65 protein-coding genes (2 of these 65 only partly in view) are annotated in these 57,671 nt (G+C 42.7%); 53 read left to right on the plus strand and 12 right to left on the minus strand.

Annotated features, from left to right (window positions below; genetic code table 11):
* The 13 genes from MKX40_RS07630 to MKX40_RS07690 all read left to right on the plus strand — a co-directional run.
* Positions 1-50 carry the final stretch of a hypothetical protein gene (locus tag MKX40_RS07630; protein ID WP_339240558.1) on the plus strand. It extends 625 nt beyond the left edge of the window, so 50 of the gene's 675 nt are visible here — the last part of the coding sequence; its start codon lies off the left edge, out of view; its stop codon occupies positions 48-50.
* A 37-nt stretch (positions 51-87) separates the two neighbouring features.
* Positions 88-528, plus strand: a complete 441-nt coding sequence (locus tag MKX40_RS07635; RefSeq protein ID WP_339240559.1) for a hypothetical protein — start codon at positions 88-90, stop codon at positions 526-528.
* 13 nt (positions 529-541) lie between these two features.
* On the plus strand, positions 542-991 hold the full coding sequence (locus tag MKX40_RS07640; RefSeq protein WP_339240562.1) for a hypothetical protein: 450 nt from the start codon (positions 542-544) through the stop codon (positions 989-991).
* A gap of 95 nt (positions 992-1,086) precedes the next feature.
* A complete protein-coding gene (locus MKX40_RS07645; RefSeq protein WP_339240564.1) occupies positions 1,087-1,317 on the plus strand; it encodes a hypothetical protein in 231 nt (76 codons plus the stop codon).
* An 88-nt stretch (positions 1,318-1,405) separates the two neighbouring features.
* Positions 1,406-2,041 (plus strand): AAA family ATPase, encoded by a 636-nt coding sequence (locus tag MKX40_RS07650; RefSeq protein ID WP_339240566.1) that lies wholly within the window; start codon positions 1,406-1,408, stop codon positions 2,039-2,041.
* Between the two features lie 105 nt (positions 2,042-2,146).
* Positions 2,147-2,521 (plus strand): hypothetical protein, encoded by a 375-nt coding sequence (locus MKX40_RS07655; RefSeq protein WP_339240567.1) that lies wholly within the window; start codon positions 2,147-2,149, stop codon positions 2,519-2,521.
* A gap of 279 nt (positions 2,522-2,800) precedes the next feature.
* Complete coding sequence (locus MKX40_RS07660; protein WP_339240568.1) at positions 2,801-4,426, plus strand: serine hydrolase domain-containing protein; 1,626 nt, start codon at positions 2,801-2,803, stop codon at positions 4,424-4,426.
* A gap of 1,012 nt (positions 4,427-5,438) precedes the next feature.
* Entirely contained in the window at positions 5,439-5,867 is a 429-nt protein-coding gene (locus tag MKX40_RS07665) for a hypothetical protein (RefSeq protein WP_339240569.1), read from the plus strand.
* 193 nt (positions 5,868-6,060) lie between these two features.
* The gene (locus MKX40_RS07670) at positions 6,061-7,344 is read left to right on the plus strand and encodes a hypothetical protein (RefSeq protein WP_339240570.1); all 1,284 of its coding nucleotides are present in this window, start codon (positions 6,061-6,063) and stop codon (positions 7,342-7,344) included.
* A gap of 139 nt (positions 7,345-7,483) precedes the next feature.
* Entirely contained in the window at positions 7,484-9,019 is a 1,536-nt protein-coding gene (locus MKX40_RS07675) for an RNA-directed DNA polymerase (protein WP_339188914.1), read from the plus strand.
* 172 nt (positions 9,020-9,191) lie between these two features.
* The gene (locus MKX40_RS07680; protein ID WP_339240573.1) at positions 9,192-10,751 is read left to right on the plus strand and encodes a hypothetical protein; all 1,560 of its coding nucleotides are present in this window, start codon (positions 9,192-9,194) and stop codon (positions 10,749-10,751) included.
* Between the two features lie 366 nt (positions 10,752-11,117).
* Positions 11,118-11,303 (plus strand): aspartyl-phosphate phosphatase Spo0E family protein, encoded by a 186-nt coding sequence (locus MKX40_RS07685; RefSeq protein WP_339240574.1) that lies wholly within the window; start codon positions 11,118-11,120, stop codon positions 11,301-11,303.
* Between the two features lie 37 nt (positions 11,304-11,340).
* Positions 11,341-11,643 carry a hypothetical protein gene (locus MKX40_RS07690; RefSeq protein ID WP_339240575.1) on the plus strand — a complete coding sequence of 101 codons (303 nt, stop codon included), beginning with the start codon at positions 11,341-11,343 and terminating at the stop codon, positions 11,641-11,643.
* 124 nt (positions 11,644-11,767) lie between these two features.
* On the opposite strand, the gene MKX40_RS07695 is transcribed toward MKX40_RS07690, so the two are convergent.
* The 3 genes from MKX40_RS07695 to MKX40_RS07705 form a co-directional block, all read right to left on the minus strand.
* Positions 11,768-13,447: an ABC transporter substrate-binding protein gene (locus tag MKX40_RS07695; RefSeq protein WP_222216034.1), complete on the minus strand. Its 1,680-nt coding sequence runs from the start codon at positions 13,445-13,447 to the stop codon at positions 11,768-11,770.
* Positions 13,448-13,815: 368 nt separating this feature from the next.
* Positions 13,816-15,426, minus strand: a complete 1,611-nt coding sequence (locus MKX40_RS07700) for a response regulator (RefSeq protein WP_339240578.1) — start codon at positions 15,424-15,426, stop codon at positions 13,816-13,818.
* Positions 15,427-15,864: 438 nt separating this feature from the next.
* On the minus strand, positions 15,865-17,661 hold the full coding sequence (locus MKX40_RS07705; RefSeq protein ID WP_339240581.1) for a histidine kinase: 1,797 nt from the start codon (positions 17,659-17,661) through the stop codon (positions 15,865-15,867).
* Between the two features lie 274 nt (positions 17,662-17,935).
* Between MKX40_RS07705 and MKX40_RS07710 the strand changes: the two genes are divergently transcribed.
* The 4 genes from MKX40_RS07710 (at position 17,936) to MKX40_RS07725 (ending at position 22,452) form a co-directional block, all read left to right on the plus strand.
* The gene (locus MKX40_RS07710) at positions 17,936-18,793 is read left to right on the plus strand and encodes an ABC transporter permease subunit (RefSeq protein ID WP_179086446.1); all 858 of its coding nucleotides are present in this window, start codon (positions 17,936-17,938) and stop codon (positions 18,791-18,793) included.
* A gap of 16 nt (positions 18,794-18,809) precedes the next feature.
* Positions 18,810-19,682, plus strand: coding sequence for a carbohydrate ABC transporter permease (locus MKX40_RS07715; protein WP_339240582.1), 873 nt, complete (start codon positions 18,810-18,812; stop codon positions 19,680-19,682).
* A gap of 213 nt (positions 19,683-19,895) precedes the next feature.
* Positions 19,896-21,512, plus strand: a complete 1,617-nt coding sequence (locus tag MKX40_RS07720; protein WP_339242976.1) for an FGGY-family carbohydrate kinase — start codon at positions 19,896-19,898, stop codon at positions 21,510-21,512.
* Between the two features lie 298 nt (positions 21,513-21,810).
* A complete protein-coding gene (locus MKX40_RS07725) occupies positions 21,811-22,452 on the plus strand; it encodes a FusB/FusC family EF-G-binding protein (RefSeq protein ID WP_339240583.1) in 642 nt (213 codons plus the stop codon).
* Between the two features lie 285 nt (positions 22,453-22,737).
* On the opposite strand, the gene MKX40_RS07730 is transcribed toward MKX40_RS07725, so the two are convergent.
* Positions 22,738-23,361 carry a CHAP domain-containing protein gene (locus MKX40_RS07730; protein ID WP_339240585.1) on the minus strand — a complete coding sequence of 208 codons (624 nt, stop codon included), beginning with the start codon at positions 23,359-23,361 and terminating at the stop codon, positions 22,738-22,740.
* 69 nt (positions 23,362-23,430) lie between these two features.
* Here MKX40_RS07730 and MKX40_RS07735 point away from each other — a divergent pair, with 69 nt between their 5' ends.
* On the plus strand, positions 23,431-23,763 hold the full coding sequence (locus MKX40_RS07735) for a DUF3139 domain-containing protein (protein WP_339240587.1): 333 nt from the start codon (positions 23,431-23,433) through the stop codon (positions 23,761-23,763).
* A gap of 458 nt (positions 23,764-24,221) precedes the next feature.
* Here MKX40_RS07735 and MKX40_RS07740 read toward each other — a convergent pair whose 3' ends face one another.
* Positions 24,222-24,809: an NAD(P)H oxidoreductase gene (locus MKX40_RS07740; RefSeq protein ID WP_339242978.1), complete on the minus strand. Its 588-nt coding sequence runs from the start codon at positions 24,807-24,809 to the stop codon at positions 24,222-24,224.
* Between the two features lie 245 nt (positions 24,810-25,054).
* On the opposite strand from MKX40_RS07740, the gene MKX40_RS07745 reads away from it, so the two are divergent.
* The 9 genes from MKX40_RS07745 to MKX40_RS07785 all read left to right on the plus strand — a co-directional run bounded on the left by MKX40_RS07745 (position 25,055) and on the right by MKX40_RS07785 (position 30,739).
* A complete protein-coding gene (locus tag MKX40_RS07745) occupies positions 25,055-25,453 on the plus strand; it encodes a helix-turn-helix domain-containing protein (protein ID WP_339240590.1) in 399 nt (132 codons plus the stop codon).
* Entirely contained in the window at positions 25,450-25,938 is a 489-nt protein-coding gene (locus MKX40_RS07750) for an NUDIX domain-containing protein (protein ID WP_339240591.1), read from the plus strand. The genes MKX40_RS07745 and MKX40_RS07750 overlap by 4 nt, the downstream gene beginning before the upstream one ends.
* A 512-nt stretch (positions 25,939-26,450) precedes the next feature.
* The gene (locus MKX40_RS07755; RefSeq protein WP_339240592.1) at positions 26,451-26,966 is read left to right on the plus strand and encodes a hypothetical protein; all 516 of its coding nucleotides are present in this window, start codon (positions 26,451-26,453) and stop codon (positions 26,964-26,966) included.
* 28 nt (positions 26,967-26,994) lie between these two features.
* Positions 26,995-27,858 carry a DUF4085 family protein gene (locus MKX40_RS07760; protein ID WP_339240593.1) on the plus strand — a complete coding sequence of 288 codons (864 nt, stop codon included), beginning with the start codon at positions 26,995-26,997 and terminating at the stop codon, positions 27,856-27,858.
* Between the two features lie 33 nt (positions 27,859-27,891).
* Positions 27,892-28,332: an oxidoreductase gene (locus MKX40_RS07765; RefSeq protein WP_339242980.1), complete on the plus strand. Its 441-nt coding sequence runs from the start codon at positions 27,892-27,894 to the stop codon at positions 28,330-28,332.
* A gap of 144 nt (positions 28,333-28,476) precedes the next feature.
* On the plus strand, positions 28,477-28,692 hold the full coding sequence (locus MKX40_RS07770; protein ID WP_339240594.1) for a hypothetical protein: 216 nt from the start codon (positions 28,477-28,479) through the stop codon (positions 28,690-28,692).
* 61 nt (positions 28,693-28,753) lie between these two features.
* Positions 28,754-29,302 (plus strand): HAD-IIIA family hydrolase, encoded by a 549-nt coding sequence (locus tag MKX40_RS07775; RefSeq protein ID WP_339240595.1) that lies wholly within the window; start codon positions 28,754-28,756, stop codon positions 29,300-29,302.
* 21 nt (positions 29,303-29,323) lie between these two features.
* Entirely contained in the window at positions 29,324-29,797 is a 474-nt protein-coding gene (locus MKX40_RS07780; RefSeq protein ID WP_339240596.1) for an NUDIX domain-containing protein, read from the plus strand.
* A gap of 78 nt (positions 29,798-29,875) precedes the next feature.
* Positions 29,876-30,739 (plus strand): phosphotransferase, encoded by an 864-nt coding sequence (locus MKX40_RS07785; protein WP_339240597.1) that lies wholly within the window; start codon positions 29,876-29,878, stop codon positions 30,737-30,739.
* 45 nt (positions 30,740-30,784) lie between these two features.
* On the opposite strand, the gene MKX40_RS07790 is transcribed toward MKX40_RS07785, so the two are convergent.
* Positions 30,785-30,916 (minus strand): hypothetical protein, encoded by a 132-nt coding sequence (locus tag MKX40_RS07790; RefSeq protein WP_339240598.1) that lies wholly within the window; start codon positions 30,914-30,916, stop codon positions 30,785-30,787.
* Positions 30,917-31,159: 243 nt separating this feature from the next.
* Here MKX40_RS07790 and MKX40_RS07795 point away from each other — a divergent pair, with 243 nt between their 5' ends.
* Together MKX40_RS07795 and MKX40_RS07800 are read left to right on the plus strand one after the other, a co-directional pair.
* On the plus strand, positions 31,160-31,576 hold the full coding sequence (locus tag MKX40_RS07795) for a MerR family transcriptional regulator (protein WP_339240599.1): 417 nt from the start codon (positions 31,160-31,162) through the stop codon (positions 31,574-31,576).
* Between the two features lie 25 nt (positions 31,577-31,601).
* Positions 31,602-32,573 carry an aldo/keto reductase gene (locus MKX40_RS07800; RefSeq protein ID WP_339240600.1) on the plus strand — a complete coding sequence of 324 codons (972 nt, stop codon included), beginning with the start codon at positions 31,602-31,604 and terminating at the stop codon, positions 32,571-32,573.
* A 246-nt stretch (positions 32,574-32,819) separates the two neighbouring features.
* On the opposite strand, the gene MKX40_RS07805 is transcribed toward MKX40_RS07800, so the two are convergent.
* Both MKX40_RS07805 and MKX40_RS07810 read right to left on the minus strand, forming a co-directional pair.
* Complete coding sequence (locus tag MKX40_RS07805; protein WP_253432325.1) at positions 32,820-33,248, minus strand: hypothetical protein; 429 nt, start codon at positions 33,246-33,248, stop codon at positions 32,820-32,822.
* A 353-nt stretch (positions 33,249-33,601) separates the two neighbouring features.
* Positions 33,602-34,573, minus strand: a complete 972-nt coding sequence (locus tag MKX40_RS07810; RefSeq protein WP_253432328.1) for a cation diffusion facilitator family transporter — start codon at positions 34,571-34,573, stop codon at positions 33,602-33,604.
* A gap of 290 nt (positions 34,574-34,863) precedes the next feature.
* Between MKX40_RS07810 and MKX40_RS07815 the strand changes: the two genes are divergently transcribed.
* From MKX40_RS07815 to MKX40_RS07855, 9 genes are all read left to right on the plus strand, one after another.
* Positions 34,864-35,541 (plus strand): response regulator transcription factor, encoded by a 678-nt coding sequence (locus MKX40_RS07815; protein WP_339240603.1) that lies wholly within the window; start codon positions 34,864-34,866, stop codon positions 35,539-35,541.
* Entirely contained in the window at positions 35,538-36,914 is a 1,377-nt protein-coding gene (locus MKX40_RS07820) for a HAMP domain-containing sensor histidine kinase (protein ID WP_339240604.1), read from the plus strand. Before MKX40_RS07815 ends, MKX40_RS07820 begins: the two co-directional genes overlap by 4 nt.
* A 67-nt stretch (positions 36,915-36,981) precedes the next feature.
* Positions 36,982-38,112: an ABC transporter permease gene (locus MKX40_RS07825; protein ID WP_339240606.1), complete on the plus strand. Its 1,131-nt coding sequence runs from the start codon at positions 36,982-36,984 to the stop codon at positions 38,110-38,112.
* Positions 38,109-38,786 carry an ABC transporter ATP-binding protein gene (locus MKX40_RS07830; RefSeq protein ID WP_339240609.1) on the plus strand — a complete coding sequence of 226 codons (678 nt, stop codon included), beginning with the start codon at positions 38,109-38,111 and terminating at the stop codon, positions 38,784-38,786. The genes MKX40_RS07825 and MKX40_RS07830 overlap by 4 nt, the downstream gene beginning before the upstream one ends.
* Before the next feature lie 127 nt (positions 38,787-38,913).
* A complete protein-coding gene (locus MKX40_RS07835) occupies positions 38,914-39,513 on the plus strand; it encodes an NUDIX domain-containing protein (RefSeq protein ID WP_339240610.1) in 600 nt (199 codons plus the stop codon).
* Between the two features lie 21 nt (positions 39,514-39,534).
* A complete protein-coding gene (locus MKX40_RS07840; RefSeq protein ID WP_339240612.1) occupies positions 39,535-40,047 on the plus strand; it encodes a DUF4275 family protein in 513 nt (170 codons plus the stop codon).
* Positions 40,048-40,074: 27 nt separating this feature from the next.
* Positions 40,075-40,668, plus strand: coding sequence for a DUF4304 domain-containing protein (locus tag MKX40_RS07845; protein WP_339240613.1), 594 nt, complete (start codon positions 40,075-40,077; stop codon positions 40,666-40,668).
* 40 nt (positions 40,669-40,708) lie between these two features.
* Positions 40,709-41,716, plus strand: a complete 1,008-nt coding sequence (locus MKX40_RS07850; protein WP_339240614.1) for a phosphotransferase — start codon at positions 40,709-40,711, stop codon at positions 41,714-41,716.
* Positions 41,717-41,735: 19 nt separating this feature from the next.
* Positions 41,736-42,029, plus strand: coding sequence for an RNA polymerase alpha subunit C-terminal domain-containing protein (locus MKX40_RS07855; protein WP_339240615.1), 294 nt, complete (start codon positions 41,736-41,738; stop codon positions 42,027-42,029).
* 19 nt (positions 42,030-42,048) lie between these two features.
* On the opposite strand, the gene MKX40_RS07860 is transcribed toward MKX40_RS07855, so the two are convergent.
* A complete protein-coding gene (locus tag MKX40_RS07860; RefSeq protein ID WP_339240616.1) occupies positions 42,049-42,987 on the minus strand; it encodes a hypothetical protein in 939 nt (312 codons plus the stop codon).
* Positions 42,988-43,309: 322 nt separating this feature from the next.
* Between MKX40_RS07860 and MKX40_RS07865 the strand changes: the two genes are divergently transcribed.
* The 7 genes from MKX40_RS07865 (at position 43,310) to MKX40_RS07895 (ending at position 49,497) form a co-directional block, all read left to right on the plus strand.
* A complete protein-coding gene (locus MKX40_RS07865) occupies positions 43,310-43,816 on the plus strand; it encodes a DUF2569 domain-containing protein (protein WP_339240617.1) in 507 nt (168 codons plus the stop codon).
* A 143-nt stretch (positions 43,817-43,959) separates the two neighbouring features.
* Positions 43,960-44,574, plus strand: a complete 615-nt coding sequence (locus MKX40_RS07870; protein WP_339240618.1) for a histidine phosphatase family protein — start codon at positions 43,960-43,962, stop codon at positions 44,572-44,574.
* 104 nt (positions 44,575-44,678) lie between these two features.
* Positions 44,679-45,335, plus strand: a complete 657-nt coding sequence (locus MKX40_RS07875; protein WP_339240619.1) for a pyridoxal 5'-phosphate synthase — start codon at positions 44,679-44,681, stop codon at positions 45,333-45,335.
* A gap of 78 nt (positions 45,336-45,413) precedes the next feature.
* Entirely contained in the window at positions 45,414-45,986 is a 573-nt protein-coding gene (locus tag MKX40_RS07880) for a GNAT family protein (RefSeq protein ID WP_339240620.1), read from the plus strand.
* Positions 45,987-46,219: 233 nt separating this feature from the next.
* Positions 46,220-47,176: a radical SAM protein gene (locus tag MKX40_RS07885; RefSeq protein ID WP_339240622.1), complete on the plus strand. Its 957-nt coding sequence runs from the start codon at positions 46,220-46,222 to the stop codon at positions 47,174-47,176.
* A gap of 297 nt (positions 47,177-47,473) precedes the next feature.
* Entirely contained in the window at positions 47,474-48,487 is a 1,014-nt protein-coding gene (locus MKX40_RS07890; protein WP_339240624.1) for a phosphodiester glycosidase family protein, read from the plus strand.
* Positions 48,484-49,497 carry a bifunctional glycosyltransferase family 2/GtrA family protein gene (locus MKX40_RS07895; protein ID WP_339240625.1) on the plus strand — a complete coding sequence of 338 codons (1,014 nt, stop codon included), beginning with the start codon at positions 48,484-48,486 and terminating at the stop codon, positions 49,495-49,497. The genes MKX40_RS07890 and MKX40_RS07895 overlap by 4 nt, the downstream gene beginning before the upstream one ends.
* Positions 49,498-49,650: 153 nt before the next feature.
* Here the strand turns inward: MKX40_RS07895 and MKX40_RS07900 are convergent, their stop codons facing one another.
* Genes MKX40_RS07900 through MKX40_RS07910 form a run of 3 tightly spaced genes read right to left on the minus strand, consistent with a single transcriptional unit; the run spans position 49,651 to position 52,522 of the window.
* The gene (locus tag MKX40_RS07900; RefSeq protein ID WP_339240626.1) at positions 49,651-51,105 is read right to left on the minus strand and encodes a PTS transporter subunit EIIC; all 1,455 of its coding nucleotides are present in this window, start codon (positions 51,103-51,105) and stop codon (positions 49,651-49,653) included.
* A 29-nt stretch (positions 51,106-51,134) separates the two neighbouring features.
* On the minus strand, positions 51,135-51,641 hold the full coding sequence (locus MKX40_RS07905) for a PTS glucose transporter subunit IIA (protein ID WP_339240627.1): 507 nt from the start codon (positions 51,639-51,641) through the stop codon (positions 51,135-51,137).
* Entirely contained in the window at positions 51,638-52,522 is an 885-nt protein-coding gene (locus tag MKX40_RS07910) for a PRD domain-containing protein (RefSeq protein WP_339240628.1), read from the minus strand. Before MKX40_RS07910 ends, MKX40_RS07905 begins: the two co-directional genes overlap by 4 nt.
* Positions 52,523-52,819: 297 nt before the next feature.
* On the opposite strand from MKX40_RS07910, the gene MKX40_RS07915 reads away from it, so the two are divergent.
* From MKX40_RS07915 to MKX40_RS07950, 8 genes are all read left to right on the plus strand, one after another.
* Positions 52,820-53,530 (plus strand): AAA family ATPase, encoded by a 711-nt coding sequence (locus tag MKX40_RS07915; protein ID WP_339240629.1) that lies wholly within the window; start codon positions 52,820-52,822, stop codon positions 53,528-53,530.
* A 73-nt stretch (positions 53,531-53,603) separates the two neighbouring features.
* Positions 53,604-54,098, plus strand: a complete 495-nt coding sequence (locus tag MKX40_RS07920) for an isochorismatase family cysteine hydrolase (RefSeq protein WP_339240630.1) — start codon at positions 53,604-53,606, stop codon at positions 54,096-54,098.
* A gap of 442 nt (positions 54,099-54,540) precedes the next feature.
* Positions 54,541-55,068 carry a GNAT family N-acetyltransferase gene (locus MKX40_RS07925; protein WP_339240633.1) on the plus strand — a complete coding sequence of 176 codons (528 nt, stop codon included), beginning with the start codon at positions 54,541-54,543 and terminating at the stop codon, positions 55,066-55,068.
* A gap of 162 nt (positions 55,069-55,230) precedes the next feature.
* Positions 55,231-55,713, plus strand: coding sequence for a hypothetical protein (locus MKX40_RS07930; protein WP_339240634.1), 483 nt, complete (start codon positions 55,231-55,233; stop codon positions 55,711-55,713).
* A gap of 71 nt (positions 55,714-55,784) precedes the next feature.
* Complete coding sequence (locus MKX40_RS07935; RefSeq protein ID WP_339240635.1) at positions 55,785-56,249, plus strand: NUDIX domain-containing protein; 465 nt, start codon at positions 55,785-55,787, stop codon at positions 56,247-56,249.
* 43 nt (positions 56,250-56,292) lie between these two features.
* Positions 56,293-56,928 (plus strand): hypothetical protein, encoded by a 636-nt coding sequence (locus MKX40_RS07940; protein WP_339240637.1) that lies wholly within the window; start codon positions 56,293-56,295, stop codon positions 56,926-56,928.
* Between the two features lie 17 nt (positions 56,929-56,945).
* Complete coding sequence (locus MKX40_RS07945) at positions 56,946-57,257, plus strand: hypothetical protein (RefSeq protein ID WP_339240639.1); 312 nt, start codon at positions 56,946-56,948, stop codon at positions 57,255-57,257.
* Positions 57,258-57,312: 55 nt separating this feature from the next.
* Positions 57,313-57,671, plus strand: the 5' portion of a protein-coding gene (locus tag MKX40_RS07950; RefSeq protein WP_339240640.1) for a hypothetical protein. 43 nt of this gene lie beyond the right edge of the window; only the first 359 of its 402 coding nucleotides appear in the window; its start codon is at positions 57,313-57,315; its stop codon lies beyond the right edge, outside the window.

The raw sequence follows: 57,671 nt of genomic DNA on the forward strand, positions 1-57,671 counted from the left end.
ATTCAGATGACTTTGAACATAATCTATGTGAGTTTGTAAAAGGGCAATAAATAATGTCGGAAAAATATAAAATTGAAATGTAGAACAATGGTAACAGTAAATCCAAAGCATTGGATAACAGATTCTGTGCCATTCTTGCGAGGTATTATGAAGTTAATAAGATTGAAGAGCAGTATAACTGAAGAAGATATAAAAAGAGAATTAATAGGATCGCATGAGTCATTATTTAATGATGAAATAAGATCAGGATTACTCTCTGTTATTAAGAGGTTTTTTCCACAAATGAAAACTGCCTATATCTTATTTTGGACACCTGAACAAGGGGAAGACATTTTCTCGTTGCTGATTAATAACGATACAATTGCAAAAGTAGAAATCGATCGCTACAACCACGATATTAAACCTATAATTGAAAGCAAACAACTAGACAATAGCTATTTAAAAGGACTTAGGAAATATACACAGATTAGACTAGCGATCGCACTTGAACTTGCAAATATGGATCTTAAAAATATAGAAAAAAACTAAAGGAGTTTCCAAATTGAAGAATCAAAAGCATGCAATGATTTTATTATTCCTTTTAATGATACTAGCCCTAAGTGGTTGTAGTTCAAGCAGTGTGAAGACGGATGAAATTGTTGAGGATGGGTTGAACATAAACTCAATTACAGTTGGACTGGGAGGGAGCGAAGAAGATGAAGGTATTACAGTCGTAAGATATCATTTCAATCTATGGAATAGAACCAATAAATCAATCATGTTAAAAACAGTTGAACCGATCTTAAGTAAGGATATTCAGGATCGATTAATTGATAGAGACATTAAATTGGACATAAATGAGAAAGTTGATGGTAATACTTCGGAAGCACTGACAGGTACTTTTAGATTAGATACAAAAGGACTTGATAAAGAAGGAATCATGAAATTAAACATTAATGTTAAAGAATTTAATATAGCAACTGAACAAGTCGTGGGAATTGACGAATCTTAAGGCTAATTAATATCGGATAAAGTGTTTATGTTGTGGGACGGGCTTCCTTTTTGCTGTAAATAGTGGAGTTGTCCTTAAAGGAGGATCTTAAAGAATTGAGAAAACGGCATTCTATTGATAAAGCGGAGTGGTCAGAAACAAGAGAGAACCACTATCACAAAGAATGCAAGGCTATTGTATTTGCATATGGCGATAGACTCATCGAAGTGGATGGCACGGTTTATTTGAAACGAAAAGAAGTCCAAATTAAGGTGATTAAACCTCTTAAGCGAAAAACATTTTGGTATGAAACATGGCTGAAGATCAAAGAAATCTACAATGCATAGTCTAACATGAAATTCAACATGATCACTTAAGAGCCAGTGAAGGTTGATTAATTATTTAGTGAGTCATATCTGGAGGTAATATATTTCAATGACGATAATTTGTCTCGAAGGTGCCAGTTCTGTAGGTAAAAGTACCACTTGTCAGCAGTTCGCTACACAATATGATGCATATATTGTTCCAGAAACAGGGCTTCTTTTTGAATCTCCTCAACTTGAAGGTAAGGAACTTATGATGTGGTTACTGGAGAGACAAATTGAAAGATGGCATATAGCATATGAGAAGAATCAACAACATGAGTATGTGATTTTGGATGGCGATGTATTTAAGATCTGGTACAGCTGGATATATGGTTATGAGCATCTATCTTTAGATGAAACAGCGAACTTTTTTAGAAAGAAATTATTGGAGAATGAAATATCATTACCGGATGCTTATGTACTATTCTGGGCGGAAGAAGATGAACTGCGCAAGCGTAAAGAGATGGATCAGACAAGATCCAGAAGGAATTTCGATAAACACCTACGCATGATTGAACCTCAAATGAGATACTTCCATTATCTTAATGAACTGGTACCAGGATATGTGGGAATTCATAAAGCTGAGTCTATAGCAGATAATGTACATCATATTGTAAAGCATTGCGAGACATTGCCAGACATAAAAAAACGAAAAATCGAGATCTTTGATAGAGTCATTGATTTCTACAAAAGTACTACTCTTTAAACTCCGTATGGTATTTGATATAAGATCCCAAAGCTACTCTAACTGTGTCTTGGTTAAATGACCAAATGCTGCAATCAAAAGAAAAAGAAATATGCGAGGTGAGTTATGGGCGTAAGAAAAAAATATAAACGTAAAATCGTTCACTCCAATCGATTGTTTTATTGGTATGTTGAACCGGATATTGACGATGAAGGAATAATCAAATTACATATCGTTTCTGAGGATAAGAAGTTAATCGTCACTTATGAAGTGGGACAACACAGTATTAAGAACAAGCCCCCATTTATAGTCATCATCGGAGAAGAATTCGAAGGCTGGACAAAAGAATATATAGGATACAGAAGAGTACTCACACCTAAATGGAGCGATGAGATCATCACGCCAAAATGGATAGGAGAAATGATTGATTGGTGCCTCTTGATAGATAAAGAAATAAACATCGTGAATTGGAAAGGTGAACTTCTGCGACCTATCTCTTGAATGGAGTGTAATTGCATTTGAGAATAATTTAGATTCATGTGGACTCTTTTGAAAACGCATACTTGAAAACAAGAGAATGTAATTACAGTTAAAATAAAAGGAGAGAAGCTAATGCAGATGAATCGTGGATATAAGACTGTAAACAAAGTAATGGCTTGTGTTCTGTTCATATTTATCATTATGGCAGTAGCACTACCAGCCCACGCTGAGATAGAGAATGTGGAGACTACGCCTTCCAGGATTCCGTTGTCCTCGCTAGAGGAGACGATCGATTCTTATGTGGCTACGCATGAGAAAAACACCGCTGCCGTTTCAATTGTGGCTATCAAGAACGGGGAAACGATTTTTAATAAGGCCTATGGCTATGCAGATATTGAACAACAGAGAAAGGTGGACAGCTCTACTGTTTTTGAATGGGGTTCCGTCACTAAACTGTTGGTCTGGACGAGTGTAATGCAGCTTGTCGAGCAGGGAAAGCTTGATCTACATACTAATATTCAGGAATATCTACCGAAAGGGTTTCTAAAGAAGCTGGAGTATGATGCCCCCATTACGCTATTAGATCTTATGAATCATCAAGCGGGTTGGGAGGATAGGATGCTTGAGTTATGGTATCTATCCGAGAATCAAGTTATGGATCTGGGAGAAACATTGCAAAAATTTGAGCCAAGACAGATCTATGAACCGAGGAGTGTATTTGCTTATTCAAACTATGGTGTTGCTATGGCTGCATACATCGTAGAAGTGCAGAGCGGACAACCTTTTTACGAATACGTGAATGAACATATATTTAAAACCCTGGATATGAAAGAAACTACGATTCATCCGTCACATAAAGATCGTCCAGACCTCGTGCTGAGAAGGGATCAGATTCAAGGCTATACTGCTAATGCTGAACTCATCCCCAAAACCAAAGTATACATGAACATATATCCTGCAGGAGGTGCCATGGGCACCGCAGAAGATGCAGCAAAATTCCTAGCAGCCCTAATGCCAATCAATCGTGGTAATGTATTATTCAAGAACAAAGACACCTTGAACGAAATGCTGTCAACCAGTCTGTATTATGATGGAACTTCTATCCCTCGAATCGCACATGGATTCATTGAGGTAGAGTACTGGACACCTGCACTGGAACACGGTGGAAATACATTGGGATTTTCGAATAAATTGATCTTTGACCCCAAATCTAATTTTGGGTTAGTGGTGATGACCAACCAGTTCGAAGAAGAGGTATATTGTTTCGGTCTTGTCCAGAAATTGTTTGGGGATAATTACAGCACTAGCTCTGTAACCTCTGGAAATGATGGATATTATCTCACTACACGACGTTCCGGTTCTGGATTTACGAAGCTCTATTCGATTCTTTTGCTGAAAAAGTATTCCACATTTGATCTTAGTAACTTCACCAATGTTGTTGAGAAAGATGGTGTCGTTGAGAAGGTCTCCTTTACTTACAATGATTATGTACGTGTATCAAGCTCAACGATGATCTGGATCATTGCCTCTTTAATAGCTCTTGCAATAGCCATCGTATTCAATTTGAGAGCTGTGATTGGCTATTTTATCCGATTATGTTTTTACAGATTGAAAAAATGGGAAAGACCCGGGACAGGGTTTGATAAATATCATGTTGCCATTAATATTGCAGGTCTGGCATTCCTACTGAATACTACAGTACTAGCCATGCGAGCATTGAGTTTAAACGCCTCTTATTCTTCATTACGAATTCATCTCATCTTTAACCTGATTTATGTGATTCTAGCTTTAGCATATCTTGTCTTGCTAATCTACAAACTGTGGAAGATAAGTTACAGTAAAAAGCGAAAGGTTGTATATATCATGACCGGAGTGTCGACTTTCCTATTTGCTGCTTTTATTGTAGGATGGGATTTGTACTTTTAGAAGGGCACTCATGAAGATGTATTGGAGTGAAAGACAGGAGTTCCTCATCTGGGACTGCTGTCTTTGTGTTTATATGCTCTTTGGCTTTTGGAGAAACTGTAAATGACCATTAGAATATTCAATAACAATAGACCTATATATCCATCTGTTAACTTTGTACGTTCAATCCACTTGTTCACTAACTCTCCAGAGAGTGCTTGTTTTCCTAAATATTTATTTATATCATTCGGATGGATTTCCTCTCTATATATAAGTGGAAACTCCATGCTGTTGGAAGAAGTAGCTAGCGGCGGATAGAACTCTACCCATTTCTGACCTGCCCATCGATCATACTTATAATGCAAGTCTGCGCTGGATTCAAGATTATCCCACCTGAGAAAACCCAATATGATTAGAATACAAAGTGTAAAGACACTAAATATTAACTTCTTGTTATTCAAATATACCCCATCCTTATGTGTGTACTACTAACAATATCACTGTGTGAAAACAATTTTACCATCCGTATATTCTATCAATATTTTCCGTTATCTGTAAGTGGATTTTTCAATGAAATGCTAGTAAGTAAAAAAAATCGATCAAAGAATCGTAGCAGCAGGTGCTAAAGGTACGAGGATAAATTCGCAAAACGATTAGGGTGTAGAAGGTTTTCGAATAAGCTGGACAACGTGCAGGGATTGCAAAAAAAAGGTGAGTATTCATGCGCTTCGCCACTCATTTGCTGGACAACGGGAAAGATCTATGGTAAATCCAGGAGCTACTCGGTCATACGAGTGCACGAACAACTCAGCGATATTCGCATGTTAGTATGAAAAATATTCATCGTATTCAAAGCCAATTGAATCATATGGATTGAGCATCCCTATAATTCTCCCTTTTTCACCAAATTTTTCTTCGCAAAAATCACCGTATAGGTTATCATATACGTAGTTCAGATATCAGGCAGGAAGTGTGGTATTTACGAAGTACATAGATAAGATTTTATACGAAACACTTCAAAAGAGGGAAGAATATGAAGACAAATAAGGCGATGAGAAATTTATTGAATGAGCTTGTTCAATCAAACGAATCGATCAGTTCAAATTTATTTAACCCTACTTTTCATGAATGGGATAATTGCATTTTAGTTGATGCTTCAAGTTTAAGAGAGATAGATTCTTTTGAAGAAACCATGTATCAAGATCGAACGGAACTAGAAGCCTCAATAAATCATTACCATCTAGAGCATTTAAGCACTGGAATAAAACTCATTTCGAATTGGAAAGGGAATTTAGAGTTGAACTATCCTGAAAAAGACTTTATTTTAATTTTAAGTTCTACAATCGAAGGAGAAGATGTGCTAATTAGACTCTATCAATTTAGAGATCATGAACCTGAATGGATTAGACTGAATGATCTTGAAGGTTATAAAGAAGAAGCAATTTTAGTCATTGAGATTTAGAATGTAGTTCAATGAAGCCAAGTGCTTCGTATAAGATAATATTCATGCTGTGGCTCCGATAGAGCCTTGGTCTGCTAGATGGATTTCGAGGAGGCATTTCGGCAGACAACCCCTTTGGGGTTCATGAATACAGGAACGTTATATGAAATATCCATGAAATCCTTGGGGATCACTTTATTTTGGAGGCAAGTTTATGTATAGAAAAAGCAATAGTTTTGGAGAAGGTTTATATAATCTTTCGCAAGCAAGTGAACCAAATGAGCTCTTTGAAGCTTGGGCAAGTATGAACACTTCCGATGATACTAGAGCAGTTTTATCGTTAGACAACTATCATAAAAGTAGTTATCCCATTGGAATAAAAAAACTTATTGAATCTGAAAACAGTCACTTCATTCCTTATTTTTCAAGTGATAAGTTGTACTTTGTAGAAAATGATTTAATTAAAGAAATGATCATGAATGGAAGCAATGACACAACATTTAAAGTGGATTATTCAATCATGTTGGATACTAATTATGCTAGCTATATTGATAATTTCGTTACGAATACTGGATGGTCAACAATGAATAATGAAGTGTTTCAATCTATTGATGTACTTATTCGAGGAGGTCACCATTATGATTATTTGTTTTACATGATTGAGAATTATAAAAATTCTTTTAAATTAGACGAAGAATTAGATGAGTCAATCAGAATGGATAAACGAGCAAAGTTATATAAAAATCTAGTCAGTCTAGAGCTTTTCAAAAGTATTGATCAGAAACAGTATATAGATAACGGAACTATCTCTTACGGAATCAGTGAAACAGAGGCCTTTCTTCTTGCTGACCGAATTTTTAATGGTACATTTAATGCAAATGGAATTAAAGAAATGATGAGCTTATTCAAAAATCTTCATCAAAGTATGACTCTATTACTCATTGGTATTTTAATACATAAATTCGAGAATAAAGTGAGCGTTCCTAAAAAAATAGATAAATTATTTAGGTTCATCAATGATGATTTAGGAATTTATTATGAGAGAGAAGTAGTTGTAGCGCATCAATATTTTTTGAATTCAAAAAACGTTAATATGCTTAATAAAATCAACAAAGGCATGAATACTGAAAAATTATTTCGTCAAATAGAAAATATAGCTTGGGATTTTTCAGTTCCTCGTATCATGGAATATTTTCTTAAGCTCGGTGGAGAAGGGCGTTTTTTTATCCCGTTCTTTTTGACCAATGATTTTAATTTAAGGCAACTCCTGAGTTTGTTTAAGATTAAAGGCGTGCTCTTTGATAAAACAGGAGATTTGTTCGTACCTTTACCTGTTTTTAATACTAATGACTACTTTAAAAAGCATGAATGTAACGTTGAAATTTATTTCACAGATGACATTAAGCTAGATAGAGAAGCTGTCTATCAGAGAAATGTAAAAGAAGATTTTAGTATCACTAAAGAAAAATTTAAAACGTTGGTGCATATTTTAAAGTGACTTGTATGTTACAAGTATAGATACTTCATATAACATAATATTCACGCTGTGGGCACACGCCCTTGGCCCGGCATTCGCCGAACAATCGACATGCGTCGAGTCGTGAATCCAGGAACGTTATACAACAGAATCAAACACAATGCAAACTATTAAAAGTGAATGGAGATTTATGATGAGATTAACAATATATAATTTGATTAAATGTGGATTTTTTTCAGATAATCTACCATCTCAAGTATTTACAAGTATTGAAATAGCAGACTTTCTTAAAGCTAATCCATCAATGATAAATTTGAGTTCAACAAGTTTAAAATCTAGGAAAATTGAATCTACTCCTTGTTTATTTATTTCAAGTTACAAGAGTGACCTTGAAAGGAGAATTATAGCTATCCCTCACATAGATTTGTATCTTATGCTTTGCGAAGCTATTGAAAAACATAGAAGAGTTATAGAATATAAGCTTCGCCAAAATCAACATTCGTACTCTAATATCATTGCACCTAATCAAATCAGAGGGTACAAAGTATTCTCTAGATTTATGAAAAATTATCATGACCGCACTATATATTCTGCTGGTTACAAGTATCTTTTAAAAATTGATCTAAGTAAATGCTATGAGAACATCTATACGCATAGTCTAACATGGGCTTTATATGGTAAGGAACAATCAAAAGATGAACTTAAAAAAAGTCCATCACTAAGAAATTTGACATACGCAAGTTATGATGAATTTGACAAGTTAGTTAGATCTATAAACAATAATGAAACTAAAGGTATTCCAACAGGTCCTTTGAGTTCTCGAATTGTTTCGGAAATTATTTTGACCTCTATTGATGAGATTTTAAGTGGGAAAGGGCACCATTTTAAGCGTTATGTGGATGATTACAACTTCTATTTTAGAACTGAAAGTGAGATCAATGAATTTATCCCTCTATTTCAAAATATACTTTATGATTACAAAATGCATATTAATACTGAAAAGACACAAATAAGTAAATATCCATATCAGTTGAACCAAGACTTTACCAAAATTCTAAAAGAACATGATTTTTCTAAAGACGGATACTTAAAATATATAGAGAAAATGATAGAACTTCACCAAAATAACAAAGGTGTTCTAAAATACGGTTTGAAAATTTTAAGTAGCCACACTATTCCAAATAAAGAGAAGAAACTTGTCTTCTCGCACCTAGTTAATATAATTTTATCATTCCCTAATATGGCTGAATATGTACATAATGTAATAATAAACAATAGCTTCACTTTTGATAGATCAATACAACAGAATATAAACAACATATTAGCAAGTTGCCTTAATTACAAACATGAACTTGAAACCATATGGCTACTTTGTGTAATGGGTTCTCTTAATATGGAGATTGAAGTGAAGAATCTTGTTAATATTATTGTCCATGCTGAACCGTTATCTACAATTATGGCTTTAGACTATGTTCAAAAGAAAGGCTTGAATAGAGAGAATGAAATTAAAATTAGTAAGAGTGATTTAAAATCTAAACTGATAAATGAAACTATCTATGGAGATAAGTGGATTCTCATATACGAAATTAACAGAAATCAATGGATTACAGGATTAAAGAAAATGCTAAATCAAAGTAGACTTTTAACTGAGGCATTAAGTAATAATGTGCGTTTTTATCTTAGCCCCTTTAATTAAATGGAAATGATCCTAACGTAGCTTTGGTCTGTTAGAGTTCGTAGAGGGATTTCAGCATACAACTTCTTCGGAGTTCATGAACAAAGAAAGTTATTTGACATCTAAAATCTACAAAGATTAGTCTTTTAAAAGTTAAAAATTTAATAAATTGATGAGGAAGAAGGAATGAATAGTGCTACGTGATATAGAAGAAATGTTGAATAAGGTAGAGAGCCCAGAAACTAAAGTTCATATGTCTGAAGCTCTAAGATGCTACAATGCAGGTTCTTATAAAGCATGTGTAATCATGAGTGTGATATCAGCAATCTATGATTTGCATATGAAAGTAAAAGCAATGGCATCGAGCGATTTAGCTTGTAGAGAACTTGATGATAAAGTAGAACAGAAAAAACGTGATCTAGAGGTTTATGAGAAATATTTAGTAGAACAATGTGCTACAGCTGAAATTGATATGTTAAATAGCAATGAAGCTAAAGAATTAATACGGTGCTTGGACACGAGAAATGATTGTGCTCATCCTAATAGTTTTGTATGTTCGCCAGAAAAAGCTAGAGATGTTTTTACATCAGTGATAGATATATTGTTATCTAAACCTGTATTATTTGGTTTCCGACATATGAAGGGATTGATAGAAGAACTTGAAGAAAAGTCGTTTTTCCCTGTTAAAGAACCTTCTAGAATCAGGGCGATTGTAGAAGAAAGATTAATAAAGTTTCATCCTAAAGCATTTAGTTCATTATTGAAACTAATATGTAAAGTTACCATTGCTCCGAAAACAAATACTCACAAAAAAAACTTGATTTATTTTTTAGCTTATTCTTTGCAACAACTACCACATGAATATGAAAGTATTATCTCGCCATTAATTGAAAAGGATCAGAATGAAAATGAATTGCTTGAATTGTTATATGAAAATATTGAAATAATAAATCATTTAAATGAGAGCAGTATAGAAAAGATAATATTCAAACTGAGTGCTAATTTAGATGCTATTGAAGTTGCAAACAGGGAAAGTTGGGTGAAAATTGTATTATCTTCACGTTTACAGGGAAATGAGAATCATAGTAATTCAATAGTAGCATCGCTTACTAGATTTAAAAATGCACCTAAAATTAATTGTGTAAAGTACAATTTCATTTACGATATTATAAAAGACGAAAATTTTGATGTTGTTTTTCATGAAAAAATAATGAAAAGTATGAGAAAAGAATTTATTTTAGAGCATTATGAAGACAGTGATTTTATCAAATTAATAATAGCTATGAAGGATAGATTTCAGTTTGAACACTGGATTAAAGTTATAACTAAAAACATAAATAATTGGGATTTCAATGTTGCAAATAAAGCTGTACTTTTATTTAAGCAAATTGATAAAGAAGTATGGATTGACTTAGTCTCAAATGAATCTAAGTATGATTTAATTTCAGCTATTATGCGAGAAGCATTAAAAAGCGGATACAATTCTCATAGTTGTAGGGACTTATTTAACGAATTGTCAGATTCTTATTCTGAACTAATTAGAAGCTTTGTAGTAGAGTTATTCAAATTTAATGAATCTTTTGAAAATGAGAGAGCAGTTATGGTAAATCTTAATGAAAAGTATAGAGATACCACAATATCGTATATTAAATATCAAGAAGACTTAGCTAGCAGTATTATTGAGAAATTAGAAGAATGGAACTGTGAAAACGATGAAGTGGATTTGAAGTATGTATTTGAGAAATTAAAATGATAATTTCTAAATCGTGTTTCATTAATACTAAAAAAGACGTCATATAACATAATATTCACGATGCGGACATTCATCCTGGGTCCGGCATAAGCTGGGTCGTGAATACAATAACGTTTACGAGTCATCAAAATTTTGTTTCACTGTCAGATATCTTAATTATAAAGATTGGAAAAAGTAAACATCTTGGATAGATACTATTTAGGGAAACGGTTGCACTTAACCTTAGTGTAGCTGTTTTTTTATAGACTTATTCGATATCCGCATTAAAACGATTATAATTTCTCGTACAATTAGAATGTTCTAAACTGACCATGTCTAGCATTAACAAGACATGTCGCAATTTAAACCCATCAGAGAGGTGGATGTATGAGCCGGTTGCTTGACTTATTGGAAGAGGAACGGCGCAAGCTCAATCAGCTTGGAGAGGCATCCTTGAAGCAAGCGATTCCGTTGTGGGACAATCCCGAGGTTCAGGAACAGAGCCGAAAAGTGGATGAACTGGTGGCACGAGTTAGTGAAATGAAGGCGAGACATAATCGAGTTGTACGATGATGAGTGAGAGTACATAATGCGTAGGGGAGGAGAAGCTATGGATTTTCCACCGTGGATGCAACGAGCGATTCAGGCAAGGCTGGATGAGGTATCTGCTCTAATCGAACATGATCCTGAACTTAGTCGTGTACGTGGGGAAACAGACGAAGCGTTCGAAGCTTTGTTTGCTAGCAAAGATGTCGAGCAGACACCTGAATATGCTGAGTGGGAGAGTCGATACATTGTCACCAAAGGGATAGAGAATGAGAGGTTGTACATGCAAGGACTGAGGGACGGCATTCAACTCACAGTATCCTTGCTAGGTGTGTCGATGCCGGAGGAGATTGATACGAAGGCTTGATCCACTAACGCGAACCCATAAGACAGGGGAAGCGACCTCAATCTCTATCTAAAAAAACAGCCGAAGCGTGTAACTATCGCTTCGGCTGTTTTTTTTAATTCTCTAATTTTCCAAAATCCAAATCTTACTTCGCACTTACTGACTTAAACCAATCATTCACTTCTTGCGTGATCTGATCTCCGCCATTGGATTTCCAGTTGGCGACGAATTGGTCAAAGGCATCAATTGGCAGATTGCCGTAGATGATTTTGTTGAAGGTTTCCATCTCGGACTGGCGGAGAAGGTTCCATTTGGATACCATGGTTGGTGTTGCAGCGCCAGTGAAATAGTTTTGTTTACGGATGTCGATCTGGGACATCACGACTTTACCTGCATACCAGTTTTCCGGTTTACGGAATTCGGCCATTTGTTTCTCGTACGGTGTTTCAGGCTTCTCGCCGTTGGCCAGCTTCACGAGTGTTTTCATGTACAGATCCGGGATACGTGCTGGGCCGGTCAGGAAAGGGAATTCGTTGGAGAAGTCTTTGATCTTCTCTTTGTCACTGGTCGGTTGTCCGTCAATGATATCCCAGTCGTAACCTTTGGCGAAGCCGTATTCGTACTCACTGCCCGCTTTCGGGTTCGCAAGGTTATCTAACAGGTAGTTGTAATACAGGAAGATGGCTTCTGGATGCTTCGCATCCTTGTTGATCATGATACTTGCGTTGACACCAGAGTTCTGCCACTTCGTACCGATCTTGCCGTCTGGGCCAGCTGGAACAGGGTAAGCTTTATACTTTGAGCCAGGTACGTTCTTCAGCAGGTCAGGTGCAGGCCAGTCCGGTACCCAGTTTGCGCCAGGCAGAATGCCCGCTTTGCCAGCTGTCCAGCTTTCAGCGGATTTGCCTTCGTCCCACAGAGCGGAGTCAGCGTGGATATAACCTTTATCCATCCATTCAGCCAGCTTGGCAAGAGCTTGTTTGGCACCCGGGTTAACGGAGCCGTACTCGAGATTGCCGTTTGCGTCTTTGTTCCATTGCTCCTCGATTGTGCCGTAAGCACCGAACAACCAGTCGAGCTGACCCATCCAGGTGTTGGTGTTATTTTTCAGCGAGATTGCCAGCGGGAATACTTTGTCTGGAGACAGACCGTCCGGGTTCTCGTTTTTGAATTTGTCCATGATGTTCTCAAGATCTGCAATGGTTTTCGGAGCTTCCAGGTTCAGCTTCTCCATCCAGTCCTCGCGGAGCCAGAGCAGTGTATCGTCGTTATCGGTGTACTCCATGATCGGCATGTTGTATTTCTTGCCGTCCTTGGTGAACGGATACCACAGTTCAGGATGTGCTGCTGCGTGATCTTTCAGGGTCTGACTCGCGTACTTATCGAACAACTCATCGATGGCGATGAATTGACCGGAGTCGATCAGCTGATTGGTCAGTACCGCATTGGTGGGTACGGTGACGAAATCAGGCAGCTTCTCGCCAGAGGCGATAGCCAGTTGCAGCTTTTGTCTGTATTGATCGTCATTGGCCGGATACCAGGTATCTTTATGCTTCATACCCAGCGTTTCGAGCATCCAGCGATCGTGCACGTTATTTTCTTTGGTATCCCCTTGCACGTATTTCTTCGGCATTAATACCGAACTGAACTCGATGGGTGGGTCATATTTTCCTTTGGCAAAAGCAGCTTCTGCTTCCGCTGAGCCGACAGTTCCCGGCGTATTATCGGTACCATTGTCACTGGCTGTCTCGCCACTGCCGCACGCAGTGATCGTGATAAGCGCGATAACCATGAGCAGTGACCACCATGTTTTAAATTTGATCATTGTTCAATCCCCCTACGGTGTATGATCTTTAAAAATGCGTGTTCAAAAAGGCCGGTTTTCAGTACCGAGAAGATGGGATGAGGCTAGAAATGGAGTAGCGGAGCGTAGATAGAGCTACGTGAGCAACTACAATGTTTCCAAAGGAAACATACTTCGTAAGCCTCCCGCTTATTTCGGCTGAATCCTATATTCGATGCTGATGATGCCGCTAGGCATCCTTCGTAATCAAAAGCGGACTCTTTGAACAACCTCTACAATGTAACTGTACCAATTTGGGCGGGAGGGCATCTATATGAGTTTGTTAGTTTCCATAGGACTCTATTAGTGAATGTGCAAATGAAGTTCAAAAAATTCGGTTTTCAGTCATGTTATTTATGCTGGTCTCTGTATTCCTGCGGCGTAACGCCGAATTGACGCTTGAACACTTTGATAAAATAAGCCGGGTCCATATAACCAATCTCCATGCTGATTTCATACACTTTTTTGGTGGTCGTCACCAGCTTGTGGCAGGCCCGATCCATGCGCAGACGCGAGATATAATCACTGATGCCTTCGCCGGTTTCGATTTTGTAAATCTTGGACAGATGGGTTGGGTGCAGATTCACATGATCTGCAAGCACACGCAAAGATACATCCAGATGCAGGTTTTTATCTGTAAAATCCTGAATCTTCTTCACATAATCCGAACGAATGTCCTTGATCTCATTGGATGTGCCTTCCTTGAGTTTGCCGAGCACGCTGAGTGACCATTTCCGCAATTTGCTGATGGTAGCGAAAACTTCGCCACTTTGCAAATCCTCAACATCATTTCCCATTAAAGTGGTCAGAGTCAGCTTGTTTCGGTGGGCGATGTTGGTGAATGAAGCTGTAATGAGGAAACCTGCCTCCATGCAGTGCTCCCAGGATTCCGACCATTTCTCATCCAGCTCTGCGCAGACCGCGAGGATTTTCTCTTCGGCGGCATCCCACTGTCCGCTTTCCAACAGACTAATAAATGTGGGCGGGGTGTACAGCACATCCAAAGGACCTTGCGCCGCAGGTGTCTCGACATCGCTAACGCGCATGACAAATTCGCGTTCGTCGCCGACGATCTGCCGGAAATAGGCGGAAGCCTGACGGAAACGATCGTAAATCTGTTCCGGGAAGGTGAACCACTCGGTGATAACGATGGAGAGGGAGCCTTTCAGAAACTGTTTTACTTTGGATTGAAGCTGAATGGACAGCTTCTCCAGCATGGTTTCTTTGCCAATATCGCCTTTCCGTTCTTTCAACTGAAGCAAAAACACCAGATATCCGTGCTCCTCCTTCACGCCCCACACTTCCATAAACTCACCCATAATCTCTTCCGCCATGTTGATGATCGCATATTCGATCAGGGTCTGATCATTGCTGTCATAGTGTCCGAATTCTTCTTCCAAACGAACCAGCATTAACGCGGCATCCCCGGTGTGAAAAGGGAGATCGTAATTGGCGAGTTTCCGCTCCCATTCGGCAGCGGCGATTCGTTGTCCCTGCAAAGCCCCAAGGAGCAGTCGTCCTCGCAAATGGGGGAGATTCTCTCGCAACGTAAACTGGGTCCGTGTCAGTGAGCTGACCAGTTCCCATTCATTGTTCAATTGATCGATCGCCTTCTGCACAGCACCCATTAGTTCATCGTCAGTGGGCGGCTTCAGCAGATAGTCTACGGCTTCGAACTGGATGGCTTTTTTGGCGTAATCAAATTCGGAATACCCGGATAACAGGATGCATTTTATCTTTTTGTCCCGGATGCGGATGCGTTCGATCAGTTCTATGCCTGTCATTTCGGGCATCTGAATGTCCGAGATCACGATATCAATGGGGTGGGTGTCGATCATCTGTAGTGCTTCGTGTGCCGAGTATGCTTTATGCACATGTTCGATCCCGAGCGTATGCCAGGGCTTGGTCATGGACAGGTTATCCACCCAATGTGCTTCATCGTCTACGATCATCATTTGCATGGTGTTTGTCTCCTTGGTGGTATACAAGTCTTAAAAGTTAAAATCAATGGATGCTTTTGTGAACGAGGTCGCTACGGATTCGAAGGGTTCTTTCGATCGCTGTTCAAGCCCCATTTTCTGAATTAGATGATTATAAGGTTAAAATGATACTTGAAAGGCGAACACTTCGTTTCTACAGAATCCCTTCAATTCTTCGCTTTGGTTCACGTAAAGTCTAACCCTTTATTTTAAAAATGAGCCCTATATAAAGGTTGAATTTGTAATAAGGGCGAAGGCTGCGATTCTAGTGCAGCCTTTTTAGTAAAAGCCGCACAAGAAAACAATTCCGAGCACTCCGTTTCTTCAGGTTTTTTCTGTCCTCTGCGTTATCGTGTACATGATCTTGTTCAAAATCAAATAGTCAACTCATCGTTCGTATCATATCAATTCGTATCGGTATTACCTTTTATCGGAATCTGTGTCCTCTTTTGATATCTCCCAGATGATTTCGGTTCGGAATCCGCCAAGTGGGGATGGGCCGAATAGGAGGTAGGAATGGCTTCCGAATGTGTGCATGATTCGTTGGTTCGTATTCCAAAGGCCGCAGCCCATTTCTTCCTGTAAAGGTTCCTGCATCTTCAAGTTCAGCGCTTCGTACTGTTCCGGGCTTAGGCCTGGCCCATCGTCGTCGATGTATATTCTGCCAAAACCGTTCTTGCGCTCCCCGGTAATTCGGATTTCCCCGGATGAATAGGACTTCGCTACACCGTGTATGACGGAATTCTCAACCATCGGTTGAAGCATTAATCGCGGCACCGATTGGGCAAGCATGTCCTCAGGGATAGCGATGTGATATTCAATCCGACCATTGCGCAGCTTCTGGATATCCAGATAGTTGATCAGCAGCTTGATCTCTTCCTGAAGCGACGATGTCTCCTTTTCCATACGGGTGGTGTAGCGATAATACGCACTTAGATTATGCGCCATGGACACCACGGCTTGCTCGTCCTTCATCTGGGCCATGTTGATGATATAGCCTAGACAATTATATAGGAAATGCGGATTGATCTGTGCTTGTAATTGCTTTAGTGTAGCTTCCCTGGCTCTAATCTTCTCATGGAACACATTCTCGATCAGATCCTGAATCTGATGGGACATATCGTTGAATCGGCGGAACAGGAATGAGAATTCATTCTGGTTTTTGCTATGCAGTCGAACAGAATAATCGCCTTGCTCGACGCGGCGTAAACCTTTGATCAGCTGTTTGATCGGATACTGGACATTTCGGTACAGCAGGATGGAAGCCGAGATGCCCACAACGAGTAGCAAAATCATACTGGTGTAGAACAGATTCTGACTGAGCGAGATGGGTTTCAAAATCTGATACAGCGGGATGACGTCAACCAGATGCCAATCCAGATAGGTGGACTTCACGGAGCTAACCAGATATTTCTTTCCGTTCAGTTCGACCACGTCCTGTGTGGTATCCTCTGGCGAGTGCGTATCCAGATACTGAGTGAGTGCTGCGGATAATTGCTTGTCCGCGCTGCGATTCAGAATGGGTGCATTTCCTTTGTGATATAAGAAAGGATCGCCTTGTCCGCCGGCTTTATACGTATCCAGCATATTCTGAATATTCTCATAGCTGAAGCTGGCTTCAATCACCAGATTGCTTCCTGTGAGCATTCCAGGTTGGGCAAGGGAGTCCGTAAAGAACCAGTAGAAGGATTTCATCTCATCCTGTGATTCGGCACTTTGGTCCCCATAGGTCCATTGTCCGCTCATATTTTTTTTCAAATACGCCTCATCATATCCTGTAGTTCGGTTGTAGTTGGCGATGACATCCTCATTCTGCTGTGAATACACCGCATATCGGGTAGGCCATATATCGGTAACGCTCGTCTGAAGCGTCATCTTCTCCTGAATCACATAACGGGTCTGCATCCGGTCATATCGATCATCCCACATGTTCAGGCCGTTGAAGGCTCTGACATTCGGATCACGGGAGAGAATCAGGCTGAAATCCATCATCTGATTGATACGCGAGTCGATCTGACTGGACAAGAACGTGAGCTGTTTCGTGTTGGAGATCTGCAATTCTTTGCTGACGACATCATAGGTGACGTTGTTCGAGTAGGTGTACATGATCAGAATGGGGATGAACAAGACCACAATTAACAGATTTATTTTGGCAAACAGACTGAATCGGGATCTGGTTTTATTTTGAAAAGGCATGAAGCGCTTCCATATATACATAAAAAGTCTCCTTCTAATTCGTGTGTAAACAACTGTTTCTAGGATGGCCCTAACAAAACACTATCAAGCCTAACAATGTTATATAGCAGACCTCAGTATGGCTTGATACTATTTATATCAGAGAACCCCATCACACACAAAAACTTTTTTTGGGAACAGGAGCAGTGCTATGGAGGCTAAATTGGAGGGTAAGCGGGTCCCGCAGGCAAACGTTGGGAACAAGCTGGAAAAAAAGAGAAAAAAACGCTACAAACAGCCATGGATTCTGCACTTCATGGTGTTGCCGGCGGCCATTATGGTCTTTATATTTTCATACATTCCGATGTCCGGGATTTTGATGGCATTTCAGGATTATAAACCTGCACTGGGATTTTTCAATTCCGAATGGGTAGGGCTAAAGCACTTCAGGTACATGTGGGAAAATGATTATTTCCTGCAAATTACGTGGAACACGCTATTTTTTGCCTGTACGAAGATCGTCATGAATCTGATCATTCCGTTTGTCTTCGCCTTATTGCTCAACGAGGTACGGAAGATGGCACTGAAAAGAACGATTCAGACGCTCGTGTATCTACCGCACTTTCTGTCTTGGGTAACGTTATCCGGTATCCTGATCGACATTCTGGCCCAGACGGGTATTGTCAATCAGTTCCTGGTTTCGGTATTCGGCATCAAGCCGATCTTCTTCCTGGGGGATGGCAGCTGGTTCCGATTCACGATTATCGCGAGTGATGTCTGGAAAGAGTTTGGTTTCAACACCATCATCTTCCTTGCGGCATTGTCCGGCATTAACCCGGCTCTATATGAAGCGGCTGAAGTGGACGGCGCAGGACGCTGGAAGCAAACGATGTATATTACCATCCCGGCACTTATTCCGATTGGGATCGTCATCGCGACCCTGGCACTGGGGAACGTGCTTAACGCCAACTTTGACCAGATCTTTAACTTATATAGTCCATTAATTTACCAACAAGGCGATATTATCGATACGTTTGTGTATAGAGAAGGTCTGCTTAGTGGGCAGTTCAGTTTCGCTACCGCTGTGAATCTGTTCAAATCGGTCATCAGCCTGATCCTGATTGTGATCTCGTACCGACTGGCTTACCGATTCGCCGGATACCGAATTTTCTAGAGAGGAGGACGAACGAATGTATCATAAAACGATGCCTTACCGCATATTCAGCATATTCAACAATGTGTTACTGACCCTGCTTTCACTGCTCTGCTTGCTGCCTTTGTATCACTTGCTCATGGTATCTCTTAGCGCATCTGCACCTGCGAATGCTGGTCTCGTCACGTTCTGGCCGATTGGATTTACATTGGAGGCGTATGCAAAAACATTTGCCAATACCAACTTCCTCTCCTCCTTATGGGTATCCGTGGAGCGGACCGTACTCGGTACAGGGCTTGCGTTAATCGTCAATACACTTGCAGCCTATGCGCTGTCCAAGGAGACGCGGGTGTTCCGCGCACGTAACATCTATCTGTGGTATTTTGTCATCACGATGCTGTTCAGCGGTGGCCTCATTCCGGGGTATATCCTGATTTTGAAGCTGGGTCTGATGAACACATTGCTGGCCTTGATCCTGCCGGGATTGGTTGCGGTGTTCAACATCATTCTGCTGCTCAATTTCTTCCGTACCGTTCCGAAGGATCTGGAGGAAGCTGCATTTATCGATGGCGCAGGACATTTCCAGACGTTTATCAAAATCTATCTGCCGGTCTCCGTACCTGTTATTGCAACGGTTTCACTCTTCATGATGGTTGGGCACTGGAACGCATACTTTGATGGGATTATCTACATCCGTGATGCGGAAAAGCTACCACTCGCGACATTCATGCAGACGATCATCGTGCAGGCCGACATGTCGAAGCTTGATCCGGAAGCGGTGAAGAACCTGTCCCAACGGACCATTCGGGCTTCGCAGATCTTTATCAGCGCACTGCCGATCCTGCTCGTGTACCCGTTCCTGCAACGGTACTTTGTAACGGGGATTGTGGTTGGTGCTGTTAAGGAGTAGGGAACGTAAATGTAAACATGTGTTGCTCAACTGAAAGGAATGTATTATGAAAAAGGAGTTACTGAACTGGGGAAGGCCAGGGAGGTGGCTTCTTTTTTGTGTATGAAAAAAGAACGCTGAATATATGTAGTGTATTACCTTTATTTGAATAAAATGGTACATTGGAAGTTGATGAAAGAGTTGTTTTATTAAGCCGAGAGGATGAATACGATGATGGATCAAAACTTGAAACAAGCAATAGTCAGGGGAGAAACTTCGCTGGGCATTGAATTTGGATCCACACGAATCAAAGCTGTACTTATTGATCACCATTTTAATACCATCTGTTCCAGCAGTTATGAGTGGGAAAATCAATTGATTGACGGTTACTGGACTTACCATATGAATGATATGATTCACGGCTTGCAACAAACCTATTATCAATTAAAGCAAGAGATTGAAACAAATTATGGTGTAACGATACAAAAAATTGGCTCAATCGGATGTTCTGCCATGATGCAGGGTTACATTGCACTTGATCAGGCAGGGGAGTTATTGGTTCCGTTTCGTACATGGCGTAATGCAACAACGAGTATGGCTGCATCGGAGCTAACCGAGAAATTCCAGTTTAAAATTCCAGAGCGCTGGAGCATCGCACATTTGTATCAAGCGATTTTGAATGGAGAAGAGCACGTAGCTAACATCAATTATATTACGACACTATCGGGATACATACATCGGCTGTTAACTGGCAGTAAAGCTATAGGTATAGGGGATGCCTCAGGCATGTTCCCAATTAATGAATCCACACTGGAATATCATGAAGGTATGGTGAAAAAGTTTGACGATATCATTGCCGATAGAGGCCACGCGTGGAATCTTAAAGATATTTTACCTAAAGTGTATACTGCCGGTGAACATGCCGGATATCTTAGTGCAGCTGGTGCCCGACTGTTAGATCCATCAGGCAGCTTGGAATCCAATATTCCACTTTGCCCTCCGGAAGGCGATGCTGGAACAGGCATGGTTGCTACGAATAGTGTCCAAAAATGTACGGGCAACATTTCCGTGGGTACATCGATTTTTGCCATGATTGTATTAGAGAAAAACCTATCTGCGGTATACCCTGAGATTGATATTGTCACTACACCTGATGGCAATCCTGTGGCTATGGTGCTTGCGAATAACTGCTCCAGCGATATTAATGCCTGGGTCGACTTGTTCCGTGAATTTTATGTGGCGATGGGGATGAAACCCGATATGAATCAGTTATTTAGCGTCTTGTTCAATGAAGCGCTGAAAGCTGACGCGGATGGCGGTGGCTTACTGAGCTACGGCTACTATTCAGGCGAGAACATTACAGGAATTGCGAAAGGTCGTCCGTTGTTCGTGCGTTCTCCAGAGAGTCGCTTCAATCTGGCAAACTTCATGAGAGTCCATCTGTTTGCTGCATTTGCTGCACTCAGGCTCGGACTGGATATTCTCACACAGAAGGAGCACGTAACGATTGAGCACATATGGGCGCATGGCGGATTGTTCAAAACCCCACTTGTCGCTCAAAAAATGTGCGCATCCGCACTGAATATTCCCGTTTCGGTCATGTCTACCGCGGGCGAAGGCGGAGCATGGGGAATGGCTATTTTGGCTTCCTACATGGTGAATAAGCAGCAGCATGAGGGTTTGGCGGAGTACCTTACTACTAAGGTGTTTATTGATGCAGAAGGACAAGAGGTTTCTCCAAATAGCGCGGATGTGAATGGATTTGCCTTGTTCATGGAGCGTTACACTGAAGGACTGGCCATTGAGCAGTCAGCAGTAGATCATTTCGTGGAAAATGGGAAGAAAGCCTGAGAATCAATCATATTTCCTGAAAAGAGAAAACTGGAACGAAGCCCGTTGCCTACGCTATGCTACCCTGATATAATTCCGATATATCTATCGTATTGGGGGTTATGACGTGGCAATAGGGATAATGCCGGATTGCTCGTTCGCTAGAAAGCCTTACGCAAAGCCTGAATAGGGGCGGACTTTGTGTAGGGCGCGACAAAAATGAGATCGTTTGCCCTGGAATCAACATCAACATCATGGTTCAACCCGCAGGCTTTGCACCTTACTTTATTTTCCTAATAAATATAAGGGGCTGAAAGCCATGCAAACACCATTTATTCACAATCATCAATTCAATTATATTCAAAAACAAACTGATTTCCTGCTCAAAACGCTACGCTCGGTCGTGGACCCCAAAGTGTTGGATACGGTCCGTTATACCGTCAGTACGAATGCCGTTGGCATCTTCGATGATCTGACGCCGGAACAAAAGCAACTGCTGGAGCAGTTATCCACGTATGAGAAGACACATGAGTTGCAGACCTATCTGAACCAGCTGGAAGCATATCTGATTCCATTTCCGCAAGTATCCGCGAAGCAAATTCAGAAGCTGTTTCCCAAGGTAAAGAAGCTCAAAGTGCCGGGTCTGGAATCCATCGATTACGCACGTACAACTTATCTGAGATGGACCGACATTGCTACCGATCGCTTGTTCATCATGTATCCGCATGAAGGCAGATTCCTGGGTATTGAGGGACGAATTACGGCCACGAACAAGAAAGGGTACTGTATGTTTTGTCATCGTCATCAGGAGCTCGGCTTCTTCAACGTGAAGACCAAGAGCTATACGCCGGACAACATTTCTTCCGTGGCCCAGTATGTATGCATGGATAACACAGCTTGCAACCATAGTATTGCCGATATCACTATGTTGGAGAGGTTTCTTCTCTCGACAGTAAAATAATGCAAGTGAATTGCAAACAAGGGATACTGTTTGAATAGAAAATGAGTTAAAAAAGAAACTAGACAACCAGAGTGCCGAAAATGGCAGAGGCGAAAAAACCAGAATCATTAATGAAGCTCTGAGACAATACTTCAAGTAACAGTATAGGATTGCATACCACCACTTATTGTTTACGCATATGTTTACGTTTACGTATACGTATGTATAGTCTCTATAACCCACCAGCGATTTCAGGGTAGACGCAAAATGCGCGCCCCGATTAAGTATCGGCACGCGCATAGTTTTTTACTTGGTAACAGTTGCTATTTTGGTGAAAATACTTGCGTTTGAATTCTGTGAAAAATTGATTTCAGCTGGAGAAAAGAATGATGTTGCGTCTGGTTTAATGTAATTGCCCAGATAGGGCCTATCAATACTAACATTCGCTCCATATTTATAAGCCTGCCATAAGAACTTTGAGCAATAGTTTTTTGTTATATCACTCATCTTATATCCGCCCGCTATCGTATACTTCTGAACTTTTGAATAATTAAGCCTTGCCCACTTCCCGGCTTTTGCAGGTTCTTGAAATGGACCAAACTTTCCATGAGGTCCGTATCTATATACTTCAATTTTAGAAGAAGCCGGAAAACGGGACAAATATGAGGATAACGTCTCACCTGTTGCACCAGAAGGAACGTCATTTGCTGGGGTTGAGTGGTATATCTTCCTATCATCGCCTACTATAGCAACATGTCCAACAAAACCGCTATCCCATCCTTTGTCACTATATAGCACGTCACCAGGTGTTACTGAAAAATTACTCCCAGGATAATTTGAGGTTGCAGCACTTGCATTCATCGGGAAAGCAAATAGAATTAAAGTGATTGATAACAATAACGAAAGGGATAAACTAACCGTTCTTTTCATAAAATTTCTCAGTCCTTTATGTGGAATTTTATTTCAATATAAGAATATCATAAGAAAGAAGGAAAATAAATGAAAAAATATCTTTTAATAACTCTCTGCATAGTTATCTTAGTATCCTTGCTTCTTATTCTATTTGTTAATCTAGAAAAGAAACAATTAAAAACCGAAGTAAATGACTATTTACTTCAAACCGGTTATAAAAATTCTGATATAACATCAATTAAGACGTTTTTCGGAAGAATGCCGTATTTCTCTGCTAGAGTTGTATTTAAGGATGAAGAAAATGTTGAATATTTTTATGTGAAAGATTCAGGTGAAATTAAACAGTTTAGTACACCACTCGTAAATGGATCGAGAAATTATAGCGATAAAGACCAAGATTTTAAACATTTGGAACAATAAATAGCACACCTCTCTCGTAATGAGTACAGGATGTGTTCTCAAACTCAGAGAGTTGAACAAAAAAACACCGACGAGTGGTATTAAGACTGCCCCCCTTTAAGTAACACTAAAAAAACCTCCATGTTTCCATGGGGGTTCAAGTGACACTTGGAGGGGATATTTTTATGGCGAAAAAAGAGACGCTCAAATTGAAGAAACCACCGCTTTTACGCTCCTTCACGTATTTGACTCTAAAAGTTATTGTTAGATTAATCCCTAATAAATCTAGACACACAGGCAGGGTCGCTCTTCGGAGCGACCCTTTGACCGTGTTCAAGCGTAGTTGTTCCCTTACCGTAAACGAGAGAGGTTAGCGTGCTGGTTAACGTATTTTATTTTATAAGGAAGGCTAGAAGCCACAGAACGTACCACAAAACTTCAGGATTCATATTTGGGGCTCATACCTTTTTCTCATAACATCATGGAGTTGGAACATCGTTGGCATAGTTCACTCCCAAGTGATGCGCATGGTGTAGCAGTGCCTCATAATGCTCAGGCTTGGATTCCAACGTTTCATATAAAAACTCAACCCTCGATTGGGACACGCCGCAATAATCGGCAATCCCCACATTGAGCAGATTGGCGATCGATTGACCATAGTTGCGCTTATGCATCTGTTCTTCCGTCACACCCGAAAGAGAGATCCACAATATCTGTTGATGAGGAAGTTTGTTCTTTCCATATGCAAACCCGTTGTTCATGACACGATCCACATAACCTTTCAACATGGCTGGCAGATGCCACCACCAGAGGGGAAACACAAAAGCCACAGCATCGTGCTTCTTCAAACGCTCCATCTCGTTGACAACCTCAGGTGAGAACACTTGATTCTCTTGGGTATAGTCGGGTTCATCCTTTTCACGAAGAATCGGGTCGAATCCAATTCCATGCAAATCCAATATTTCATAACCGTGACCAGCCTCGGTAAGCCCTTTTGCAAAACGTTCAGCTACCTGGAAGGTCAACGAATCTTTACGCGGGTGGGATACGACAACGAGTACGTTCATCTTAACTTTCACTACCTTTCTGGATTGCGGTCTTGTAGCCATAATTCAATGGCTGATGCTATTATAAACAGGTATGAAAACATCTGGAAGTACGCACTTTGATGTTCTATAAGAAGAATAAAGTGCCATAGGAACATTGAAGTACCCTAAATGCATGCCTCGAAATGAGCTTAAAAATAGAAAGAAGAACAGCAAAAAGATTATATTTTCATCTGGGATACAACTGGATATGGAGGGGTTCAAAAATGACGGAACATGGAGAAACAAGTGCTCCAAAGAAATATAGAGTAGGCGTGGAAGCGGCTTTGGAAGTGATGGGTGGGAAGTGGAAGCCATTGATCATTTATCACTTAATGACTGGACGGAAACGCACGTCAGAGCTTCGACGATTGATACCCGACATTACGCAGAAGATGCTGACAACACAGCTCAGAGGTCTCGAAAAAGACGAGATTGTGCAGCGCAAGGTATATTCGGAGGTTCCTCCCAAAGTGGAGTATGAGTTAACGGATTACGGCTGGGGACTTAAGCCTGCCTTGGACCATTTGTGTTATTGGGGAGAAGATCATCTGGACAAAATCCACGGGGATAAGTTTAAGGTTCTGGAAGACTTTGATTCCGAAGAGAAGGGGGCGGGAAGATGAATGGTGCGGAGCACGCGAAACAGGCAGTGCCCTTTCGTTGTGAAGGCGTGGCTGTAGTTCTGTTGAAGAAGAGCCACGATCAATACCGTGTACTGATGTTAAAGCGGGCTGGTCGGATGTTGCATAATGAATGGTGTTATGTTGGCGGCGGGATAGAGAAGGGCGAGAAGGCATGGGAAGCTGCACTGAGAGAAGTTCACGAGGAAACAGGCATTACGGAAGTACGGTTGTATTCTGCCAATCAATTCGAACAATATTATTCATCCAAGGAAGATTATATCTATACCGCTCCCGTATTCGTAGGATATGTGGATGAAGGCCAGCCTGTCCGGTTAAATCATGAACATACCGAGTACCAATGGATGACGTTTGACGAAGCCAGGGAAAATGCGGCATTGCCCGGCATTAATGATATTTTGCATTTTGTTGAAAAGCATTTTGCCAGAAAAGCCCCTTCCAAGTGGCTTCGGATTCATGGAGAATGATTAGGAGGTAAGACTTATCACATACAAGACGATTTATCCAAGAGCATGGTTGAGCCTACTATGTATGTTGGTCATTGAAGTCATACTTTTGAGGGATGGTATGTACGATAAAAATGGGTTTCTGAAGTACTCCCTGATCGCTATATTGACCTATATTCTGGTTTATATCGTTTTCCTGATCTGGCGTTTATTTTTCACTAAACCCAGTATTACGCTGGAAAGCGATCATGTGATTTCTACGAAACATCAGAGATATGATGCATCTCAGATTGAGTGTATTTATATGAATTACAGACGAATTGGCATCAAACTCTATGGTAAACGGTTAGTGCCGATCGATCTATGTTTTTATTTTAACGAGGTCAGGAGACTACAGGCGTAGAAGCGGTACATGAATGGGCGGCGCGAAACGACAAAGAAATAAAGCACAGATTTTTTCAAACCTTGGCGTAGACCCGTACGTCTGTTGAGTATAAGGAATGGTTAAGGCTGAAGATAGGGGAGGCGTAGCAATGCAAACCATAGAGCAGTTTCTAACGAGTGATTGGTATACACAGGTAACAGCTGAAATCATTCAGCTTAAACCTCAGGTCCAATTTGTCGAGCATGCCAGTTTTGAAGCATCCTTGCTGATGGATTCATTTAATGAACGGAAATATGTGCTGGAGGGTTTTGGCGTCTCGGCTCCAACCGAAGAAGAGTGCATACAGTGGATTATGGAGCAGATGGACGGAAATAAGGACCACATCATGTCCTATGTTCTGGCTCGCTTAACATTCAGTGAGCAATTAGACGATGATCCAGATGGAGAATTTTCAGAAGGCGAGGAGCTTGAGGCAGGAGATCGATCTGAAGTGGTCGAGGTATTAGGTTTTACGAGATCTGTTATCGCTAACACCATCATTGAATATGATATGGTCAAAAACCATCCGAAACAATTAACAGCGTTTTTTAAACGCACACATATTCCAGGTGCAGCTAAATTCTCGTCACAAATAAAAAAGCTTTACGCTTCAATCGCAAAGTAGATTCTAGAAATCAGTAGGAGAGATGCCCATGAGATATCTAACGAAAGAATGGTATGAGCTTTGTCAGCAGACACATCTTCATTTTGGATTAAGAGTACATAACGGAGCTTACGAGTTCGATGAGAATCTATTTTCAAGGCTGTATAAAAGAAAGGAAAAAGCGCATGTAAAGCAGGAGCGAGAGTTATATAATTTGGACCCACGTTACATGCTCGAGCATGATGGACAGGTGCTCACTCGCGTAGACAAAGCTTTCGGTGAGGAAGAAGTGAAAGAAGAGGATCAGATCGTTTACCACATGCCTCCGGAACAAAGAGCGCATATCGAGAAACTTATTGCAGAGTATGATGTACGCCCTCCGTTTGATGAGAAGAAATGCAAAGAAGAGTACAAAGAATCAATGGAATGGAATTTTCGATATAAGGCAGAGAAATTGCCACAGAAAATCGTTGAACAAATTGCGGATATCCGTGTGTTTACGTTGGGCTACTGTACTAGAGAAGTTATGCTACAGCTAAAGAAACAGAGCGCAGAAAATAGGAGAGAGATGGAGCGTGTATCGGATGAATACCGGGAAGTCATTATAGCACAGGATATTCCGGATGAAATTCGTAACCGGGTTCAATTTCATGATTGTACAGTGACGGAACTACTGACAGGGGATGAAGTGCTCATTCGTTTTGACACCCGCGGGGGCTTCACCAATATAAATAAACTTACGCTGGTTGCACCCGAAATCCTTAAGCAAGACGGTGGGATTATAGGCACTTACTGGTTGTATCAGGAGCTGTATCGGATCGATAACGGATATGAGCTTCATGTTCTATTTGATGGAGAGAATATGCCTGAGCTAATTGTTCGCTGTGCTGACATTCTGGTAGAGGAAGAATGAGAGAGAGTCACTGAGGATGAATATGGAGGAATTATAGTGAAAATTAGCACCATAGAAACCAAATTAGGTTCTAGATACGATGAGTTCGATCCTGAACAGGATGGGAATAAAAATACGAGATTTGCTGACATCATAATTGATGGCACATCGCTCTATCAAAGGCTGAAAAAACATGATCTGATCCCTTGTCTGGGATGGGGAAGCAATGAATATCAAAGACTTCTTATTGATTATTTTTTACTTAAAAAGCCACATGAATCCCTGTATGATAGATATCCGATTTTAGTATGTCCCTGGTGTGGGGATGAAGAATGTGGGTTTATCTCTGTAAAGATTGATAGGGAAGATGATGTTGTGATCTGGAGAGATTTCATATTGAATGACAAGAAACTGCAGGTGGGCCCATTCTTTTTTGATTGGGAAAATTATAAAAAAGCCATCGAAAGTACGTTTGGTACGGCGGGAATTCAGTAAGGGAAAATAGTGATATCCTCAAACATATCGAAATTATATTAAAAGTACTAGGCACCATCATGGTGATCCTGGGGGTGATATGGTTTTGGTTCTCAGAAGAGTTTTACAATTTAGTTTTTTGACAGCAAGGAGTTGAGCAACAATATGGAGTTATTCTGGGCTTTAATCGTACCACTTATAAGTATTATTGTAGTTCTTATCTTTGCGGCAATCATACGTTATGCCGTAGATTCATCCAAAACATCGAAAAAGTTGGACGCATTAATTAAAGAAGTACACTATCTTAAAACTGAAATCAAAAAACAGCAACACCATAAGCAGCAAGATAATAGCAAGCATATTTTTGACGAAAAAGTATAGGGAAATAATTTTAGATCAGAGGCGAGAGATACAATAATATGTTCTCAGAAAGGAACAGACCATGATGAAAGCAAATGGGAATGTACAAGCTGTTTTCATAGACAGAGATGGAACCATCGGTGGTACAGGGCATTTTATTCATCCGAGAGATTTCAGATTATACCCCAATGCTCAAGAAGCCATTATGTGTTTGAAACGAGAAGGAATTATGGTACTGGCGTTTACGAATCAATATCGAATCTCACGTGGAGAAGTAAGTGTTCAGGATTTCGAAGCGCAGTTTCGCGAGTATGGATTCGATCACTCCTATATATGTCCACATGAGCAAGAATGCAGTTGCCGAAAGCCGAAACCTGGAATGTTACTGCAAGCTTCCGAGGAACACGGTCTGGATTTATCCAAATGCATCGTTATTGGAGATGTGGGAGATACAGACATGCTTGCTGCCCATGCTGTAGGAGCGACCAAGATCATGGTGAGAACAGGTTGGGGGGAATCTTCACTAACCCAATTTAGAGACAAATGGTTAGAGACTGAACCTGATTATATCGCAGAAGATATTTGGGATGCCGTACAATGGATCATTCATGGAAGGGAATCCAGAGAATAAAAAAACAGGAGGTAACTGTGTATGGGCATGTCAGACTATTACAAAAACCTCAGGGACAAGATCGGCAACGAGCTTATTTTTATGCCGGGTGTCGCTGGAATTATCCGAAATGAACAAGGGGAGATCCTGTTCGGTCGTAAACATAACGAATCAACCTGGGGCTTGATTGCCGGAGCCATTGAGCTTGGTGAGACACCGGCGCAAGCGATGGTGAGAGAGGCACTGGAAGAGACAGGTCTAGTTGTTGAACCTGAGAAGGTTATCGGGGTATATGGTGGTGAAGAGCAACGTTTTACTTACAGTAATGGTCATCAGGTCGAATATTTGACTATCGTATTTGAATGCAGGATCCAATCTGGGCAACTCATGCCCGATAATGAAGAGATGAAGGAGTTGCAGTTTTTCCCCGAGGATCAGCTTCCACCCGTGGCAAACCAGTATCCGGATTATATTTTTAGTTCCAAGCAAGAAGAACGAGCCCATTTTGAAAGATAACCCACTGCGCAATTGGAAGCTAACCTCGCCGCATGTTTACCAAATGAATCAAGATCCTAGTTATATGAGGAGAACTATATGTTAATCAATCCAACGGTAAATGAGATCAATAACTTATTCAAGATACATCATATCAACGAAGTGATCACTGAAATTCAACGTTTGTCAGGTACCACCGCTGGACATGTTTATCGGTTGAGTACAAGTCTGAATAAGCACTATATATTAAAATCGGATGAACCTGAACAGATACATATTGCCCAGCAGTTTTTGGAGACGTATAAGAATTCTTCGTTATTGCCTGAAGTTTTGTTGACTGCTCAGGACAACACTTATCTAATTTACTCCTATATCGAAGGCACAACCCATTTCAACAGAGGACAGAAGAGAGACTGGTTAACTCGTCTGGTGAAAGAGCTGTTCAATTCATATATGCGTTCTACAGATACGAAATCATGGGGCAGAATGGAGTTCCCGCAGAGGACATGGAAAGAATTCAATCAGATTAGCATTCATGAAGCGAAGATGAATATCGGAAGTATGTTAACGACAGATGATTATCATCTGGTTCAATCCAAAGTGGATCGCCTGTTTCTTGAAGAAGAAGAGAAGTTTCTTTTGCATGGCGATACGGGGGTTCATAATTTTGTATACGATCAAAATAAACTCATAGGCGTTATTGACCCTTCTCCAATGGTTGGGCCTATCCTCTATGATTTCTTGTATGCCTTTAGCTCTTCGCCAGATGATATCAACACCGAAACCTTATTTGCTGCGTTCGATCTGTTAGAGCAGGTGGAAATGGACAAATCCAGATTGATCGAGGAAGCTCTGGTCCATCTCTATTGCCGAATTGGGCTGAGTAACAAGCATCATCCGGATGATCTGCCTGAATACTTGAAGGCATGGGATAAATGGAAGCGATTATGTGAGGAACTTTGATCTAGCAAAAGTTTCTACAGCTATCACGGAATGCCTTAGTTCAGACTAAACGATATCGTATCGGATTAAGGCAAAGGTGGCAAGCGCCATACGTGTATATCCGCCTACAAGGAACAATTGAATTAAGATCAAGCTCGGGCACTCTATGGCACCCAACGCTTGAAGTAAGTGAAACAACCCCAGCATCTCCAGGTTCTTTTTCTCCGTATTTCTGCTTTCACCGATCTTCTCGGCAAATCTCCTCTAATCGTTACTTCCCAGTACTGAAGCGTGTGTTATGTCCTCCATTTGTTAAAAAAAGTGATCAGCTAAATTATTTTTTTGAAATTAGTGCTTGCCTTAATGTGAACATGAAGCCTTAGGATGTAAAAGAACCGGCCAAATGCATCCCAAAATGAACATAAAGGAGGAGTCAGCATTATGGCTTTTTCGATAAAAGAAGCTTCCGAGCGGCTGGGTTGTCCTGCACATAAAATTCGTTATTACGAGAAGGAGGGACTGCTCCCTTTCATTAGGCGGGATCAACATGGCAATCGGATGTTCGAGGAAGAACATTTGGATTGGATGAGACTGATGTCCTGTTTCCGGGCAACGGGTATGAAGGTATCTACATTGAAACATATGGTTAGTCTGGCGCTGGAGGGGGATTCAACGATTCCACAACGGAAAGCGATACTTCACGAATATAAAGAGGAATTACATCGCCGCCAACTTGAAATTGCCGAGGCACTTGCAGCGGTGGATAACAAATTGACGATCTATGAAGACATAGAGACAGGAAAGCTTCCTTCAGAAAGCAAGCTGTTAGACCAAATGGAAAGCATCGCTGAAGACTAACATGAACGGATGGAGAGATGCAGAAATGAAGCAAAGAGTGCTGGGAAATAGCGATATTGTTGTATCTTCGATTGGATTGGGAATAATGGGCATGTCTCCAGGGATGTACGGAGAAACCAATGATGAGGAGTCAATAAAGACCATCCATCACGCGCTGGAGATTGGCGTTACACTGCTAGATACAGCTGACGTGTATGGTAATGGTCATAATGAAGAACTACTGGGGAAAGCGCTGAAGGGTCGTCGCGATCAGGCAATTATTGCTACCAAATTTGCGTATACCCCGAACTATGAGACGTTGAATGGTCATCCGGATTACGTGAAAAAAGCTGTAGAAGCAAGTCTTCGTCGGCTGGATACCGAATATATTGATCTGTACTACCAACACAGGGTAGATCCTCAGATTCCGATTGAGGAAACTGTCGGCGCAATGGCTGATTTGGTTAAAGAGGGGAAAGTCCGCTGCCTTGGCTTGTCGGAAGCATCGGCTTCCACTTTACGCCGGGCACACGCCGTTCATCCGATTTCTGCGTTGCAGAGCGAATATTCCCTGTGGAGCCGGGATATTGAGGACGAGATTCTGCCTACTGCGAGAGAACTGAATATTACACATGTTGCATACAGTCCATTAAGCAGAGGATTTATCTCAGGTGAGATACGGAAATTCGAAGATTTGCATGTTAATGATCTGCGCAGATATATGCCGAGGTTCCAAGGAGAAAATTTTGCCAAAAATATAGAAGTTGTGGATAAAATCAAAGAGATCGCGATGGAGAAGGAGTGTACTCCTGCACAATTGGCTTTAGCCTGGACAATAGCTAATAACGCACTGCCGATTCCGGGAACAAAACGAATCAACTATTTGGAGGAAAATGCGAACGCTGCAACAATTGAACTGACACCCGATGACTTAGCTCGCATTGAAAAGGTAAGTCCTCAAAATGAGGTTCATGGAACACGTTATATGAAAGAAATGATGACACAGCTTAACGGGTAAATCATGTGGGTGTAACTTGTTATCCGCAGCGAAATAGTTGCTCAGTAAAATACAAATATGGAATACAAAAGAGACTCTCCTTTAGTGAAAGTCTCTATTTGTATTCATCTCCAATCGTTCTTCATTTATTTCAGAGATAACTTATATACAAAAATAATGGAGTCCCACTTAAGATAATAGTTATTGGGGTAGGGCGGTTCCTTTATCAAAAAAATATTTTCGTTAATTAAATGATTTAAATCGATCTTACTCGTTCGTAATATTTATTGTCTTATCTGTAATAGTCTTACCGTCACTCCCTAATGCTTGAACAGTCATGTGGTGATGCACAGACTTACCCGCAATATTCCAAGTTATTTTCCAACCATCGTTCTCATTGGTATCGTATCCGATCAGTTCTCTTTCTCCCCAAGTCTCTGTTCCTGTTGGAACGGCCCAGAAAAGAAGTGTTTCCGCGTTGGTCGCCTCTACTGTGATATTTATCTCTGTGCTATCAGTAGGAAGTATAATCCAACCTTCTTTTTCGGGAAAGTTAGTCTCAACATTCGTAATAATGGGCAAAGCTTCATTTGTTAGGATAACTTCAGTATCATGATTTTCAGCAGGAGCTTCTGAAGCACAGGCTGTGAGAAGAAGGAAGAGCAGAAGAGACGGGAAAAATGGTCTATTTGTCATGATTATTACCCCTTTCTATTCCTTCAAAGTAATGCTGTCGCAGTCGGTTTGACAATTATATATACCATTGATGATGATGTTTTGTAGTCTATTGTTTTCTCTTAGCTCCTGGTAGTTAAGAAATAGAAGAAGCGTTACCAGTACAAGGATCACTGAAATGAACTTACGGAAGTTTCCCATGAGTAGATATAACCTCCTCGTTATATTAAGAAAATGACGGTGTAAAACCGGTTAATTCGATAATGCTATGTGTATTACATAACACCTGAAAGGCATTAAAGTTACGTGGAAAATGAAAACAGGACTATTCCACTACCGGGAATAAGTCCTGTTTTTATTTACAGCTATTCATATCAATGGTGATGATGTGCGTGAGCATCTGGTGCGTCGCCCTTGACGGTACATAGTACCGAGGTATCATGCAGATGTTTCTCGGACTCCACTTGGAGTGTTACATGTTTGATCTCTTTATGCTCCAGCATATGTTCAATCTTCTGAACCAAGGTCTCGGATGCATACACATCCATCGTTCCATCTACGACGATATGAGCAGTCAGTGCATTCAGGTTACTGGTAATGGACCAGACATGCACATCGTGTACGCCTTTGACGCCATCCACTTGTTTGATGGTCTGCACCAGCTCATTCACATCCACATTGGCCGGCGTGCCTTCCATCAAGATATGCAGAGATGATTTGGTGACATAGAACCCACTACGCAATACCAGTGCCGCGACAATGACACTCGCCAGTGGATCGGCCCAACCCCAGCCAAAGAACATCATGAGTAGTGCCGCTGCAATGGCCCCAACCGATCCCAGCATGTCGCTGATGACATGGAGATAAGCACCGCGCATATTCAGATTATTTTCCGTATCGCTACCACGCATCATGATCCAAGCCACCAGAATATTGACGAGCAAACCAATGACGCTGATGATTAACATGCCTACGGTTGCGACTTCTGGCGGGTTAATGAATCGACCAATGGCTTCGTAGAAAATGTAGAGCGCAATGGCGATTAAAGTAATTCCGTTCAACGTGGCAGCTAAAATCTCGAATCTTCTGTAGCCGTACGTTTTACCCGTATTCACGGCTTTTTCACCAAACGTGAACGCCAGCAAAGCGATCCCGAGCGCAATGGAATCGGACAACATATGGCCTGCATCCGAAATAAGTGCGAGACTGTTGGTAATAAATCCGCCAATGGCCTCAACGATCATATAGACGGTAATAATAATGAAGGAAAACAACAATACTTTTTTGTTATTGGTGGTGTGAGCGTGATCGTGCCCATGGTTATGACTGTGTTGATGTCCAGACATATAAATCCTCTCCTTTGGAGCGAGGCTCCGTTATGTAATATGAATTCTAGTGTGACTATAAATAAATCTTTAGCAAAGGTTACTCACTAACAAATGAATATATGAGCGTTCGTTCATATGTTATGGTTTTATTATAGTTGCGCCTCATAGTAGTGTCAACCAGATTTAAGGAAATGTAAACATACCAAGGTATCTCCATGCACGTGCTGGCGAATGAGATTGCTTTTGTGCTACCATCTGTGCAGGATCATAGTGAGATGTTCTCGCTACATAGAAGGGCGGATAACGATATGAAACATCTGCTGCTGGCAGACGATGATGCGAATATTAGAGCACTCTTGCGGCATGTCATGACCAAGGAAGGCTATAGGGTACATGAAGCGCAGGATGGTGTAGAAGCGGTGAAACTGATGCAAGAAACGCCAATCGATCTGGCGATCCTCGATGTCATGATGCCTGGCATGGACGGACTGGAATTATGTGATTTCATTCGGCAGCATTACGACATTCCGATTATGTTGCTGACGGCACGAGATCAGCTATCTGACAAGAGAGAAGGTTATTTGAAAGGAACGGATGAGTATGTGACCAAGCCGTTTGAACCCGAAGAACTGGTTTACCGGGTAAAGGCGTTATTTCGTCGATACCATCGCACATCCAGTGATATCATTCGTATGAACCGGATCGTGATCGACCGGAACAATGTGGAGGTTACGGACGGGCAATCCATTCTCTTTTTACCAATGAAGGAATTCGAATTACTCTCACAGCTTGCCCAGTTCCCGGGACGTTTGTTCTCTAGGGATGAACTCATTCGACTTGTCTGGGGAGCGGATTACGAAGGAGATGACCGTACTGTTGATGTACATATTAAGCGACTCCGTGATCGGTTTGCTGATTATACGGATGATTTTGTGATCCAAACGGTCCGGGGCATTGGTTACAAGATGGAGGTGAAAGCACCGTGAGGACCTTGTACGTCCGGGTATTCCTTATTACGGTGGCGGTGATTGTGGTCAGCGGCATGCTCGGTTTCCTTTTGTCGAATATCTATTATCATGCGAAGCTCAAGGACTTCAATGATGAGAAGCTGGTGGGCATTGCAACGCAGATGAAGCAATTTGTGGAGCAGCAACCCGGGACCATGGAGCAGTATTTGAACAATGCCGCCGATCTTGGATACGAAATCTATGTGACGGATGGAAAAGGCAACGACCAATTCTACGGCCGCGAATTCCGTGAGAAGGATCTGGACAAGCAAGCAGTAGATCTGGTGCTGAATGGTGAGGTGTACCATGGTGTCGCGCAGTTTCCAAGCAAACCGTTCATTACCGGTTTCTTTGATAATCAATTAAGCAACACCGTGGGTGTTCATTTACAGTTGGGCAATACGAATTACGCTCTCTTTATGCGTCCGGACGTAATCCTGCAATTCGGTGAGCTGCGTATCTTTTTTGCACTGATTGGTGCATTTACCATAGGCATTAGTATTCTGATCTTTCTGATCAGTACCCGTTATCTGGTCAATCCGATTGAACGTCTGTCCGAGGCGACCAAGCGGATTGCACAAGGAAAATATAATCTGAAATTGCCTACCGCACGGCGTGACGAGATTGGACAATTGGCCCAGCATTTCATGACCATGAGTCGTGAATTGGAGAGAGTGGATCAGGCGCGGCAGCAGTTTGTATCCAACGTATCTCATGAGATTCAATCCCCGCTGACCTCCATTCAGGGGTTTGCCCAATTGGTGGCAGATCGGGATCTGCCTGAACAGGAACGGGAGCACTATGCGTCGATCATTGAGGAGGAGAGCCGTCATCTCTCCTTGTTGAGCAAGCAGCTGCTTCTCCTGTCCTCTCTGGAACAAGGCAACGAAGATCTGACCAAAGTGGAGTTCTCTCTGCGGGATCAATTCCGGCAAGCGGTTCAGGTGCTGCAATGGCAACTGGAAGAAAAAGAACTGCTGCTTCGGATTTCGGTGCCCGAATCCATCCAGCTGATTGGCAATGAAGTGCTGCTCATGCAAGTCTGGATGAATCTTCTCGGTAATGCGGTGAATCATCTTCCACAAGGAAGGAGCATCGAGATTCATGCCGAGCAGATAGATAACCAGTGTGTGATTCAGATTAAGGATACAGGGGACGGCATTGCAGCTGAGCATCTGCCGTTCCTGTTCGATCGATTCTATCGGGTGGACCGTGCGCGGGAACGTTCTTCCGGACGAACCGGGCTTGGACTTGCCATTGTGCAGAAAATTATTCGAATTCATGACGGTACAATTGAGGTTTCCAGTTCGCCTGAGGGAACAGTCTTTACTGTGACACTCCCGCAGATGTAATCTGTTATTCATTTTCCGTTCATTTTCGCCTCTTATACTTGGGTTATCAAGAGGGAGGTCACACAACATGTACTTGGCTATTCGGGAAATGAGGTATGCCAAAGGGCGATATGCCTTAATTGCTACAATCATGGTGCTGGTTTCATTTCTGGTACTGTTTGTTACAGGTCTTGCACAGGGGCTGGCGTATGATAACGCAGCTTCGGTCAAAAATATGGCAGCAACCCACTTTGTGCTGGAACAGGATTCGAATCATCGGTTTACCCGGTCACAAGTGGATCAGGATCAACTTAATCAAGCTCGCTCCGTGGTGGGGCAAGAGAATGCTGAGCCGCTCGGTGTGAAAATGACAACGGTCAGTCCAATGGGCGACACGAAAAAGATCGATGTCACGTTGTTCATGGTGAATCCGGAAGGCTGGCTTGCTCCAGCAGTTACCGAAGGAACTTCGATTACGGATCAGACCAACGGGCAGGTGGTGGTGGATCATAAGTTAGCTGAATCCGGTGTGACGATTGGCACCGTTCTGGTCGATCAAGCTTCGGGGATGAAGTGGACCGTTGGCGGATTTGTACAAAATGAGTCTTTCAGTCACTCTCCGGTCGTGTTCCTGAATGAAGAAGAATGGCTTACGCTTCAAGCAGGGACACGGACTACACAAGGTTCAGCCGACACCAATGCCAATGCTCCGATATACAATGCCATTGCGGTAAAGGACGCGGGTGAGCAGGTAGACGAACTAAGTGCTGCAATGCCTGATACGGAAGTCATCACGAAGTCGGATGCCGTATCGGCCATCCCTGGATATAAGGAAGAGCAGGGATCGTTGCTCATGATGATCGCTTTTCTATATGTCATCTCGGCGTTTGTGCTTGCGGTATTCTTCTATGTCATCACGATTCAGAAAACGAGTCAGTTCGGCATATTAAAAGCCATCGGAACACGGAATGGTTATCTGGCGGGTAGTGTTTCGTTACAAGTATTCATTCTGTCGGTTGGCAGTTTGGTGATAAGCGTACTACTGGTTCGACTGTTTGAGTCCATTCTGCCTGCATCAATGCCGTTTCAATTAGGTTTATCCACGCTCGCCTTAACCTGCGTATTGTTCATCCTGATGTCTATGGCGGGTTCGTTATTATCGGTGTGGAAGGTTACCAAAATTGATGCACTTGATGCGATTGGGAGGACAGCAGCATGAGAAACCGATTGGTATTACAGGGAATTACCCAGACCTTTGAAGATGGTGGCAGTAAACGCACGATTCTGGATAAGCTCGATCTTGAGGTGGCCGAAGGGGAACTTGTGGCTGTGATGGGGCCTTCCGGCTCTGGCAAAAGTACATTCCTGTCCATTGCTGGCGCACTTCTTGAACCAACGGAAGGACAGGTTCTGTTGGACGGGGCTTCTATTATGGGCAAAAGCAAACAAGATATATCTGATATACGGCTTCAGCAGCTTGGTTTTATATTTCAAAGTGCCAACCTCATTCCTTACCTGAAAGTAGAAGAACAACTGATGGTGGTCGCGAAGCTCGCCGGAACGGATAAAAACAAGGCGGAGAAACGAGTGGATGAGCTGCTAGATACGGTAGGGTTGACCCATCGGCGGAAGGCATATACGGAGAAGCTGTCTGGTGGGGAGCGTCAGCGGGTCGCTATTGCACGGGCATTGATGAACGATCCGGCTGTCCTGCTCGCGGATGAACCGACAGCTAGCCTGGATGCGGAGCGCGGACTGGATATTGTCGGCATGATTGCACGGCTTGTGAAAGAGCAGGGCAAGAGTGCAGTGATGGTTACGCATGATGAGCGGATTTTGCCGCTCTGTAGCCGGGTTCTTTTTTTGGAAAAGGGAAAGCTGGTGCAGCATTAGACGATTGGGTAAGTTTGTCAGGAATGGAACAATCTGATGTGGTTAAGGACGAGAAGGTCATGTATTCCCTCAAGGGGAAGGTGGCCTTCTTTCTTCATTTTCATCTATAATTGGGAGAAGTATATAAATGAGAGATTTTATTTTACATAGAGAGGAACGGATGCGGTTGAGCAGCTTGAATGCAGAACAATTCCCGGCACTTACTACGTCGATTCATTGGGGCCTTATTGAGGCAGAGTTCAGATTAAATGACATCGTGGATGAAAAGCTGGTGAGCAATATTAGTATCATTCCATTTGTCGGGGATCAATGTGTTGTTTTTCAACTGGATAATGGAGACTGGGAGCTGCCTGGGGGGACGCTTGAAGCAGGTGAGCCGTATATGGACGGACTGAAGCGCGAACTGATGGAGGAACTTGGTGCAGAAATGCGCTCCTATCAGATTTTTGGTCAATTCTATTGCACATCCAGTGCGTTGGAACCGTATCGACCGCATATCCCGCACCCCCATTTTGTAAGAATCATCGGTTATGGAGACGTTGAACTTGTAGCTGATCCGCTGAATCCAGAGGATGGAGAGCAGGTAGTGGCGGTGGAGGTTGTTGAGATCGACGAAGCAATTCGAAGATTTCAGAAGCAGAACAGATATGATATTGCGGAGATGTACCAACTGGCTCATATGCTGCGAGAAGAAGCTGAACAGTCAGGCGAGGACCAGGTATTTTAAATCCGATATCCTACGGAGGTAATGATGATTCGAGATAAAATTAACGAGCTGCTGGATACTTTACCCGAATTGGAACTGAACCGCGCATATTGGGGAATTGAGCGTATCCATCAGGAATATATGTTCAAGAAGAACTTGCAGGATAAAGGGGTTGTTGTCTCCGAACTGTACGAGGAATCCGAAAGGATTGTACAGCAATGGGACAGAGCATTCGCCAATAATATCGATGATGCGGTCAAAGAGTCTATCCATTATAGCGAGTACAAGTGGCATATGTTCAGTTATGAACAACAGAAATGTCTGACACATGATGAAGCACGAGATGCTTTTAATGCCGAGCCGAAAGATGAAGTATATGTGATGTATGAAAGTGGTGGTTGGGTACTTTTATACGAAAATGCGAATCGGATCATTGCAGCGGATTTTGATTCGGAGCAAGATATCTATATCTTCGACAGGGCGTTTACATGGACGTACGTGTATACGCATGAATCCATGTGTGGCCCTTATTTTTATAAAACAGAACAAGCATGATTTTGAACAAAAGGGGAGTGATATCTTATGCAGGAACTGTTTAAGAAGATCATCAACACAGACGTCAAACCCTTATTGGCCAAACATGGCTATTCCAAAAAAGATCTGAATTTCTACAAAACGGATGACAACCTCATATACAAGTTCAACGTCCAGAAATCAAAGTATAACAGCAGTAGGCATGTGCAGTTTTATATTAACTGTAGTGTCCATTCCACCGAGCTTGTGGAGTTGCAGTCCGTTGCTTTGAGTGGGGCCATATTGGAGAACAAATCGCATTTTACTTGCCGGATCGAGGGAATAGTCCCATCCGCCCCAGACCACTATTCCCTAACGCCTGATGTTGATCAGGACGCTTTATCGAAAGAACTGGTTTCACATTTGGAAGAGGGTATTTCATTCCTACACTCGCTAACAGGGGCCAGAGATATAGTCCATTATTATATGGCGAAGACAGCGCTACATTTAAGTGAAGAAACTTTCCGCTTCCTGCTACAAGTCGGCGATACGGAAGAAGCCAAGTATTATTTACAGCAACTACATGCCAAATACGGAGCCGAAAAGCGTTGGACGATATTTGAAAAGAAATATGCAGCCATTTTTGCTGAGTACGGTTTGTAAGCTTTGCTCCAGACAAATAGTCAAAATGAGGGGATGACATATGAACGATACTCAGTATAATTTGAATTTCAATAAACTGTGTAGCGAATTACAGCTTGGTGAATTGATCAGTTCGCCCAAACCAATCTCAGGTGGACTTCTTCATCGAATGTACAGCATTGAAACGACGCAAGCTAATTATGCAGTTAAGGCATTGAATCCACAGATCATGATAAGACCTTCTGCTGTGCAAAATTATATGGATTCAGAAAAAATAGCAAACGTGGCAGCTGAACATATCCATGCTCAACCTGCAAAAATGTTAAAGGGCGCTTCTATGCATAACATTGATAATCAATTCTATCTAATATTTGATTGGATTGAGGGTCAACGTTTGGAACAAGATGAAGTTACGATCAATAACAGTTCTCTGATGGGTACGATCCTTGCAGATATCCACAAAACGGATTTTAGAAAACTAGAATTGGATAGTTCACAGATAACTAATCCTAAAACAATAGATTGGATGTTTTATCTGAACAAAGGAAAGAAAGAGAATATGGAATGGATTGATATTCTGGATTCCAATATCGATAAGCTGTATGAGTGGAGCACAAAGGCTAAGAAGTCATCTTCAATGCTAGCATCCAATAAGGTAATTAGTCACAGAGATCTGGAGCCGAAGAATGTGATGTGGAGACAAGGCATACCTATTGTTATCGATTGGGAATCGGCAGGTTATATTAATCCCATGCATGATCTGGTCGAAACCGCTGTGTATTGGTCAGTAGGTAGCACTGGAAGTATAAACAAGGAAAAGTTCTTGGCTTTTATAGGTGGATATCAGAAGCGAGTGGGCAGTCTAACAGCCAATTGGGAAGTAGTTCTGGATCATGGTTTTGCTGGAAAGTTGGACTGGCTCGAATATAGTCTTAAACGGTCACTGTGGATTGAATGTACGGACATAGAGGAACAGTTAGTAGGAACATCACAAGTCATTCGCACTTTAGAGGCTTTGAAACAATACGAAAACATGATTTCAGAGATGAAGAACTGGTTGAATACTTAATCCAGGAGGGGATGCCCATATGGCAAACGATAAAGGAACACTCAGAACATGCGAACAAGGACATTCGTATTATAAAAAAAGTGATTGCCCAACCTGTCCAACGTGCGAAGCTGAACGTAAACCGAAAAATGGATTTCTAGCTTTGCTGTCCGCTCCCGCCAGACGTGCCTTGGAGAATGAAGGCATTGCGACACTACAGCAACTATCAGAGTACACGGAGAAAGAGATCCTAAAGTTGCATGGAATCGGACCATCTGCCATACCTAAACTGCGAAACGCATTGGAAGAAGAGGGATTATCGTTTAAGAAATAACCCTCTTCACTCCTTTACTTTAATCCAAAACAGAAGTAATCTCCTCCATCGTTACCCGATACAACAAGTTACCTTCACTGAGTAGCAGACGATGTTGGCGAAAATCCTGCCTTGCCTGCTTGAAGGACTTACCATCTTCATTTAATAAATCAATTCTCTGCCCCTTGCTGAATCTTCCGGGCTTCTCCATCTTCTTAAGCACAAACGTCCCATGTTTACCGTACCCGGCATCGAACAAGAAATGATAACCATCCGTACTGAAGCCGGAGGAACCGGAGATGTTTGGATTCATGAATGTAACGTTGGGTTCACAGGTGCCCCCTGAGATACAACCGAGTTCAAAATCGGTATAGAAGTAGAACCAGACCTGCTTCTCATTCACCACATTGAGTGCGTAACAATCCGCAATGTCAGCTTCACGATTTTCATATCGTTTATTCCCGTGCTCATCCCAGGCCAGCAGACCATATGATCCAATCGGATCGCTCCAACCGTAGTTACCAAATACCCCTTCATCAAAGTAACTGGTCCAGATCGTTCCCTTTTCTGTGACCTGCACACTTTGGATCCCGTCTCCCAACAAAAACTCGCGAATGGTATTTCCGTCTAAATCACACACTTTGGCGTTCAGATCAACCTGTTCATTCCCATAATTCGCACACCGTGCTCCGACGAGCAGCAGATGATCATGTAATGGTTGTACGTAATGATAATTGAACGTCTGTCCCCAGATGACAACTTCCTCGATAGTTTGATTAGTCACAATAAGCACTTTGTACGTATAGTTTTGATTCAATTTACTTTGGACGAACATACCTCGTTTTCTTTCGGGGATCTGATTCATCAACAGTACATAGACAAGGCCATCCCCGCCCCACTGGGTGGAAACGATATCGAAGCCCTCGACATAATTTGAAATATCGGCAAAAGGCAAAAGGTTTACTTTGGGATTGGACATATCCATATCCTCCTTTGTAGTCAAATGCAGAGTCACCATCTGCATCTGTATAAGAGGATTATGACGTACACGTACTAAACTGAACATGGCGGAAGTATAGCGAAGGTCTTCTTTGGCTTTCTTGACACACGTAGTACAATAAGGAAGTTGTGTAAAATTCTATATAAGAGGAGGATGGGGAGATAGCTATAAGAAGTGTGACAATACATACAACGCACGTATAGTAAGGAGATAGAAGTACCCGTAGATTCGATTTGGAGTAGTACTATTACGAGGAAGACTCATCTCAGAAAAACAAAATGATATAAGGAAGTGTTACGAAGTGGAACCACATGTTCAAGAACCAAAAACAGACTACCGTCCACTAGGCGTATCGGGATTGGGTGGTTGGCTGATTCTCATCCAGATTGGATTATTTCTTACAGTAATTCTCCTTGCAGTGCAATTATTTCAACAGATCATACCCACATTCACAACTGAGACTTGGGAAATGCTAACTTCCAAACAATCAGATTATTATCACCCGCTATGGGGCCCAGTACTTATTTTTGAGATGGTGTACAATACGCTGTTTTTATTATTCAGTGTCTATACCATTTTTGCGTTTTATAGCAAGAAAGCGATATTGCCCCGTCTGATGATTATCTTCTATGGTCTCAGTCTGATTGTTGGAATTATTGATTACCTGTTATTACTCCAGATTCCATTGGCAAAAGAATTGGAAGATGGAAGCTCAATCAGAGATATTGCTAAATCTGTCATCACTTGTGCGATCTGGATTCCTTACTTTATCAAGTCGGAACGAGTTCATAATACATTTGTAAGATAAATAGGTTGCAGGAAATGCCCGATTTTGGATAGAAGCTATCTGAGGTCGGGTTTATTTGATTCTATTGAAAGGACTTATATACGTAAAGTAGCCTATGTGTGTGAAGGAATCTGTTCCATAGGAAGTGAAAAGGGGGAGAGATCTTGAAAATTTATCTGGTAAGACACGGGATGGATGAGGAAGGGTATCGAGGCGGATGGAGTGAGCGTGGACTTACGGAACAAGGAATCAATCAATCCAGGAAATTGGGAGAGCATTTGCATCATCATGCTGACGAGTACAACATACATACGATTGTTAGCAGTGATCTTCCTCGTGCAGTACAGACTACACGGGAAATTGAGAAGAGATTAAACATGCAGGCTAGCTTAATGAAAGATTGGCGGGAGATGAATAACGGAGAGTTGGCAGGTATGCTTCATAAAGATGCGGAAGTGCATTATCCAGGAGTGTATTTCAACACCCTTGAGATGCATTCCCCTTTTCCGGGAGGAGAAAGTCCAAGAGACTTTTATAGCCGGATAAGCACCGCTTTCGAGAATCTTTTCAGAGGTCTAGAGGAGAATACACTCAAGTCCAATGTTCTGCTAATTACTCACGGCGGAGTGATTAACATCCTGTATTATCTGCTTGAGCATCGGGAATGGAGCAATCAGTCCAGCTTTTATCCCATGGGTAACACCAGTGTACATACCGTTGAAAAGGGAAGGCATGGTTGGAAACTTAGTAGTGCAAATGCATTAAGTCATCTAGAGTAGTTGTTTATTAGATCCAGAGCTGATCAGTCGACATAATCAGGATGTACAGACTCATAGGTCCCAATGTATTACAATGGTATAAAATAGCAAACGGAGGCGATGACATGAGTAATCAACCCATTGAACTGCTACAACATTTGAAGTCTTTATCTGGACCATTTCCAACGTGGGATATGGGGCAGTTGCCGGAGCGGCCAGGGAAGCTATTTTTGGAGTGGTTGAGATTGGCGGTTGAGAACGAAGTGAAAGAACCTCATGCCATGACGATCTCCACCGTGGATCACGATGGTTATCCTGATGCGCGGGTGTTAATTTTGAAAAACGTAATCGACGAAACGTTCTATTTTGCCTCCAGTTCGGAGAGCCGAAAAGGGCAGCAGTTGAAGGAGAACCCTCATGTGGCTCTCACCTTCTACTGGCCTTCACTTGGAAGACAGATTCGGATAAAGGGAATTGCTGAGGATCAGGGAGATCAAGCAGGCGCTGATGATTTCCGCAAACGTTCAGCTGGAGCGCGAACAGTTGCCATGACAGGGCATCAGAGTGAGGTTTTGAATAGTGAGGAAGTGCTGGATAATGCCATTGAAGCTCAGAAAGAACGTATCCAACGTGACCCCGATGTCGTTACATCTCAATGGCGTTTATATGCCGTGAATGCACAAGAGGTGGAGTTCTGGCAGGGAGATTCAGAGCGCAAGCATGTGCGAGTCCAATATGTGAGGCAAGATGGTCAGTGGAAGACACGCAGATTGTGGCCTTGATTGTATAACAGATGAGTAGGCAGCGCGGATCGAACGGTTATGGATTTCTTTTCTTAACAATCTCAGGGAGGCGAATCTATGAAAACGATTGAAAGTTTCTTCGAACCATTTCCGGTGTTGGAGACCGAAAGGACGATACTCCGGCGGCTTACCTATGATGATCTGGATGATATGTATAGTTATTGTGTTGTACCCGCTGTCTCGGAGTTCACCACTTGGGACGCGCATCAGAGCAAAGAAGATACCAAAGCTTTTTTGGATTTTGTCATGAGCCGGTATGATGTGAATTTAATAGGCCCATGGGGCATTGAAGATAAACAAACCAAGAGACTGATTGGGAGTTGTAACTATCTAGGGTGTGATAGCGATAACAGGAGAGTCGAGTTGGGATATGTGTTATCTGATCAATATTGGAATCAAGGCTACATGACCGAAGTGGTGAAACGAATCATCCAATTTGGATTTGACGAAGTGGGATTGGAACGAATCCAGGCTCAATGTTTAGTGAAGAACACGGGCTCCGCGAAAGTCATGGAGAAGGCAGGCATGCAATTTGAAGGTGTGCTGAGAAAATACATGAAGGTAAAAAATGAACTTCAGGATCTGAAGATGTATGCCATTGTAAAAGAAGATTTCTATAACTCGTATTAAATATAGAACGTGTTTTTGAAAGGGCGATCGAGTTTGCTGGCGAGCCACGAGTTTGCCTATAATCCTGAGTTCAACATGGATGACATACAATAGAGGGCTCCGGGGATTTCCTTTCATCACACTTTTACAACAACCAACGTACATAATGTCATATCGTCAACCGTGTGCTATCCGCTATACTCTTCAAGTTACCCAAACGTGGATTGAATGAGAGAATCGGGAGGTACAACGAATTGACAGCCAAAAACAAATATAAATCACTCGAACTTGAAACACCCGGCGTATATGAGCTGGAAGGGCTTGAAGTTGGAGTGACATCGAACTGTAATTATAAATGCGACTATTGCTGCGCCTACAATCGGGACGATGGAGCGTGCATCGGTAGTCAGGAAATCATCCGTATTATTAGTGAGCTTCCTCGTCTTAAGCGCGTGCGATTGTCCGGGGGCGAAGTTACCCTGAAATACCAGGATTGTCTGGAGATCGTGACGTACTGTGCGGCACATGGCATCGATACACAATTGAACAGTAATGCCAGTCTGCTGACAGAAGAACGGATTCTCGCGTTGCGTGATGCAGGCTTGTCCAACATTCATATCTCGTTCAATTATACGGATGCGGAGTCGTATGCTGCGTACTACCGTGTGCATCCTCTCATGTATGAGAGACTGGAGCAGAATATCCGTTTGTGCACGGAAGCCGGTCTGGAGACGGTACTGGAAACGTTACTGTTTGAAGGGAATCAAGCGAACATGCAGGCCATTAGCGATAAGGTGTATGATTTGGGTGTGCGCATCCATGAGATCCAGAACAGCATTAAGATGCCACATACCGATTGGAGTCAGATTGTATCCCGAGCGTCTCTTGTTCGATCTGTAACGGAGCTGATTGAGCATAAAAAGCCAGATACAACGCTCTATTTCACCTGTATGGACCGGTTTGCTGAACAGTTGAATTTGCGGGAGCAACCGGGCGTGTATTTCTCTAATTGTGTGGATGGCACGAAACAACTTCACTTGCACGGCAACGGGGATATTCTCATCTGTGAGTTATGCCATCCTGTCGTCATTGGCAACATCTATAAAGGAACGTCGTTGAAGGATATCTATGCCCAGCAGCCACCAGCGTTAACGGAATTCCTGGAAAAGCGGCCTTGTCCCGCATATGATGCTCTATTTCCATACGTATAACAGGAAGCTCTGACGAAGATGTTTTGATCTGTAAGCTGAACGAAACATCTATACAATAACAGCGACATTTAAGGTTATATAGATTAAAAATCAAGGTGATCTGCTTTCCTCATTGGGAAAACGGATCACCTTATTTTATTGAACTATTCATTTACACAATAACAGCGATTGGATGGTTGCTCTGTCATCGTAGTGTCAGTGTGAATATTCTTTAGTTCAAGTTATTTAGTTTCAGATTCATTTAAGCTCCCCGGCCTAATATGGCCTTAAGAACTTAGATGAAGAGGTGAGCTTGACATGATGAAGATCTATCAGAAACCAACCCGGAAAGACCCCCATAAAAGACCGATCTCCCCTAGAAAGCGAAGATGGCTCATCATCACACTTGTCCTTGTGCTCGCAGTATGTGGAATCCTGTACAGCTTGGCTGACCGTTACCTGATCCGGCATGTGCAGGTGGTTGTAGCGGATGAGAACACAGCAACGGCAGCAACGGGCAACACGAATGATTCCACCAGTACTCCGACCACCGCAACTAAAGTGAATGCAACGTCAGATGATTGGAATTATTCGAGCGATGATATGGAGGTCCATATTGATAAGGTACAGTCAGGATCTGGCTCGGATCAAATTACGTATTATGTCGCTGATGTTCAGCTAACGGATGCAAGCAGCCTGAGAACAGCACTGGCGGATAACAGTTTTGGAACGAACATTACCGAGAATACGTCAGAGATTGCCGCAGCCAACAATGCGATCTTTGCCATTAATGGGGACTATTACGGATTCCGTGATGATGGTGTCATTATCCGAAATGGGACGTTGTATCGGGACAGCCCGACGCGGGATGCACTTGCCCTGTTCAACAATGGGACCATAAAAACATATAACGAGAATGAGATTTCTTCCTCGGAACTGCTGGCTGAAGGCGCCACCAATACGTTATCCTTCGGGCCCATTCTGATTCAGGATGGCGAGATTGTCAGTGACTTTAGCAGTGTAAAAATTGACAACAACTTCGGCAACCGCTCCATCCAGGATGCGAATCCAAGAACAGCAATCGGCATGATTGCTCCGAATCATTACGTCTTCGTAGTGGTGGACGGTCGGCAGGACGACAGTCGTGGCATGACCTTGGCAGAACTGGCCGATGTCATGAAAGGCCTTGGAGCAACCGAAGCCTACAATCTGGACGGCGGCGGTTCATCCACGATGTATTTTATGGGCAGAGTCGTCAATAATCCACTGGGGCGCAACCAGGAACGTGGCGTAAGTGACATTCTATATCTGACGGAGGGACAAGGATCATGACGATATTAATTCCATCCTATGAACCCGATGTGCGTTTGCTGAATCTCGTTCTGCAGTTACAGACATTTAAGCTTGGACCTATTGTGATTGTGGATGATGGCAGTGGCCCGGGTTACCGTGGGATTTTCGAGACGGCAGAAGCCTATGGCTGTACGATCCTGACACATCCCGTCAATCTGGGGAAGGGTAGGGCGTTGAAGACAGGCTTTCAGTATATTAAGGAGTATGGGCCTCAGGGCGGTGTAGTGTGTGCAGACAGTGACGGGCAGCATCTGCCACATGATATTAAGCGTATCTTTGAAGTGCTGCTCGCACAAACGACACCCGGAATTGTGCTCGGCAGTCGTCGTTTCAGTGGTAAGATTCCAGCACGGAGTCGTATTGGCAACACAGTCACACGAGCGGTCTTTTCCCTTACGACAGGTACCAAAGTATATGACACACAGACGGGTCTGCGCGGTTTTCCCTACGCCATGCTGGACTGGCTGAACCAGATCCCCGGGGATCGGTTTGAATACGAGATGAACATGCTGTTAAGTGCACACAAGGAAGGGTATGAGATTACGGAGGAGTTTATTGATACGGTGTATCTGGATCACAATGAGTCCTCTCATTTCCGCCCGCTGGTCGATTCGTTCCGAATCTATAGGCCGATTCTGATGTTCAGCACATCTTCGTTGCTGTCTGCTCTAATTGATTTTGCATTACTATTCGTTATTCAGTATTTCACGCATAATCTGTTTCTGTCGGTTGTTGCAGCGAGACTATGCAGCTCACTCTTCAACTACACGATGAATCGGAAGTACGTATTTTCAGCTGGACGAACCTCGAAGGTCCGGCAGTCTTTGCCCAAATACTTCTCACTTGTCCTACTGGTGCTGTTATTAAACTACGGTTTACTGTATTTTTATAATGAAAAACTGATTATTCCGCTGCTCGCAGCCAAGCTGTTAACTGAGGTGTCCATCTTTGTATTCAGCTATTGGGCGCAGCGCAGATTTGTCTATTAACACAGAGAGAGTGGGCATACAGCTTGCTCTCTTTTTTTCAATCAAAACCGTTTCAAAAGAATATCCCGTGCTTCTTGATTAACCAAAAATGGACGAGAACAGGGGGGGGAATATCCTTGTTCTCGGCCGTTTAAACCCACAGGAGGACGAGCGTTACATCAGCTTCTTAATCTCATCCTTCAGGATTTCAGACTGAGTGCCGAAGATAACCTGCACAGCTCCACCACCGAGCCTCATGACGCCGGAAGCGCCAAGCTGTTTGAGTGCCCGATCGTTGACGGCTTTGTCGTCCCTAACAACTAGCCGGAGGCGAGTGATGCAGGCGTCAATGCTCTCGATATTATCTGTTCCCCCGATCTCGGCAAGCACCTTACCAGCCTTGGTGTCGGCAGACGCTGCCACGGCGGAAGTATCAGTGGGGGTATCGGCATCATAAGCGTCATCTTCGCGCCCCGGCGTTTTCAGGTTGAACTTGACAATCATGAACCGGAACAGGAAATAATAGACGACCGCAAATGCGAGTCCGACCGGGATCATGAGCAACGGATTGGTTGACAGCTTCATGTTCACAAGGTAATCGATCAGACCTGCAGAGAAGGCGAAGCCCAGCTTAACGTTCAGCAGGTACATGATCAGGGCTGCTGCACCAGTAAGAATAGCGTGCACTACATACAGCAGAGGAGCCGCGAACATGAAGGAGAACTCGAGCGGCTCGGTAATACCCGTTAAGAATGAAGCGACCGCTGCTCCGATAAAGATCGAAGCGACCATTTTGCGCTTTTCAGGCCGGGCTGTATGAATCAAGGCTAGCGCCGCTGCCGGAAGAGCGAACATCATAATCGGGAAGAAGCCAGACATGAACATGCCTGCCGTAGGGTCTCCGTTGAAGAAGCGGGTCAGGTCGCCGTGCACGACTTCCCCGGCTGCATTGGTATAATCTCCAATCTGGAACCAGGCGATGGAGTTGAGGACATGATGCAGACCGAGCGGGATGAGCAGGCGGTTGGCGATCATGAACACCATGGAGCCAACGCCGCCAAAACCTACAATCCAGGCGCCGAAAGCACCGATGGCATCCTGAATCGGGCTCCAGATCATGCCGAACATAATGGCCAACACCAGCATGGAGCCGGCGGTCACCATCGGCACAAAGCGTTTGCCGGAGAAGAAGCCGAGCCAGTCAGGAAGCTTGATATTATGGTATTTTTTATACATATAGGCTGCAAGCAGTCCGGCAAATATCCCGCCCAATACGCCCATATCCAGCTTGACATCGTCAGGAATATAGCCGAATACACTTGGAACGGCTCCCAGAATCCGCGTCAGTACCATATAAGCGATCAGGGCTGAAAGCGCGGCGACCGCATCCCCCGCCAGTCCGATTGCCACCCCAATGGCGAAGATGAGCGCAAGGTTGCCAAAGATCGCCCCCGCTCCCTCATTCAGGAATGGAACTACATACTGATTAAGAAATCCCCCGATCACGGGACCGAGCGGAATGTCCTTTTCATAATTAAGAAGACCGAGGCCTTGAAGAATACCTGCTGCAGGCAAGGTTGCTACAGGAAGCATCAGGGATTTTCCCAGCTTTTGCAGTGATTTCAGCATATTGTTCTTCCTTTCTTTTTTGATTTAGGTTATTTGGATAAGCTGACTTTCATGATCGTTCCCATGCCTGCTTCTACGCTGCCATACTCCGGGTGCGACTCCCACGGCTGTTCAGCTGCATTCGCAACGATGACAGGGGTGATGAGCGGATAACCGGCGGAAGCGATCGCATTCAGGTCAAATTCAATCAGAGTCTGACCGATAGTGACTTGATCCCCGGTCTGCACTTGGGGTGTGAAACCCTGTCCTTTCAGGCTGACAGTATTCATACCGATATGCAGCAGCAGCTGCAGCCCGGAAGCATGCTCAATCATTAAGGCATGGTGCGATTTGATCAGGTGCACCACAGTGCCGTCGATAGGGGCGACCAGCCTGCCCTCCTGGGGAATCATTGCGACTCCCGGTCCCATAATTCCTTGCGCGAACGCTTCGTCAGGCACTTCTTCCAAACTGACGCAGGTTCCGGTGAGCGGGGAGGCGACGGATATTGTTTCAGATGTTTTGGCAGATTTGTTGTTTTTCCATTTCCAGATCATTGTGTGTTGTCCTTTCTGTTGTTGGTTTTGGCATGGGTTTGAAAAAGCCGGTATAGATGCATTGTGAGAAAAGCCGTTTCTTCCTCAGGCACTTCTGTACCCAAATCCTCGGCCATTACAGCGCTTAGTTTTGTGGCCAGCTGGTATTCGGACGTATATTCATTTTTCACATATTGTGCGAAGGTGGGGGCCGTCATCGGTTGCTGATACAGGCGTTCCATGGAGAAGCGCAGGTGTATCATGAGTCTTGCCTGGCTAAGGCTGCCCTGATCAAAGCGAATACCACCCTCATCTTCAATAATCGACTGAAGTTTGCTGATCACATTGGATACCTTAACCAACTGTCCGACAGGGACGTGATTTACGGAGGAGTACACATGGTATGTCAGGAACCCGGCCTCATCCTCCGGTACCTCTACGCCAAAGGCCTCTCCGATCATGGCCGCCGCTTCCGAGGCAATTTCGAATTCTTTCGGAAAACTGAGCTTTGTCTCCGTAAGAAAAGGATTCAGAATCTCCATCCCGTTGCGGATACGATATAAGGTGAACTGAATATGACTCGGAAGAGCAAGGTAGATCTTGTCATTCAGCTTGCCGGGAAACTGATCAGCGATGAGACGGATAATTCGGTCAGAGATGTCGATGACATTGGGGTCCAGATCCTTTATCAGCTCCTGCGCCTGCCCCCACTCCTCCCGGTCTTCCAGCCGGAACCTTTTCTCAATCCGCGAATCATCTGTCTGAACGGTGCTTTCCGCCTTGAACGCAAATCCCAACCCTTTGCCAATCAGTACGTACTCCTTGGTATTCTGGTGCGACCGGGCCAGAACAATATTACTGCCAACGACCCGCTCCACCTGCAGAATCATTCCTTTACTCACGGTTCACCGCCTCCTCATTTCTAAAGTTAACGCTTTCATGCCTCCGGAACGCAAAAAGAGCCAAGAAGCGAGTATAGTCTCATGTTCGCTTCTTGGCTCATGCCCTCTGGGGTGGTAACACGCCAATTCATTTTATGTTTTCATCAGAACGTTCTTCCTACATAATATAAAGCTGATCTGCCACCGTCAACCATTAATTTTGTCATCCAACTGTTCGTCGTTTAATATAGGGAATGTGTAAACGAAAAGGTACCTGCCGTAGTTGGAGCCAATTCTAACATGAATAGGAGTATGCCTATGTATCTTCGAAGTGTAGAACTCATGTCGACCAAGATTGAGAATCGGAACCAATATCCTTTTGACATCCCCGCGATACGTTCGTTGGAACGTTTGGAGCTCACGAATAACATTACTTTTTTTGTAGGTGAAAATGGTTCAGGGAAATCTACGCTGCTAGAGGGCATCGCTCATCAATGTGGATTCAATACCGCAGGGGGCGGCAGGAATAATACCTATGAGACACATGCTTCGGAATCCTCGCTCGGGAATTATCTCAGGCTGGCATGGTTGCCCAAAATAACGAATGGTTTCTTCATGCGCTCTGAATCGTTCTATCAATTCGCATCACATGTCGATGAGATGCCGGCATCGCTTCAATATTATGGCGGGCGTTCATTGCATGAACAATCGCACGGGGAGTCTTTTCTCAGTCTGTTCGTCAATCGCTTCAGTTCCAAAGGCATCTATCTGCTTGATGAGCCCGAAGCCGCTTTATCTCCTGCTAGGCAGCTCTCTTTATTGCGTATCCTTCATGATCTGTCAGGCACTTCGCAATTCATTATTGCGACGCACTCACCCATTTTGCTGGGGTATCCGGGGGCAGAGATTTTAAGCTTTGACGATAGCCATATTCAAGAGGTAGCCTATGAGGATACCGACCACTATCAGATTACCCGCAGTTTCCTGGAGAACCGCGACCGGATGCTGAATGAACTATTCAAGGATTAAGTTAAGTTATCCGTGTAAACAAGGGAAGATATTGAATCATGCGACATTAAATTTATTGTTGAGGAGAGATTAGATGAAAGTAGGTTTGCTGATTATTGATATGCAAGAGAGTATTGTGCGGAAAAAGATGGACCAGACTTCGATAGACCATGCATGCGAGTACATTAATCATGTTGCAGGTGTGCTGCGCACGAATAATCATGTGGTCATTCACGTACAGGATGTGGAAGGGATGGAAGAGGCAGCGCCAGATGAGTATCGCATTATTCCCGAGGTGGATGTGAATGAGAAGGATATCACGATTACGAAGGAAGCATCCAATGCCTTCTGGCAGACTGATCTGGAGCAGGTGTTGAAGAGTCATGGCATTGAACTAGTGATCATCGCCGGCTTTGCCGCAGAGGAATGTGTTCTATTCACCTATAACGGAGCGATGGAGCGAGGTTTCCGGCCGGTGATGTTGCAAAATGGAATTCTAAGCACACATCACGAAGCAGTGATCTCAACGTACAGGGACCGCAATGTGATCTCATATCCTGTGGTTGATTATCTATATAAATTCAACTAAAGAGGTTTACACTGCACTCCAATGACAGAACAACCTTCCGATCACTGTTATCCCCAGATTTTTTTGATTCCTTTTTTAAAGGGGAAATCCGGTGATAAAGGCGAACGCTCCGCTTCTTCAGGTTATTTCTGTCCTCTCCGTTTTTGTGTAAAAAGTTTAGTTGAACCTATATAATTCAATAATTATTGGCTACATGCCAGAGGATAATTGGTGGAAAATAAAGATAAGATTGATAATGGGACTCTGTAGGGAGTCTTTTTTTTTGTACATATGTGCATGACGACCGTGAATGTATGGTTACTCTATGGTTTAAACCAAACTTTGCCTATATCTGCTAGGGTTGAAACGATATATTGAGAACAGGGCGCAGCAAGCCCTTTGTGGATATCGGGAAAGTCCTGTATGGGTCACGAACCAACTGATTAACTAAGGGAGATGTGGAATGAAGATGAATGTGCAAATTACGCGTATTTTGGCAGAACAAAAGGAATTGTTTCTCAACCTGTTCAACTTGTACTTATATGATCTGTCTGAATATTCTGGCGAAGATCTACTAGAAGAGGGGAAATATGATCCAACGAACACCTATTTATATCTGGAACGCGATGAATTATATCCGTTTTTCATTCAGTATGAGGGGAAGGTTATTGGATTCGTACTGGTATGCTCACCTCCATATGTGCCGGAAGATGTGGATTATACCGTGCAGGAGTTGTTCTTGGTCCAAAAATATCGCGGGCAAGGGCTGGCAGCACAAGCGGTTGACTTGGTTTTTGCTCAATTTCAGGGTAGATTCAAAGTAGAACAGCTCGCTAACAATGCGACAGCAGTTTCATTCTGGAAAAAGTATTATGAGCACCATCAGATCGAATATACCGAGTCTGAATATAACATTGAGATTGACAACATCGCTGGTAGCCACCGGATTTTGTCCCAGACTTTTGTGCGAAGAGACAGAGTTTCTGAATAAACGAAAGGTTTTCTGAATGTAATTGATTTTTTCAGGTCCGATTTGCTTCTCCTATGTTGAGAGGTGGATAGGATCTTTTTCAATTTCCATTTACCAATACATGGGTTATGATGAAGAAAGAGGAGTCTATAGGAATGACCGTGTAAGGGGGAGAAAGCAGGTATGCCCAAGCATCATTTTGTGATTGAAAACAAATCGCGAGTAAACGAGAATATGTATACCTCCTACTCCTGGGATTCTCATGGCAACATACATAAAAGTGGGCTGAAGTCAGAGTTTTATGCGGCCCTGGAAGACGAATTCATTGCATATATTTATGATTCCCTTCGCTGGTTGGATACATGGAATCCATCCACCTGTATGAGATGTAGTGGACTGAACAACTGTGGAATAACCGTTATTGAAGAGCAGGATGCATTGTTGAAGTTTCATAAATTGATTCAAGCCTGGATAGATCTATTTAGCTATGCGACAGATCCGATTGTTCTAACAGGGAGTTACTGTGTCGATGGAGAAGAACAAAAGGGCTACTACGAGACACTTGCATACAATAAGGTCGAATTAATTAACGAATTACATAAACTTGCGAACATGGCAAAGCATGCTGAGATAAATGGGAAATGCATTGTGCATTTTGGGATATGAAGAATGAATCGTAGAATTTCCTGATTGAAATTGTGAGCTGTTGAAGCAACCCAACAGAGAGGGGCAGAGGCATGACTAGTCGTATTGTAGTTACCGGTGGAGCTATTATTCGAGATCGTATGGGAAGGGTTCTGCTGCAAAAGAGATCTGATTATGGAGATTGGGGATTACCTGGTGGTGGTATGGAGCCAGGTGAACGAATCGAAGAAACCATGATTAGAGAAGTGAAAGAGGAAACAGGGCTTGACGTGAGTTCTTATAAATTGGCCTCCATCTACACGGGCGAGAGAATGCACTATACGTATCCGGATGGAAATGAAGTAGTGTTTGTAATGTTTTTATTTGACGTTATTGCGGAGTTGGAAGGAAAACTCTGTGATGACCAGATGACTCTTTTATTTGAAGATGAACAAAAGGAATCATTACAGCTTGTTTTCAGATATCTTGATGAGATTGATATTGCCACAATTAACAATGTGCAGAAGCCTATATTTGTAGACTTGAAGCAAGGAGAGACTAAATTGCTTCGCGAGTGATCGCGATAATAGAATAGTTCAGATAGAGAAAGGAGCTTTTACATTGCCTTGGCCTATGGTCCATTTTGCAATTGCATCGGAATTGATATCCAAGCCACCCTCTGAATTGTTATTGGGAAGCCTAGCTCCTGATTCCATCCATGTAAGAACTAATCTTCGTACCGAAAAGGCAAAAACCCACCTCATGCCAGAGGCGGGAAGGTTTGCAACAGATGAAGAACTTAAAGCTTTTTTTGAGTCCAACAAGAAGTTAGCTTATAGTGATCCCAAATTCATGCAATATCTGTGCGGTTACATCGCCCATATCTATACGGACCGCGTATGGACATTCGATATATATCCTGCATATGAAGTTCACCCCAATGGAAGAAACGTGTATACGAAGGATGTCACGAAGCTTGAATTTCTGATTTTACGGAATTGGGACAAGGCCAGCGATTGGTTAAGTGAGCTGAACGTGGGAAAAGCATATGATTTAGGCGGATTGCTGGAAGCTGAGGTGTATCAGTATAGGGGAAAGAAACTGGAGTTTTTAGCTAACCCTGACAACGAACACTTGGGTGACTTAAATATTTTATCCATGGAAGCTATGCAAGAGTTCATATATACAACAGGATTAGCGTTAAAACAATTGTATACGAAATGGGATGTTTATAAGGATTTACGCAGCAGTGTGTAAGTAAGGGAGGGATTTACTTGAAGGTATACAGGAAACAACTCCGTAAAATTGTAGTAAATAATACACTGTTCCTGTACGTTGTGGATGAACAAGCATACGATATCGTCATTCGGGTTTATTCGAATTCGCTTAAATCCACATTCGTAGAGTTCGATGTTGCTTGGGAAGATACATGGGATATATTTGTCCATGAACCCAGACTGATATCCAACCTTATTCAATATGCAATAAGACAAGGGTGGGACTACCAACAGAAGAATAACAAAATGAGATTCAAAAACGCGAACAGCATTGTAAGAATTTTAATGGCAGAGAATCTGGACCAATAAACGTTCGCAGACGATATGAGGATCAACTAGATTTAGAGAGTGGGGGTCAGATCAGATGTATGCGGTAATTGCCAATGTTATTAAGGACAATCAACTCCGAACGGGTGCGAAGGTGTACATTTTATATTGTCATGGTATGGCTGAAAGTCCATTGGTATATGGTATGGCCAGGGGAGGAAAGAGAATCGAGAAGTATATCTCCTACAAAAAATTAAAGAAATTCAGATCACAGTGGGTCCCTCAACATATTAGGCATCGGGTGAAATGGTCATATGAAGATCGAAAAGAAGCGGATAAGTGTGCTAAGTCATTAGAATTAATGTGGTCTAACGTCCGATTATTTGATAGTGCGGGTCATATAATTAAAGAGGGTGTGACGACAAGCCAAGCTTTTAATATTGCTAGTAAGATCAA

Origin of the sequence: Paenibacillus sp. FSL R5-0517 (assembly GCF_037974355.1) — a bacterium.
GTDB lineage: Bacteria > Bacillota > Bacilli > Paenibacillales > Paenibacillaceae > Paenibacillus.

What these genes read in the sequence shown, in the direction of transcription:
- MKX40_RS07635 (WP_339240559.1), top strand. Translation starts at nt 88, where the DNA reads ATGGTAACAGTAAATCCAAAGCATTGGATAACAGATTCTGTGCCATTC.
- MKX40_RS07650 (WP_339240566.1), top strand. Translation starts at nt 1,406, where the DNA reads ATGACGATAATTTGTCTCGAAGGTGCCAGTTCTGTAGGTAAAAGTACC.
- MKX40_RS07655 (WP_339240567.1), top strand. Translation starts at nt 2,147, where the DNA reads ATGGGCGTAAGAAAAAAATATAAACGTAAAATCGTTCACTCCAATCGA.
- MKX40_RS07665 (WP_339240569.1), top strand. Translation starts at nt 5,439, where the DNA reads ATGAAGACAAATAAGGCGATGAGAAATTTATTGAATGAGCTTGTTCAA.
- MKX40_RS07670 (WP_339240570.1), top strand. Translation starts at nt 6,061, where the DNA reads ATGTATAGAAAAAGCAATAGTTTTGGAGAAGGTTTATATAATCTTTCG.
- MKX40_RS07675 (WP_339188914.1), top strand. Translation starts at nt 7,484, where the DNA reads ATGCAAACTATTAAAAGTGAATGGAGATTTATGATGAGATTAACAATA.
- MKX40_RS07685 (WP_339240574.1), top strand. Translation starts at nt 11,118, where the DNA reads ATGAGCCGGTTGCTTGACTTATTGGAAGAGGAACGGCGCAAGCTCAAT.
- MKX40_RS07690 (WP_339240575.1), top strand. Translation starts at nt 11,341, where the DNA reads ATGGATTTTCCACCGTGGATGCAACGAGCGATTCAGGCAAGGCTGGAT.
- MKX40_RS07695 (WP_222216034.1), bottom strand. Translation starts at nt 13,447, where the DNA reads ATGATCAAATTTAAAACATGGTGGTCACTGCTCATGGTTATCGCGCTT.
- MKX40_RS07700 (WP_339240578.1), bottom strand. Translation starts at nt 15,426, where the DNA reads ATGCAAATGATGATCGTAGACGATGAAGCACATTGGGTGGATAACCTG.
- MKX40_RS07705 (WP_339240581.1), bottom strand. Translation starts at nt 17,661, where the DNA reads ATGTATATATGGAAGCGCTTCATGCCTTTTCAAAATAAAACCAGATCC.
- MKX40_RS07710 (WP_179086446.1), top strand. Translation starts at nt 17,936, where the DNA reads ATGGTGTTGCCGGCGGCCATTATGGTCTTTATATTTTCATACATTCCG.
- MKX40_RS07715 (WP_339240582.1), top strand. Translation starts at nt 18,810, where the DNA reads ATGTATCATAAAACGATGCCTTACCGCATATTCAGCATATTCAACAAT.
- MKX40_RS07720 (WP_339242976.1), top strand. Translation starts at nt 19,896, where the DNA reads ATGGATCAAAACTTGAAACAAGCAATAGTCAGGGGAGAAACTTCGCTG.
- MKX40_RS07725 (WP_339240583.1), top strand. Translation starts at nt 21,811, where the DNA reads ATGCAAACACCATTTATTCACAATCATCAATTCAATTATATTCAAAAA.
- MKX40_RS07730 (WP_339240585.1), bottom strand. Translation starts at nt 23,361, where the DNA reads ATGAAAAGAACGGTTAGTTTATCCCTTTCGTTATTGTTATCAATCACT.
- MKX40_RS07735 (WP_339240587.1), top strand. Translation starts at nt 23,431, where the DNA reads ATGAAAAAATATCTTTTAATAACTCTCTGCATAGTTATCTTAGTATCC.
- MKX40_RS07740 (WP_339242978.1), bottom strand. Translation starts at nt 24,809, where the DNA reads ATGAACGTACTCGTTGTCGTATCCCACCCGCGTAAAGATTCGTTGACC.
- MKX40_RS07745 (WP_339240590.1), top strand. Translation starts at nt 25,055, where the DNA reads ATGACGGAACATGGAGAAACAAGTGCTCCAAAGAAATATAGAGTAGGC.
- MKX40_RS07750 (WP_339240591.1), top strand. Translation starts at nt 25,450, where the DNA reads ATGAATGGTGCGGAGCACGCGAAACAGGCAGTGCCCTTTCGTTGTGAA.
- MKX40_RS07755 (WP_339240592.1), top strand. Translation starts at nt 26,451, where the DNA reads ATGCAAACCATAGAGCAGTTTCTAACGAGTGATTGGTATACACAGGTA.
- MKX40_RS07760 (WP_339240593.1), top strand. Translation starts at nt 26,995, where the DNA reads ATGAGATATCTAACGAAAGAATGGTATGAGCTTTGTCAGCAGACACAT.
- MKX40_RS07770 (WP_339240594.1), top strand. Translation starts at nt 28,477, where the DNA reads ATGGAGTTATTCTGGGCTTTAATCGTACCACTTATAAGTATTATTGTA.
- MKX40_RS07775 (WP_339240595.1), top strand. Translation starts at nt 28,754, where the DNA reads ATGATGAAAGCAAATGGGAATGTACAAGCTGTTTTCATAGACAGAGAT.
- MKX40_RS07780 (WP_339240596.1), top strand. Translation starts at nt 29,324, where the DNA reads ATGGGCATGTCAGACTATTACAAAAACCTCAGGGACAAGATCGGCAAC.
- MKX40_RS07785 (WP_339240597.1), top strand. Translation starts at nt 29,876, where the DNA reads ATGTTAATCAATCCAACGGTAAATGAGATCAATAACTTATTCAAGATA.
- MKX40_RS07795 (WP_339240599.1), top strand. Translation starts at nt 31,160, where the DNA reads ATGGCTTTTTCGATAAAAGAAGCTTCCGAGCGGCTGGGTTGTCCTGCA.
- MKX40_RS07800 (WP_339240600.1), top strand. Translation starts at nt 31,602, where the DNA reads ATGAAGCAAAGAGTGCTGGGAAATAGCGATATTGTTGTATCTTCGATT.
- MKX40_RS07805 (WP_253432325.1), bottom strand. Translation starts at nt 33,248, where the DNA reads ATGACAAATAGACCATTTTTCCCGTCTCTTCTGCTCTTCCTTCTTCTC.
- MKX40_RS07810 (WP_253432328.1), bottom strand. Translation starts at nt 34,573, where the DNA reads ATGTCTGGACATCAACACAGTCATAACCATGGGCACGATCACGCTCAC.
- MKX40_RS07815 (WP_339240603.1), top strand. Translation starts at nt 34,864, where the DNA reads ATGAAACATCTGCTGCTGGCAGACGATGATGCGAATATTAGAGCACTC.
- MKX40_RS07825 (WP_339240606.1), top strand. Translation starts at nt 36,982, where the DNA reads ATGTACTTGGCTATTCGGGAAATGAGGTATGCCAAAGGGCGATATGCC.
- MKX40_RS07830 (WP_339240609.1), top strand. Translation starts at nt 38,109, where the DNA reads ATGAGAAACCGATTGGTATTACAGGGAATTACCCAGACCTTTGAAGAT.
- MKX40_RS07835 (WP_339240610.1), top strand. Translation starts at nt 38,914, where the DNA reads ATGAGAGATTTTATTTTACATAGAGAGGAACGGATGCGGTTGAGCAGC.
- MKX40_RS07840 (WP_339240612.1), top strand. Translation starts at nt 39,535, where the DNA reads ATGATGATTCGAGATAAAATTAACGAGCTGCTGGATACTTTACCCGAA.
- MKX40_RS07845 (WP_339240613.1), top strand. Translation starts at nt 40,075, where the DNA reads ATGCAGGAACTGTTTAAGAAGATCATCAACACAGACGTCAAACCCTTA.
- MKX40_RS07850 (WP_339240614.1), top strand. Translation starts at nt 40,709, where the DNA reads ATGAACGATACTCAGTATAATTTGAATTTCAATAAACTGTGTAGCGAA.
- MKX40_RS07855 (WP_339240615.1), top strand. Translation starts at nt 41,736, where the DNA reads ATGGCAAACGATAAAGGAACACTCAGAACATGCGAACAAGGACATTCG.
- MKX40_RS07860 (WP_339240616.1), bottom strand. Translation starts at nt 42,987, where the DNA reads ATGTCCAATCCCAAAGTAAACCTTTTGCCTTTTGCCGATATTTCAAAT.
- MKX40_RS07875 (WP_339240619.1), top strand. Translation starts at nt 44,679, where the DNA reads ATGAGTAATCAACCCATTGAACTGCTACAACATTTGAAGTCTTTATCT.
- MKX40_RS07880 (WP_339240620.1), top strand. Translation starts at nt 45,414, where the DNA reads ATGAAAACGATTGAAAGTTTCTTCGAACCATTTCCGGTGTTGGAGACC.
- MKX40_RS07890 (WP_339240624.1), top strand. Translation starts at nt 47,474, where the DNA reads ATGATGAAGATCTATCAGAAACCAACCCGGAAAGACCCCCATAAAAGA.
- MKX40_RS07895 (WP_339240625.1), top strand. Translation starts at nt 48,484, where the DNA reads ATGACGATATTAATTCCATCCTATGAACCCGATGTGCGTTTGCTGAAT.
- MKX40_RS07900 (WP_339240626.1), bottom strand. Translation starts at nt 51,105, where the DNA reads ATGCTGAAATCACTGCAAAAGCTGGGAAAATCCCTGATGCTTCCTGTA.
- MKX40_RS07905 (WP_339240627.1), bottom strand. Translation starts at nt 51,641, where the DNA reads ATGATCTGGAAATGGAAAAACAACAAATCTGCCAAAACATCTGAAACA.
- MKX40_RS07915 (WP_339240629.1), top strand. Translation starts at nt 52,820, where the DNA reads ATGTATCTTCGAAGTGTAGAACTCATGTCGACCAAGATTGAGAATCGG.
- MKX40_RS07920 (WP_339240630.1), top strand. Translation starts at nt 53,604, where the DNA reads ATGAAAGTAGGTTTGCTGATTATTGATATGCAAGAGAGTATTGTGCGG.
- MKX40_RS07925 (WP_339240633.1), top strand. Translation starts at nt 54,541, where the DNA reads ATGAAGATGAATGTGCAAATTACGCGTATTTTGGCAGAACAAAAGGAA.
- MKX40_RS07930 (WP_339240634.1), top strand. Translation starts at nt 55,231, where the DNA reads ATGCCCAAGCATCATTTTGTGATTGAAAACAAATCGCGAGTAAACGAG.
- MKX40_RS07935 (WP_339240635.1), top strand. Translation starts at nt 55,785, where the DNA reads ATGACTAGTCGTATTGTAGTTACCGGTGGAGCTATTATTCGAGATCGT.